Consider the following 55,349-nt stretch of genomic DNA (forward strand, 5'->3'; position numbering starts at 1 on the left):
CTCATGCCTGCGCTCCCCCGGAGCCGAGCGTCTTCTTCATCGTCGTGTTGGCGAGCCACTCGCCATTGATGGAGACGCTATTGCGCTGCTGCGCGACGTAGCCGCGCTTGCGAAAGAATTCGACCGCCGTGTCGCTAGCGTCGACCGACAGACCGGTCGTGCCGCGCGCGCCCGCCAACTTTTCCAGCGCGTCGCATAGCAGGGCCCCGACGCCCTGCCCGGCCGCATTCGGATGGACATAGAGCATGTCGATGTGATCGTTGCCCTTCAGCGCGGCGAAGCCGACCGGCGAGCCCTGCAGGGTCGCAATCAAGGTGAGCTCGGATGCCAGCCTCTTGCCAAAACCCGTCTCATCCTCAGCAGCGGACGCCCAGGCCTCCTGCTGCTCCTCGCTGTAATCGTCACCGGTCAGCTCCTGGATGCTGGCGACGAAGATCGCGGCCAGTACCGGCGCATCAGCGGGAAGAAACGGCCGGAGCGCGGGCCTCGGGAGAGCCTGTCCCATGCGTCACCACATGCCGTAGAGTTTCGTGACCAGCGCCACCGCGCCCGCGATCAGCACCAGCTTGAGCAGGATGTAGTACAGCCAGTGCCGCGGAAACGGGGTGTCGGGCTTGCTCATCGCGCAATCTCCCAGGTCGTCCGATCTTTGGCGTCTTTCAACACAATCCCAACGCCCAACAACTCGTTTCTGATCTGATCAGTTTTCGCGAAATCTCTCTTTGCACGTGCAGAAATCCGATCTGCAATCAACTGATTGAGGCGAGCGATACCGATAGTATTTTCGACATGCTTTCGATCTTCGACGGACAAGTATCCCTGGTGATATTTCGTCCACGCATCCACCACACCGTACATAATTGGTCGAGACGTGATCAATTCATAGGCACTGGCTACCGTCGGAGCCGAATTTGCAGAAGAAGAAAGCGTAACTGAGAACGTCTGTAGCGCGTCCTCAATTTGAGAATGGAAATCCAATATCCGGCGCGGATCTGATACATTGATGAGATTTAGTTTTTGGTTGACGAGAGTAGCGATCTTGGTCGCGTCCTCATATTGATTTGGTAGAAGTCCGAGAAAAACCAGGTTTGCATACAGATTCTCCCGCACCCACACCCCTTTGCGCGCGTGCTTTGCCAGTTCGTGCAATTCGAACAGCGCTCCGGGCAAATTGAGATCATCCGCCAGAGCATCTATGAGCCTCTTAGTTGGCTTAATAGAAGGGCCTCGCGGGCGCACATTAGCTACAGCCTCTCTCCAATCCGAAAGCATCTGTTCAGCTTCCAGGAGCCCTTTAACTGTCCAGTCGATTGGAGCGCGATAATGGCTTTTCAGCATGGCAAGGCGCAGAACTTCGCCTGACCACTTCCGTCCGCCAAATCTATCCGTCGTTAGCAATTCATTGATCGTCACGAAGTTGCCGAGGCTCTTCGACATCTTCTCACCTTCGACCTGCAGGAAGCCGTTGTGCATCCAGACATTGGCCATGCGCGGCGTATTGAACGCGCAGCAGCTCTGCGCGAGTTCATTCTCGTGATGAGGAAAAACAAGATCAACTCCCCCACCGTGAATATCAAACTGGTGGGGATGGTTTTGCGCTTCAGGCGACAAAGTCGCCTTGATGCTTTCCCACAGGAGTGTGTTCGACATGGCCGAGCACTCGATGTGCCAACCGGGGCGCCCCTCGACGGCAATGCCGGCTGGCGACGGCCAGGACGGCTCACCAGGCTTCGACGGCTTCCACAGCACAAAGTCGGTGGCGTCCCTCTTGTAGGGCGCGACGTCGACGCGAGCGCCGGCAATCATTTCGTCGAGCGAGCGGTTAGCGAGCGCGCCGTAACGCGGCAGTACTGAGTTGACCTCGTTCATCGCCGCATTCATCGCCGCAGGCGAGAACAGCACGTGGTCCTGCTCGACATAGGCGAAGTGGTCGACGACTAACTTGTCGATGATCGCGCGCATCTCACCGATATGCTCAGTCGCACGCGGCTCGACGTTCGGCCGCAAGCAGCCGAGCGCGTCGACGTCCTCGTGGAACTGCTGTTCGGTCACCTCGGTGACCTTACGGATCGCCTCGTTCAGCGGCAGCCCGGGAAAGTCGCGCGCGGCGCGGGCGTTGATCTTGTCGTCGACGTCCGTGATGTTGCGGACGTAGGTGACGTGCTTCTCGCCATAGAGATGCCGCAGCAGCCGGAACAGCACGTCGAAGACGATGACCGGGCGCGCGTTGCCGATATGGGCGAAGTCGTAGACCGTCGGTCCGCAGACATACATGCGGACATTGTTCGGATCGAGCGGCACGAAGGGGCGCTTCTCCCGCGACGCGGTGTCGTACAAACGCAAGTCCATGGTCCGTCCCCGAATGCCCTGTGCTCACCGCCCCGCCGGACCGACAGTCCATGACGAAGCGCAACGGAAGTCCTACGCCGCACGACCGCCCGCGAGCGGGCCGCCACGGCACGAATCACACTTCCGACCTGCCGGCCGGGCGTCCTGATCATCTCTGTTGAGAAAAGACGGCCTCAGCCAGCGAATCGCTAGCGCGTAATCTCGCGGCAAATGCAGCAGATGGCGAGGAAACCGTTCATGAAACTCACCATGCTGCAGCAGACTGTCTCCGTCAAGAGCCGCAAAACGGCCGTTTTCACTGCCCAAATGCTCGCGCCCCGCCTCATGGTTAATCATTTTTAAGCTTTTGGGCCTAACCATGAGTTGTCTCCTACACCCACCGGTGCACCATGCGAATCTCCCCGGCGCTGCTCGCCTGCTGTGTTCTCCTCGCCGCCGCGACCACCGCCACGGCGGAGAGTCGCATCTTCATCATCGCCAACGAAGCCGACGGCTACGGCGTCGACCAGTGCCTCGCCAAGGGCGACCGATGCGGCGCCTCGGCCGCGCGGTCGTACTGCCAATCACGGGATTTTGCACAGGCCTCCTCCTATCGCCGCGTCGACCCCGATGAAATCACCGGATCGGTGCCGAAAGCCGGCGCAAACTGCGCCCGTGGCGGCTGCAGCGACTTTGTCGCGATCACCTGCCAGCGCTGAGACGGCCGGGAACGGCGGTTCCCGCCACCCCGGCGCCCTGGAAACGACGTGACGATGCCCGACAAAGCGGCTATGGGATGCCCGCCGCTGCCGCGATTTTTCCGAATTCTGTGCTAGTCCCGCGGCTGCACCCATGGACCGGAATACCGCATCTTGATCGCATCCCTGTCTCCGCGCCTGCTGGCCGTGTCTGCGCTGCTCGGACTGACCCTGACCGGCTCGCTCGCCCTCGCGCAATCCAGCTCCGATTCCTATGCGCAGATGCCGCCGGGCCCGCCCGGACCGCAGGCCGGCGTCAATCCGATCTGTCCGCGCCTGGAGGCGCAGCTCGCCTCGATCGATCGCGGTGGCGGCGACCCCGCGCGTGAGGACCAGATCCGGCGCTATCAGGATGCTGCCGCCAAGCAGCAAGGCGAGCTCGACCGCGTCAGCATGCAGGCCAAGCGCATGGGCTGCGACAGCCCGGGTTTCTTCTCGATCTTCAACGGCCGCTCGGCCGAATGCGCCCCGGTGAACAACCAGATCCAGCAGATGCGGTCCAACCTGGACCAGATCATGAGCAGCCTGGAGCGGCTGCGCGGCGGCGGGTTCGGCGGCGAGCGCGACAACCAGCGCCGCTCGGTGCTGGCAGCCCTCGGCCAGAACAATTGCGGCCCGCAATATCAGCAATACGCTAACGCCAATCGCGGCGGCGGCGGCAACTTCCTGACCAGCCTGTTCGGCGGCGGTGCCGACAGCAATCCCGCCGCTTCGCTGCCGCCGCCGAGCGCCGATCTCGCGGCGCCGCAGGGCACCTACCGGACGGTGTGCGTGCGTAGCTGCGACGGCGCCTATTTCCCGATCTCGTTTGCCACCGTTCCCGGCCGCTTCGCCGACGACGAGCGCGCCTGCAAGGCGCAATGCCCCGCCGCCGACGCGACGCTGTTCACCTATCGCAATCCCGGCGAGGACATGAACCAGGCGGTCTCGGTCAACGGCCAGCCCTACACCGCGCTGCCGAACGCCTTCAAGTATCGCACCGAGTTCAACCCGAGCTGTTCCTGCAAGGCGCCCGGCCAGACCTGGGCCGACGCGCTGAAATCGATCGACGACCGGGCCACAGCCGCCGAGCAGGGCGACATCATCGTTACCGAGGAGAGCGCCAAGCGGATGCAGCAGCGCCAGACCGGCAAGCCGCCGGCGAACGCCGCCCGCAAAGGCGCCGCGCCGGCCGATGCGGCAGCGCCCGCGACCGCGGACGCCACGACGGGCGCCGGTGGCGACAAACAGATCCGCACGGTCGGACCGACCTTCATTCCGGCGCGTTGAGCGAGATCGCCGGGCCATCGGGTCATCCTTCGAACGCATCTGAGGACGCGCGGCCAGCGAGATCGGGCGACATGAATTCGCCCGACGGTCCCAGCGCGTTCGCAGGCTTCCAACGATTGCGCAGCGCTGCGAGACGAACGATCTCGGCCTGGGACACGCCGTCGACGAGAGTGGCACCGCCAGTCGCGTCACCGATCTCGCAGCCATGCCGGTCTGACGTCTTGCGAGGCACGACCGCGAGCGCACCGGAGAGGCTCGCCAAGGCCAGCAGCAGCGAGCCGCGCACGCGCGCCCGGAGAGCGTGACGGGCGTCGCCCGCCAGCGGCCCGGGGAGAACCGTTTCGAAGCCCGCCACTGCCGGTGCGATCGGCAACGTCTCGGCGGTGACGCCGAACCGCGCCGCGACTGCAATAGCCGGCGATTCCTGCGGCATGTCCGGCCCGGACAGCACCACACCGCGCACCCTCGCAGCTCCGAGCGCATCGACGGCCATCGCCAATGACAGCGCGGATTCGATGCCTCCGGTCAGAGCCAGCACGATCCCGGTGAAGCCATGCTTCTCGACGTGGTCGCGCAGGCCGAGCACGCGGGCCGCGTAGTCCGCCTCGTCGCCCTCGCTCGGCGTGGTGACCGGTCCCCGACACTGCCAGCCGTCTCCCCTGCTCCATGCCAAGGTCGTGACCTCAGCGGCGAAGCCCGGAAGCTGCGCGGCCACCGAGAGATCGGCGTTCAGCGCGAACGATGCGCCGTCGAACACCTTGCCGTCCTGACCGCCGACCTGGTTGAGCCAGACGAGCGGCAGATCGCTTTCGGTGACGCGGGCGACCGCGGCCGACAGGCGCCGGTCGCCGCCGCTGCGCAGGTAGCATGAGCGGCTCGGCACGACGATGAGTTCGGCCCCGGTTTCCGCCAGCGTCTCGATGACGTTTTCGTCGTTCGAGGATTCTTCGGGCGAGATGTCTTCGCCGATCGCGACGCCGATGCGGACGCCCCGCACGCTGAGCGGGCCGGCCGCCGGGCCGCGCATGAACACGCGCTTCTGATCACCATCGGCCAGGTTGGCCTTGAAGCGCGTCGCGGCGATGCGGCCGGTGTCGAGCAGCACGCAGGCATTGTAGAGCTTGCCGTCGTCGATCCAGGGCGTGCCGATCAGCACCGCCGGCCCGCCATCGGCGGTCTCGCGCGCGAGAGCCTCGATCGCGGCCCGGCACGCGGCCTGAAATGCCGGCTTCAGCACCAGGTCCTGGCATGGATGCCCCGCCAGGAACAGCTCCGGCAGCACCACGAGATCGGCGCCGTCGGCCGCCGCCCTCGCCCGCGCCTCGCGCGCCTTCGCGGCATTTCCCGCGATGTCGCCGACCGTCGGGTTGAGCTGGGCCAGCGTGATCCTGAAGATGTCGGCGGCCATCGCTCAACTCATTCAAAGCAGCCCGAGCCGCTCGGCGATCGCGAACAGCCAGAAGCAGCCCGACATCAGCAGCGCGACGCCGACGGCAGCCGAGCCGAGATCCTTGACCCGGCCGATCTGCAGATCGTGCTCGGTGGTGAGGCGGTCGGCGAGCTTCTCGATCGCGGTGTTGAGCAGCTCGACGACCAGCACCAGCACCACCGCGCAGACCAGCTCGACGCTGCGCATCGGCGTCGCGCCGACGACATAGGCCAGCGGCAGCGCCAGCAGGAACGCGACCACCTCCTCGCGCACCGCCTGCTCGGAGCGGAGCGCGAAGGCCAGGCCGTTGCGCGAGTTGACCGTCGCGCGCCACAAACGCAGCATCAGAAGCCCGCGACGGCCGGCATCGGTGCGGTCTTGCCGCCGCGCTGCTGCTTCAGCAGCTCGGCGATCAGGAACGCCATGTCGATCGACTGCTCGGCGTTCAGCCGGGGATCGCACACCGTGTGATAGCGGTCGTTGAGATCCTCGTCGGTGATCGCGCGCGCGCCGCCGATGCATTCGGTGACGTCCTTGCCGGTCATCTCGAGATGGATGCCGCCGGCATGGGTGCCCTCCGCGGCATGCACCGCGAAGAACGCCCGCACCTCGGATACGATGCGATCGAACGGCCGTGTCTTGTAGCCCGAGGTCGAGGTGATGGTGTTGCCGTGCATCGGATCGCACGACCACACCACCTTGCGCCCTTCCCGCTGCACCGCGCGGATCAGTCCCGGCAGATGATCGCCGACCTTGTCGGCGCCGAAGCGGTTGATCAGGGTCAGCCGGCCCGGCTCGTTGTCGGGATTGAGGATGTCGATCAGCTTCAGCAGCTCGTCCGGCTTCAGCGACGGGCCGCATTTCAGGCCGATCGGGTTCTTGATGCCGCGGAAATATTCGACATGGCCGTGGTCGAGCTGGCGGGTGCGGTCGCCGATCCAGATGAAATGGCCCGAGGTCGCGTACCAGTCGCCGGTGGTGGAATCGACCCGGGTGAAGGCCTGCTCATAGCCGAGCAGCAGCGCCTCGTGGCTGGTGTAGAAGTCGGTGGCGCGCAGCTCCGGATGGCTCTCGAGGTCGAGGCCGCAGGCGCGCATGAAGTTGAGCGCGTCCGAGATGCGGTCGGCCAGCTCCTTGTAGCGCCGCGACTGCGGGGAATCCTTGACGAAGCCGAGCATCCACTGATGCACGCTGCCGAGATTGGCGAAGCCGCCGGTGGCGAACGCGCGCAGCAGGTTCAAGGTCGCCGCCGACTGCCGGTAGGCGTCGAGCTGGCGCTGCGGATCGGGGATGCGCGCCTCGGGCGTGAAGGCGGTGTCGTTGACGATGTCGCCGCGATAGCTCGGCAGCTCGACGCCATTGATCTTCTCCGTCGGCGACGAGCGTGGCTTGGCGAACTGGCCGGCGATGCGGCCGACCTTCACCACCGGCACCGCGCCGGCATAGGTCATGACCACGGCCATCTGCAGCAGCACGCGGAAGAAGTCGCGGATGTTGTTGGCGCCGTGCTCGGCGAAGCTCTCGGCGCAGTCGCCGCCCTGCAACAGGAATGCCTCGCCCGCCGCCACCCGCGCCAGCGCCTTCTTCAGGTTGCGCGCCTCGCCGGCGAACACCAGCGGCGGGAAGGTCGCAAGCTGCGCCTCGACCTCGGCGAGCGCCTTCTGGTCGGGATAGTCAGGCACCTGCTGCACCGGCTTGGACCGCCAGCTCTCCGGGCTCCAGCGCTCGGTCATGGCTCTCTACTCCCTCTCGGCAACTGCACGCCAAATTCCCCGCGCGGCGGCGCGCGCCTTATACACAGCCTGCTCCCGTGCCGCCACTTGGAATTTAGGGCGCGGACACAAGGGCTTGCACCGCCACCCGAATTTGACTTTGCTGCGGAAGGGCAAGTGATGGGAGGACGAGGCGTGGCTGAGACGGGATCCGACGGCGTTTCGAGCGAGGATCTGACCCTTCCGGCCGTCGATGGCTTTGCGCTCGCGGGCACCCTGTTCATGCCGCGCGGCACGCCGGCGCATGCCGTGCTGATCAATTCCGGGGCGGCGATCCCGCGCCGGATCTATCGCGGCTTCGCTGCTCATCTTGCCCAGCAGGGTTGCGCGGTTCTGACCTACGACTATCGCGGGATCGGCGGCAGCCGTCCCCGCTCCCTGAAGGGCTTTGCGGCCTCGATGACCGACTGGGCCGCACTCGACATCACCGGCGCGGTCGGTTGGATGCGTGCGCGCTACGGTGCGCTGCCGCTGCGCTATGTCGGCCACTCCTTCGGCGGCCAGACGCTCGGCCTGCTCGCCAACAACACCGAGGTGTCGCGCGCCCTCTTCATCGCCTCGCAGGCCGGCTATTGGAAGCTGATGGCCCCGGGCGAACGCTGGCGCGTGGCGACGATGCTCAACGGCGTTGGCGTCCCGCTGACTCATGCGCTGGGTTACACGCCGGGCTGGAGTGGCGTCGGCGAGGACCTGCCGAAGGGTGTCTTCCTGCAATGGGTGCGCTGGATCATGAGCCCGCGCTATCTGTTCGATGACGCATCGCTGCCGCTTGCCAACTACGCCAACTTCAAGAGTCCCGTCCGGGCGCTGTGCCTCGCCGACGATCCCTGGGCCACGCGGCCCGCGGTTGAGCTGCTGTGCGCTGGTTATACGGGCACGACGCCGGAGCTGCTCGACATCGCGCCGCAGGACGTCGGGGCGTCCGCGATCGGCCATATGGGCTTCTTCCGCGCGGCGCATCGCGACACGCTGTGGCGCAGCGCGACGGAGTGGCTGCTCGAAAGCTGACGCGATCGGTTCGTCATAGCCCATGAGCGAGCGCTCCCGCGGCAGATGCTGCCCGAGCTGTGCTGATGTCGTTCACCCTCATCAAGTCGGAGGGCGCAGGGAAGGCCAGGCGTCGGCTGACGCCTGCGGCCCGCCTGCGAAAAAAATGCAGGCGGCAGGTACCACAGGTGCAGCCGAGAACGCCCGGCCTTCCCTGCGCGACGGTCTTAACGCTTATACGCAGTCTGCCTGGTGCGCCGGGCTTGTTGGCCACCATTCGCGACAATGCTTGCGCATTGCGCGGGACACCAGCATCGGGGTGTCAGCACGCTGCGACTTCACGTCCGCACCATGCCGTTCGTCGGCGCGTCCGAAGACACGCTGCGGCACAAGTGCGGCCATCGCTCCCCGCCTCGCGTGTCGTGACGATCGCGCGCAACGCCCCTCCGGCCGAGGCGGGATGCGCGCATCAAAGCACAATTTCTGAATTTCGTAAAGTAGATTCTGCCCGACGGGCCGTTTGCGCAAGGCACATCTGTGGGGAGTCCTGCCTCGATCCGCCGGGTGCAGAAGCCGGACCGATTGCGCTGGTCGAGCTCGGCCGGAACGCTCGGAGGTCGACCTACACCCCGACCATGCGCGCCAGGACGGCACAACGGAACGAACCGCGTGACCGGCCGTTGCCCCTGCGCTGCATCATTTCTCGGATCCTCCGGATGTCGTGCACGCCTTTCCATGAGGGCAGATGATGACCGCAGCCCGGACCACAGCGCGCGCGCTCGCGGCGTCGACGCCCAGCCGCCTGACCAACTCGACACCATCCCTCCAGCCGCTGGCGCATCGCAGCCGGTCGCTGGCGAAGACTCATCCATTTCTTCTGGCGGCAGCGGCGGCCACGACCGTTCTGGCCGTCACAGCACTGATCAATCGCCGCCTCGCCAAGTCTGCCGAGCGGGCCAATCCTCCCGCCGGCCAGTTCATGGACGTCGACGGCGTCCGGCTGCACTATGTCGAGCGCGGCACCGGCGTGCCGCTGGTGCTGCTGCACGGCAACGGCAGCATGATCCAGGACTTCGCCTCCAGCGGCCTGATCGATCTGGCGGCGCAGAACTACCGTGTCATTGCGTTCGACCGGCCGGGCTTCGGCCACAGCGACCGGCCGCGCAACGTCGTGTGGACGCCGACGGCGCAGGCCGGGCTAATCAAGAGCGCGCTCGATCGCCTGGGCGTCTCGGAGGCCTTCGTCCTGGGTCATTCCTGGGGCGCATCCGTCGCCGTCGCGCTCGCCCTCGAACATCCGACCATGGTCAAGGGCATGGTGCTCGCCTCCGGCTATTACTACCCGACCTTCCGGTCCGACGTGGTGGCCGGATCGGCTCCGGCCATTCCCTTGCTGGGCGATATCCTGCGCTACACCATCTCCCCTCTGATCAGCCGGATGATGTGGCCGCTGCTGATGGCCAAGCTGTTCGGCCCGCGATCGGTTCCGGCGAAGTTTGCCGGCTTCCCCAAGGAAATGGCGGTTCGCCCGTCGCAGATCCGCGCCTCCGCCGCGGAGGCCGCGCTGATGATTCCCGATGCTTTCCGCTTCAGGAGAGCGTACGGTGAGCTGAAGATGCCGGTCGTGATCGTTGCCGGTGATCAGGATCGCCTGATCGACATCGACGCGCAGTCCAGACGGCTTCATCACGACGTCAGCCAGAGCACCTTTCGCCGCGTGCGCGGCGCCGGCCACATGGTGCATCAGACGGCGACCGAGGCCGTCATGTCCTCGATCGACGAAGTCGCAGCGGCGGCGTAGTCGGAGGGCGAACATGGCTGCGGCTGCCGGATTGCGGGATCCGTAGCCTGCAGAGCGGCGAAGAAAGCGGGGATCGAACTCATGGCGGCCGAGGACGCGTGCATGCCGATCTGGCACGAAAAGCATCTGCGCGCTGCCACCAAAGCTGCCGGCGTGGCCCTGTGGTCGTGGAACGTCGACACCGACGCGATCACGATGGACGAGCGCGCCTATGAGCTGTGGGAGGTGCCCAAGACCAAGAGCAGGATCACGTTCGAGGTGCTCTCCCAGAACATTCACCCCGCCGATCTCGAACGGGTGAGATCGGCGTTTTCGGCGACACGGGCGATCGTCGGCGCTTATGAGATCGATTTTCGCATTCTCGCGGATGGCGAAATCCGCTGGATCTCCGCCCGCGGCCAAGGTGACGATGCCGACATCGCCGAGCGGCTGATGTTCGGCATCTTCCTCGACGTGACCCAGCGCAAGCAGGCCGAAGAAGCCAACGAGCTGCTGGCGGGCGAGATGAGCCATCGGGTCAAGAACCTGCTGACGATCGCCACCGCGCTGACGCAGATGACGTCGCGCACAGCGGCGACAAAGGAGGACATGGCCCACGAGCTCGCCAGCCGGTTGATCGCGCTGGGCCGTGCCCAGGATCTGATACGTCCGCGGCCGGGCGGGACGAACCAAGCAGCCCTGCTCGGCGATCTCGTCTCGGTGCTGCTTGCCCCCTATGACGAGAAAGGCGCCAGCGTCCGCATCCGTGTGTCGGTGCCCAAGATGAATGTCGGAGAACGCTCGAGCACGACATTGGCACTGGTCATCCACGAGCTCGCGACCAACTCGGCGAAATACGGCTCGCTGTCGGTTTCGAGCGGCACGCTGGACGTGTCGTGCAGCGCGCATGATGACGAAGTGGTGATCATGTGGACCGAGCGCGGCGGGCCGCCGAAGTCGGCCGACACCACCGAAGGCTTCGGCAGCAAACTGATCCATCGCAGCATGAACGCCCAGCTCGGCGGCACCATCGCCTTCGACTGGTCCGCCGAAGGCCTGGTCGTGACGCTGCGCATGAGCCGGGAGCGGATGGCGAATTGACACGGCGGAGGCGGAAGCTGGCACCGATCGCATGATGGTGGGCACGGCGATTGCGTGCCTTTACGATGGCCGCCGGACTAGCGTGCGCAGAGGCCGGACCAATTGCCTTCCGTGAGATCGGGCTGGGCTGCCCGGATGTCGACCGGCGCGTCCGACGACCATGGAAAGTGTCCGTCGCGATCGGGATAGACCAATTGCAGACATTCGAAACCGTTACCGCCGTAGAACCAGCGGCTCCAGCCGAGATGATTGCGATAGTGCTGTTGCGCGACGGGTAGCAACACGGCGGGGATGTTCTTGAACACATCGCCGGACTCACTGCCGATGGGGATACGCCGTCCCGCTTCGAGTTCATGATACAGATGCCAGAAGACATCCTGAGCGATTTGTCCCCGCAGCGAGAAGACAATCAACTCGGGATGGCCAAACTTCAACCAGAAGCCGGTTGTGTAGGCGAAGCCAGGCCCTTCAGCGTCGGCTCCGACACGAACCGCGAACCAGCCGTGCTCACGAATATTGGCGACGAACTTCCGCTCATGCTCGTCAAGCTTCTCCGGATCAGCATCGAGCGCAGTGTGCATCGGTTGTGCCTCTTACGTTCGTCCAGACGATTCCATCCTGCGAGCTGTCCGTGAGCGCCGGCATTGCGAGCGAAGCGAAGCAATCCAAGGCATCACGCGGACTCTGGATTGCTTCGTCGCTCCGCTCCTCGCAATGACGGAGAGGCCAAGCCTTACTCCGCCGCCATCTGCCTTGGCGCGGGCGGTGGATTGGCGAGGTCGGCGGCGAGCTGGGCGTAGCGCGCCTTGGCGTCCTGCACCGCCTTCTCCTTGACCGGGCCGTAGCCGCGGATCTTGTCCGGCAGCGACAGGAATTCGACGGCGATGTCGACGTTGGCAGGCGACAGCAGGTTCAGCACGGTGGCGACGTCTTTCTCATAGCCGGCGATCAGGTCGCGCTCCATCTTGCGTTCGGCCGCGTAGCCGAAGACGTCCAGTGGTGTGCCGCGCAGGCCCTTCAGTTTTGCCAGCAGGCGGAACATCTTCATCATGCCCGGCCCGAAGCTGCGCTTCTTCGGCCTCCCTTGCGGATCGAGGCCGGAATTGAGGATGGGCGGTGCGAGGTTGAAGCTGATCTTGTAGTCGCCCTCGAACGCGTCATGGAGCTGCTTCTCGAAGCTGCCGTCGGAGAACAACCGCGCCACCTCGTACTCATCCTTGTAGGCGAGCAGCTTGGCATAGTTGATCGCCACTGCGCGCGGCAGCGCCTCGCCGTAGCCGCCCTTGTCGGCGGCTTCGCGCACCTGATCGACCAGCTTGCGGTAGCGCTTGGCGAGCCGCGCATTCTGATAGCCGGTAAGGTACGCCATGCGGTGGGCGATGATCTCGTCGAGCGTCATCGCCTCAAGCGATTTCGGCGGCACCGCCTCGTCCTTGCCGGTCATCATGTCGGCGAGCCGCTCCGGGTTGACCACCGCGAGGCGGCCGAGCCGGAACGCCTCGGTGTTCATCTTGACCGCGACGCCGTTGATCGCGATCGCCTTCTCGATCGCCTCGGCCGACAGCGGCAGCAGGCCCTTCTGGTAGGCGTAGCCCATCATCATCATGTTGGTGGCGATGCTGTCGCCAAGCAGCGCCTCGGCCGGCTTGGTGAAATCGAGGAAGGTCGAGTCCTTGTGCAGCGCCGTTTCCAGCAGGCTCGTCACCTTGCGGTTCTGGAAATTGAAGTCGCGGTTGAGCACGAAATCGGCGGTCGGAATCAGATGGCTGTTGATGACGCCATGGGTGCGCTCGGCATCGCACAGCGTGATCGTCTCCTTGGCACCCGCCACCACCTCGTCGGCGGCGATGACGAGGTCGGCGGTCCCCGTGACGATGCGCGAGCAGGTCACGTCAGCCGTATTCTCGGAGAGGCGCACATGGCTGAGCACCGCGCCGCCTTTCTGCGCGAGGCCCGACATGTCGAGGATCATCGAGGCCTTGCCCTCGATGTGCGCGGCCATGCCGAGCAGCGCGCCGATCGTCAGCACGCCGGTGCCGCCGACGCCGCCGACGGCGACGTTGTAGGGCCGCTCCAGTGACGGCTTGGTCAGCGGTTCCGGCATCTCGCCGATGTCGCCGAGCTCAGCTGGCGCGCGGCTGCGCGGCTTGCCGCCATCGATGGTGACGAAGGACGGGCAGAAGCCCTTCACGCAGGAATAGTCCTTGTTGCAGGACGACTGGTTGATGACGCGCTTGCGGCCGAGCTCGGTCTCCAGCGGCTCGACCGAGATGCAGTTCGACTGCACCGAGCAGTCACCGCAGCCTTCGCAGACGGCCGGATTGATGAAGACGCGGCGCTGTGGATCCTCCATCGTGCCGCGCTTGCGGCGGCGGCGCTTCTCGGCGGCGCAGGTCTGCACGAACACGATGGCCGAGGCGCCCTTGGTCTCGCGCAGCGTCTTCATGACGTTTTCGAGCTCGTCGCGGTGCGCGAGCTTGACGCCGGGCGCGATCGTTTCGGCCGGATAGGCGTCTGGATTCTCCGAGACCAGGTAGATCTCGCGGATGCCCTCGGCATGGAGCTGGAAGGTGATCTGCTGCGGCGACAAATCGCCGTCATGGCGCTGGCCGCCGGTCATCGCGACCGCGTCGTTGTAGAGGATCTTGTAGGTGATGTTGGCCTTGGAGGCGATCGACTGGCGGATCGCGAGGCTGCCGGAATGGAAATAGGTGCCGTCGCCGAGATTGGCGAAGATGTGCTTCTCGTCGGTGAACGGCGCGATGCCGACCCACGGCACGCCCTCGCCGCCCATATGGGTGAAGGTCTCGGTGTTGCGGTTCATCCACAACGACATGAAGTGGCAGCCGATGCCGGCCAGTGCGCGGCTGCCCTCGGGCACCTTGGTCGAGGTGTTGTGCGGGCAGCCCGAGCAGAAATACGGCGTGCGCGCCACCGGCGAGACCAGTTGCATCTGCGAGGCGTCGCGGCCGTTGAACCAGTCGGCCTTGGCGCGCAGCATCGCCTTGATCTCGGGGTTGAGGTCGAGGCGGAGAAGACGCTCGGTGAGCGATGTCGCGAGCGAGGCGACGGAGAGCTCGGTGGCAAACGGCAGGAAGCGCTTGTCGTGGTCGTCCATCTTGCCGACGATGCGCGGGCGGACGTCGTCGCGCCAGTTGAACAGCTCCTGCTTGACCTGGTTCTCGACGATCTCGCGACGCTCCTCGATGATGAAGATCTCCTCGAGGCCGACCGCGAACTGCCGCACGCCTTCCGGTTCCAGTGGCCAGGGCATGCCGATCTTGTAGAGGCGAAGCCCGATCCTGGCGGCGACCTCCTCGGTGATCCCGAGTTCGCGTAGCGCCTGGCGGATGTCCTCATAGCTCTTGCCCGACGCCATGATGCCGTAGCGGGCGTTCGGTGAGTCCATCGTGATGCGGTTGACCTTGTTGGCGCGGGCAAAGGCGATCGCGGCAAAGCCCTTGTAGTCCTGCAGCCGCCGGTCCTGCTCGAAGCGGTCATCCGGCCAGCGCAGATTGAGGCCGCCCGGCGGCATCTCGAAATCGGCGGGGATGACGAACGGCGTCATCTCGTCGTTGAGGTTGATCTCGGCGGTCGTCTCCACCGTCTCGGTGATCACCTTCATTCCGACCCAGCAGCCGGAATAGCGCGACATCGCGATGCCGAGCAGGCCCATCTCGATCATCTCGTGGATCGAGGACGGATAGAGATAGGGCATCAGCGCCGAGATGAAGGCATGGTCGGACTGATGCGGCACGGTCGAGGATTTGGCGCCGTGGTCGTCGCCGGCGAGACAGAGCACGCCGCCGTTCTTGGCGGAGCCGGCCGCATTGCCGTGGCGAAACACGTCGCCGCAGCGGTCGACGCCGGGGCCCTTGCCGTACCAGATGCCGACGACGCCGTCATACCTGCCGCCGGGCGACAGTGCGAGTTGCTGCGAGCCCCAGATCGCGGTCGCTGCGAGGTCCTCGTTCACGCCGGGCTGGAACTTGATGTTGTACTGCTCGAGATGCTTGCGGGCGGAGAACAGCTGCTGGTCGTAGCCGCCGAGCGGCGAGCCGCGATAGCCGGAAATGAAGCCGGCGGTATTCAGCCCGGCGGCGCGGTCGCGCCGGATCTGGGCCATCGGCAGCCGCACCAGCGCCTGGATGCCGGTCAGGAAGATATGGCCGGAGCTTGCGGTGTATTTCTGGTCGAGATTGATCTCGCTCTCGTTGAGTCCCATTCCGCCCTCTTGCCGTGCTTTACCGGGGGGCGCGACTGCCGCCGGCCGGCGGAAGCGCGCGTTCTGCCAATCATTTATGTCTGCTTTTGAAGAATGCGCATCACAAATCTCGTGTGCGCAGGGCAGCCAGCCGAAATCGCAATTTCGTGGCGGGAGCCGGCTGCGGCTTTTGCGGTTTGTGTCGAAAACGGCCACTGCCGCGAAATGGGATGATGCGCACCATGGCTTTGGCGGCTCGGCGGATGGTGACTGAACCGTTGTGGCCGGCGCGATTCCGGCCCGAACGAATTGTGCGATGCGATAAGATCGCCTTCGTTCAGCCCCGATCGTCGCCCGCAAATACGAAGCGCGGCATGTTCCATTTGTAGCGGATCGCGAGCAGCCGGAACGACAGTCCGAGCGCGAAGGTCAGCGCCGTCCACCATCCGCTGGCGATGCCGAGCGACAAGCCGGTCGCATAGACCAGGCCCGTGACGAGGGACACGCTGGCGTAGAGCTCGGCGCGAAACAGCAATGGCACGTCATTGCACAGGATGTCGCGCAGCACGCCGCCGGCGCAGCCCGTGATCATCCCGGCGACGATGACGATGCCGATCGGCACGTTCATCTGCCAGGCGATGTCGCAGCCCGTCATCGTGAACACGACGAGGCCGACCGCATCGAGAACGAGGAACGCCATGGTCAGCCTGTGAACCAGGCGCGCCATGGCGATCGTCACGAACGGCGCCAGCACGGTCAGCAGCAGCAAGGACGGCTGCTCGACCCAGGCAAGCGGATAGTGGCCGAGCAGCACGTCGCGCAAGGTGCCGCCGCCGAGCGCGGTGATCGCCCCCAACAAGCAGACGCCCATCCAGTCCATGCTGCGGCGTCCCGCCGCCAGCGCGGCCGTCATCGCCTGCGCCGCCAGCGCCACCCAGGTCAACAGATGCAACACGCTGTCACCGGGCGGCAGGTTCCACATCGAAGGCTCCAACAAAAGGACGGAGAATCGCAGTGCACGCGAGGCACCTTAGCGCGCGGTGCAACGGATCGACTGGGGATTTCGTAAGGTTTCGCGGAACAGAGCCGGGGCCCGACTGGTTGTCGGGTGACAATCGCAAGGAGGACATCATGGCCAACGAACGGCTCCCGAACGAACGCTATCCCGACGGCATGAACCGGCCGGACATGACGACGCGGCCCGGCATGCCCGGTGCCGACATGACCGGCGCCGACTACGAGCGCGCGGCGCGGACGGACAGCCAGCTGCAGCCCGATCCCGAGTTGAGGGAAGGCTCCGCCTCGACCGGCCGGATCGCAGCGTACGCCCTGGGCATCGCGATCCTGCTCGGCGCCGTGTTCTACGGGCTGAACAACATGTCGATGCGCAACGATCAGGCGAGCACCACGCCGGCCGCGCAATCCGCCTCGACCACCAAAGATAACACCTCGCCCGGCGTGACGACCGGCGCCGCGGGAGATCGCACCACACCGCCGCCGGCGGCCCCGAGCGACAAGCCCAACGCCGTCAAATAATCTCGCGGACGGCAATCAGCGGTCCCACTCCTGGGCGGCGGGTGAGCAATCGCCCGCCGCCGTTTTTTGGCGAGTCCTCCAACAAATTACGCGACGCGTGCGAGGGCCGCCATGGAACCATAGCAGCGCGAACCGGTTGGCTCATTGACACTCTCACCCAGGAGATACGTAATGAAAGCTCTCTCCATAGCTATCGCAGCCGCGGCAAGCACGCTGGCCGTGACTGCCGCTTCGGCGGCACCGATCTCTCCCGTAGCCTCGGCGGTCCCGCAACGAGACATCCAGAACGTCCGGATGGTCTGTAACGAGGAAGGCCGCTGTTGGCGCGAGCGCAGTGAACGCCGCGTCATCATTCAAGGCGAAGATCGCGATTCCTACGCGTACGCTCCGCGTGAGCGCTACATCGAACGGCGCGGCTACGAAGACCGCGGCGGCATCGGCTTCCGCGCCCCGGGCGTCAGCGTCGGCATCGGAACGGATCGCTACTAAGCGATTTCAGCAAATCAGACTGAAAAGCCGCGGCAGAGTCCGCGGCTTTTCTACAGGCGGATGAGATCAGAATCTGCGGGAGGACGGGCGCGCAGCCTGATCTCAACCGAAGAGCTTGTTCAGCTCGCCCCCGGGATAGCCATTGGCCAGTTCGGTGAAGGTGCCCTGCTCGGCCATCTCCTTGGCCGCCCGGACGAAGCCGGCCCAGGCCACCCGCGCCAGCGAACCGCCGACGCTGATGCGGCGCACGCCGAGCTCGGCGGCCTGGCTCAATGACAGACCCGACGCGCCGATCAGCAGGTTCACAGGCTTGGGCGCCACCGCTTTGACGACAGCCGTGATCTCCTCGACCGTCTTGATCCCCGGAGCGTACAGACAATCCGCGCCGGCCTCGGCATAGGCCGCGAGGCGGTCGGTCACGAGCTTGAGGTCGGGCTTGCCCCAGAGAAACGCCTCGCAGCGGCCGGTCAGCAGCACGTCCCCACCGCTTGCATCGATCGCCTGACGTGCGGCGCGGATGCGCGTAACCGCCAGTTCGCGCGCGTAGAGCGGATCATCCTTGTCACCCGTGGAGTCCTCGATCGACAGACCGGCGACGCCGGTGGCGACCGCGCGCGTGACGTTGGCGGCCACGCCCTCGGGGGCATCGGCGAAGCCGCCCTCGAAATCGGCGTTGACGGGAATGTCGACCGCCGCGGACAGCGCCGCCAGATGCGCGAGCATCTCGTCGAGCGTCGTGCCGGTGTCGGCCTTGCCGATCGACCACGCGAAGCCGGCGCTGGTCGAGGCGACCGCGTTGAAGCCGAGATGTTGCAGCATTTTGGCCGTGCCGGCATCGAACGGGTTCGGCAGCACGAAGCAGCCGGCCTCGTGCAGCTTGCGAAAGGCCGCGCGCTTGTCCGCCGTGTTGATCAACGTCATGTCATCCTCCCATGCATCCTCGCGTTGCGGCAGCATAGAGCCGCGATCATTGCGCCGCCACGACGTTGCGCAAGAATGTTCGCTCTTCGCCCAGAATGAGCTTGTGCTCCTCGGCCAGCGCAAAGTTCGCCCGGCCCTCGGCATCGCCGCGCAAGGCTGTACGATAGCGCTCGTAAGCTGCGAGACTGTCGAATGAAATCAGGCCGTAGGCGATGTCGTTGGTGCCTTCATGAGGCATGAAATAGCCGATCAGGTCGCCGCCGCAACGGGGGATGATCGACAGCCAGCGCCTGGCATAGGCCTCGAACACGTCGCGCTTGAACGGATCGATGCGATAGCGGATGAAGACGGTGATGGTCATGACAACCTCCGGTGAGTTCTGTATCGTCGACACTATCCGCTTGCCGGGCGAGAATGCTTCGGCTAGCATCGAAGTATGAAATCAGGTCCGGACATTGCGATGGTGGCGGCGCTGGTCGGCGATCCCGCCCGCGCCAACATGCTGACTGCGCTGCTCTCGGGCCGTGCGCTGACCGCGACCGAGCTCGCCCAGGAAGCGGGCGTGACGCCGCAGACGGCGAGCTCGCATCTTGCCAAGCTCGAAGGCGGCGGCCTGGTCGAGCCGGAGAAGCAGGGCCGCCACCGCTACTACCGGCTCGCCGATCCCGATGTCGCCGACGTGCTGGAGAAGCTCGCCGGCCTTGCCGCGCGCGCCGGCCACATGCGGGTGCGCACCGGGCCGAAGGAGCCGGAGCTGCGGCGAGCACGCATCTGCTACGACCATCTCGCCGGCGATCTCGGCGTGCAGATGCTCGACAGCATGACGAGGCAGAAGCTGGTCCGCCGGCGCAAGCAGGAGATCGTGCTGACCGAGGACGGCAAACATTTCCTGTCGCAGCATTTGCGGATCTCGCCGGAAATGCTGGCGCATCCGCGCCGGCCCGTGTGCAAGGCCTGCCTCGACTGGAGCGCGCGGCGGCATCATCTCGCCGGCACGCTCGGCGCAGCGTTGATGAAGCGCTTCACCGAGCTGAAATGGGCGGCGCGCGATGCCACCCCAGGCAGTCGCGTGGTCAATTTCAGCCGCGCCGGCGAAAAGCATTTCGCGGCGCTGTTCGGTCCGGCCGAAGACTGACGATCACGCGCTCTTTATCGCAGCGCGGCCCTCGTGCCTTGCGGCCAAGGCGAACGCGGGGCACGGCGTGACGGTTGACGACCATCTCGTCACGTCCGTCGTGGAGTGTTCATGTCGCGTTTCGCTGTCGCCTTCTGTGCCGCCCTGCTCGCCCTCGCCCCGACTGTCGCCCCGGCGGCGGAGGCACCGCGCGAGCCCTATGGCATCAATCTCGAAGGTTTCCCCTATCCGTATCCGGTCAGCCTGCTGCCCCTGGTCAATGACGGCGAGCAGCTGCGCATGGCCTATATGGATGTGGCGCCGGCGCAGCCGAACGGCCGCGTTGCCCTGCTGCTGCACGGCCGCAACTTCCCCTCGAGCTATTGGGCGCCCGTGATCAAGACACTGACCGACGCCGGCTTCCGCGTCGTGGTGCCCGACCAGGTCGGCTTCGGCAAATCATCCAAGCCTGCAGGCGAGCTGCATTTCGACACGCTGGCGCGCAACACCATGACGCTGCTCGATCACCTCGGCATCGCCAAGGCGGATATCGTCGCGCATTCGATGGGCGGCATGCTGGCCGTGCGCATCGCCCGCGCCTATCCCGACCGCGTCGCGCATCTCGTGCTGACCGCGCCGATCGGGCTCGAGGACTATCGCGTCTACGTGCCGCCGATCCCGTCGGAAAAGATCATCGAGAGTGAGGACCGGCTGACGGCGGACGGCTATCGCAAGCAGTTGGAGACCAACTACGCGCTGAAGCTGCCGCCGGAGCAGGTCACGCCGTTCATCGATGCACGCTTCAACCTGAAGCAAAGCGCCGACTATTCGCGCTGGCTGAAGAGCTTCGTCAGCTCCTATCAGATGATCTACCGCGAGCCGGTGGTGCACGAGATCCCGCTGCTGACGCAGCCGACGCTGTTCATCATGGGCGCGGACGATCACAACGCGCCGGGACGGCCCAACGCGCCCGAGGCCTTGAAAGCGAAGATGGGACAGAACGCCGAGCTGGCAAAGGGCCTGGCCAGCCGGATGGGCGATGCGCGCGCCGAGGTGGTCGCCAATGCCGGCCACCTCGTCTTCCTCGATGCGCCGCAGACGTACGACCGGCTGCTGCTGGACTTCCTCGGCAGGTGAAAGCAAACAATGAGCGACAGGGATCGCGCCACGCCGACCCCTGCCGTGTTGCGGTCACACGCCAGAAACTGCGCTTTCTCGCAATGCGGCTGCGCCGATCACCAATGGTGGCGGCGATGCCAATGGCGGTGCCAGTGCCGATGATGGTGGCGCCAGCCCCAATGACGGCGCCGCCAACCCCAATGCCGCCGGCGCCAGCCCCAATGGTGGCCATGACCATGGTGTCCGTGATGCCCCCAGCGAACCTGCTCCGGCGCGAGTCGGTCGGCCTCATCCTGCGAACCGACCGCGGGCTCGACGTGCTGATCCCTGGCTGAAGGCGCCGCCTCGTTCAGCGGGAATGGCGCGAGCGGCGCAGCGACCGCATCGGTGGTGCGGAGCACGGCGCCGGCCGCCGCCGCGCAGCCGAACCCCAATGCAAGCTTGAGGAAGTTCCGTCGTTCCATCGCACGCCTCCATGATGCACGAGCCAGGGCATGAAGGGAGTATTCGACCCATCACCTGAACGTGAGCTGAACTTAGTCGATCACAGCCAAATGGCGCGCACATGATACCATCGACACGTCGTCCCCGTGATCCGAAAGGGCTTCTTCCGGCGGCACCGAGCATGCGTCGACCGTCTGCGCCAGCACGACCTCGCGCGCATACGCGTCACACCCGGCCGATCGCGATTGAAGTCCGCGATCAGCCGCGACATCTCGCGCCGCCGATCGCGCGCTCCACCGCGGCGCCATCGTCGAGCGGCGCGGCTGACGGCGGTGCAGCGGCCGACGGGGTTGCAACGAGTGCGACGCTTGCGGCGACCATACACCCCAATGCCATAGCCACGTGCAGCAAGCCCCGACGTTCAATGTTGCCGACTACGATTCAGGACGACGCTTGTGAGTGAACGCTTGAATAGGCGGAGAACTACGCGTTCGGATGACCAGCACGTAACGATCGGACATGGCGCAGCAATAGTGATCCGGCCTCGGGAGACGCGTACGCGGTCCAGGTCGAGTATGGCTTGATCAGCCGCTGGCGAGCGGATTAGACTGAGCACCCGAATTGAAAAACGTTCAGAGCAAGCAGTGTTTTATCGTGCCATTACCTTGGTGTTGTTGAGCTCCCTAGCCTCAACCGTCGGCGCTCAGGCGCAGGGCGATCCAACACAGATTTTCAACGGCGTGTGGGTGGCAGTTAACCCGCCGGGACCGCACGTCGTGTTTAATACGATCAGCCTGGGTCAAAGAGAGGCTAGTTTGCCGATACTAGGCCAAGCCACGATAGGTCCATCCAATGGAGAAGACGGATCAAATTTCCGAATCTCGGGCCCAGGGTTCACCTGCTTCTACCTAATACTCACCACCAACCAGCGGACAAGAATGGTCTGGGAGCTGAAGAGCGGTGGGGACGTCTGTTTCAAGTCAGCTGCTTTCGAGCAAGCCGATAGCCCGGTACCGGTACCGGTACCAGTACCAGTACCGGCACCGACACCGTTACCGCCACCTCCACCGCCTCGCCCCCCCGTCTCTCCGAGCTTCTCCTGCTCCGCGCGCTTGAATGAGGCGGAACGAACTGTCTGTTCAGACAGCGGCCTAGCTCAGCTCGATCAAAATCTTGACGCTTTGTATACATCGGCTCAGGCTTACGCTCGCAGCAACGGTGACGCGGCCAGCTCTTCACGACTGGCTGCAACCGAGAAGAGTTGGTTGTCCAACGATCGAAATGCCTGTGCTACGAATATAACTTGCTTGGCGAGCGCCTATTCGAGGCGGATTTCCCAGTTGAAAGCCTGCTTATCTCGGCTTCGCAGTGGTGACGGCTGCTAACAGTTCCCTCGAACAACCGTATGATTGATCGGATCGGTCTCCATCGGCAAGTGCATTAGAAGCGGTGCTTTGGACCGGGGCCTCCATGCGAGCATTATCTTGCCTTCGAGCTGTCCTTCTCGCGAGCAGCCTTAGCAGTATCGCTCTGATACCGACCGCAGCATCACAGTCAGCGTCTGTGCCGCACTGCACATCGATCGCGAAGGTTATGCTGGACGTCGGCCACACGCCTGAGCAACCCGGAGCGACTAGCGCGCGCGGCGTGCCGGAGTTTGAGTTCAACCTCAACCTCGCTCGCAGGGTTTCATTGGAACTTGCAAGGTCGGGGTACCTTGTGAGCGTGCTGGTCGTACACGGCATAGGTCAAGAACAGCTACTCAACCGCGTCGCCCAGGCAAAACGCTATTCTCCAACTCTATTTATCTCCATTCATCACGATTCAGTTCAGCCGCTATTCATCCATGAATGGAGCTTCGCCGGACGAGCAAACCATTACAGCGACGAATTTTCCGGCTTTTCGATCTTCCTGTCTGAGCTCACTCCCAAGTTTGCCGAAAGCTTAGCGGCTGCCCAGATTTTGGCAGATGAACTGATCAGGCAAGGACTGCGGCCTTCGTTGCACCATGCGATGAAGATTCCCGGTGAAGGGCGAAAACTCATTGATCGGCAGCGCGGGATCTATCTGAATGATCGGTTAGCCGTGCTGAAGGAAGCTTTCTATCCGGCTCTGCTCCTTGAGGCGGGCGTGATCGTCAACCGAGCGGACGAAATCAATCTTCAAACGGAGACAATGCAGGCTCAAATAGCGCAAGCAATCACTCAAACCGTCAGCAGACGTTTTTGCGGGACCAATGGATCAAAAGCCCCGCCGGGACTGCTCGATGGACACGATTCAGAACGGAAGTAGCCCCAGTCGCTTAGGGCTCCACCCGCCGGTAATCGCCTGCCGCGGCTCTACAGGCCACGTCCGGCCCACCTGTACGGAACGAGAGATTTAGTCCTTCACCGGCAAAAGCATACCGGTAGGCACACCTAAAGCGCGGCCCGACTAGGCAAATATTCGCGCCGCCATCGGCACACCTCTCGACCGATCCGACTCCGTTGAAAACGGTTGCCGCCCCGGAAAACGAAATGTTCAAATCACCATTTGACAGAAAGCGAATATTGTCTCCGGATCCACTCTTGAGCCAGTTGCCGAGCAACCGACCATCGAGAAGGCCTTGAGTTTGCGCTTGGGCTTGAGGCAGGAAAAAGGCTGCGCAGAGGCCGGCCATCAGAAGCTTCGAACAGAAATCACTCTTCCATACCCTAACTATCAACATACTATCCCCCTCTGCCCTTCTTCCGTGCTCGATCCAGGCCTCGTCAAAACACTGGAAATCCTAATGCAGTGGTTGTAGCCTTGGCAATGCCGCGCATACGGCTTTTTGACCTTAGTATATTAACCTGAAGGGGAAGCGCAATGCGCTGTTTTTTGATAGCTCTTGGGTACCTTCTTGTTTTTGCAACCGCTAACGCTCGGGCGGACGCGCTGGACATTTTCAACGGCGTTTGGGTTTCGGTTAATCCGCCCGGTCCGCACTTCATCTTCAACAAGGTGGGCCTCAACTCTCGTGAAGCCAGCCTTCCTGTCTTAGGACAGGCGGCCATCCGGGTGTCAAACGGCGAGAACGGGTCGAACTTCCTAGTCTCCGGCGAGGGCTTTTCGTGTCAATACTTCGTCGGCAAGATAAACAATAGCGAGATGACCTGGGAACTCAAAGGTGGCTCATCGGTGTGTTTCCCATCTGCGCATTTCAAGAAAGATCCTCCCTAGCGCGGAGCAGTGAGCGATGCGCGTTCCCGTCTTTCTCGTTGCCGGGGTGACGAGCGTATCATTGGCTTTCTCGACAAATGCGCTCGCCGACGATGCCTTACAAATGTTCGACGGCGTGTGGGTTTCGATCAGTCCGCCTGGACCGCACATCGTCTTCAACAAGATTGGTCAGACGCGCGAAGCTAGCTTACCCAATCTCGGTCAGGCCTCCATCACGAGCTCAAGGGGCGAGAGCGGATCGAACTATCAGATCGCTGGCGCTGGATTTACCTGTTACTACCTCATTCTTACTACGAATGCTCAAGCCAAGATGGTATGGGAGTTGAAGAGTGGCTCAAGCCCTTGCTTCGCAAATGCCGTCTTTGAAAGGGCCGACTCTGAAAATGAGAAGGCCAACTCGAGTGCCCGACCTGCAACGGCGATGGCACCCGCTGCTCTTCAGGCGCCCAACGCAGCTTTAGCACCCAGCCCTACGCAGCCGAACCCGCCCTCAGAAGGGGGCCGCAGGTGCGGCTACTACGCGATAGCATATTGTTCCGAAGATCTGAGTGTCGCCCGCGGAATCAGCGGTGCGCTTCAAGCACAACTCATCGACACAAATGCTCGTAATTACTATCCTAACTTCCGCGCCGGCTGGTACTGTGTCGGAGTCGGCCCGCTGAACAGGGACACAGCCCAGAGCGCCGCACAAGGATACAAGCAGCGCGGCTATCCAACAGCATACTTTAAGAATAGCTGCTGAAGCGCGCCTAACTTTGGTGCCGATCGTCCAGCTTGGGCCGCCCTGACCATTGTCCAGGCATTCCTAATAGCACCCGGATACGCTCTATTCGACTTCAGACCCGAAGGAATGGCCATGGGGAAGCAGCTCGTTTTGTTACTCGCCCTCGCTGCAACGCTTTCGAATTGCAGCGCGACCGGTACCGAGCGGTCCTTTGCTGACCGAAACCCCGATGTTCAGGGCGTGCAGCCGGAGATCGTGTCGCGCGAACAATGGGGAGCGAAACCGGCAAATGGTGGAATGACAGCCCAGACTGTCATTGGCATAATTATACATCATACGGGCGTTCGCAGTAACAACTCGACAAGCATCGAGGCGAAGATGCGCGGCTTGCAGGCATTCTCGCAATCGCCAGGTCGAGTCTCACCATCAAAGTCAAAACCATCCTGGCCCGATGTACCTTATCATTTCTACATCGACGCAAGGGGCTCCATCGCTGAGGGACGGGATGTAAGGTTCGCCGGTGACACTAATACGGGCTACGATCCTAGAGGTTACATTCAGATTGCTGTCGAGGGTGACTTCGAACATGAAGTGGTACGCCCAGGGCAAAGAGAAGCATTGCGAGGCCTATTAAAGTGGCTCTTAATTCGTTGGAATCTTCCAACGTCCAGCGTCACCATCCACAAACTTCATGCCCCTACCGACTGTCCCGGGCGGAACTTGATACCCGAAATTGAAGCAATCCTGAAGGAGATATAGACCGGTTGACGATTTTGCTGGCGGGCCTCGACCGCGTGAGATCATCATTTCCGAAAGCGCCGAGAGCATCCAGCACGCCGTACGAGCGAGACAATTGCTAGGTTGTTGAACACCTGCTCGGCCATTGCGCGGATGCTGAAGGAAATTCATCTCCGATTGCGAGCATTTGGTGGCCACTCGCGAATTGATGGCTACCGCAGCTCGATGAGAATGCACCCAAAGTCAAGAATCAACTGGAAATCCGTCCGCCAGTACGAAGCTTTCGCGCGTCCGCGTCACGTCGGGCCAGTCGCGATTGAAGTCGGCGATCAGGCGCTTCATCTCGTCGCCGCCGACGGCGCGCTCCATCGCATCGATGGCATCGAACTGATACATCGCCTGATGCACCGCCGGGTCAGCGAGGCTCCAGACCCGCCACGCCTTGCGCACGCCAAAACTCCTGATCGCGTCGGGCAGATGAACGTCGCGATACCAGCGATCGAACTCATCGCGCCGGGCGGGATCAGGCAGGGTCGCGCGAACGACGAAAATGGCTGACGGCATCGAGTTTCCTCCGGACCATGTTGGTGTTGTCGCTGAGTCTACCTGCAATCGGCCGCTCAGCGAAACCCTGCGGCCAGGCCAACCACCTGCCCGTCGAGCCCGTTGAAGCCGTGATGGCCGCGCGCCTGACAGGGATCCCCCGCCTCCGCGCCGCCCGACAGCCACTTCACCCGCGCGCGGCCGCTCGACCATCTGATGAATGGATCGACGCCCGCCGGCAGCGTGAACTTGCAGCCGTCACTGGTGTGATGAATGACCAGCGTCCGCGGCAAGGCGGAGGGCGAGCCAAGGATCGACATCACGTTCGAGGAGCTGCCGGACTCCGGGCTGAGGAAGCCCGAAGTCAGCACCAGCGCATCCGGCCGGGCACCGCGGGCAATGCCTTCCGCGGCGCGCAACGTGCCGCGGCTGGTCCCGATCACCGTCACCGGCCGCTTGATCGCGGCCATGTAGTCCACCGCGGCCTTCAAATCGGTGCTGGCGTCCGCGACCATGACGGCGAGCCCGCGGGCGGCATAGGCGTTGCGCGTGCGCACCAGCTGGTTGCCGAGCAGGCCGTGAATGTCGCCGCGATCGCCGACATTGATGGCGCCGTCGCCGCCGGGCAGCAGGATCACGCTGGCGCGCACCGAGGCCGGCCTGATCAGGGCGACGCGGGAGCCGCCGATCGTCACGGTCTCATCGGCGCCGGCGGCTTGAGCGGCGGCGGCCGATATCATCAGCGCCATGCAGATGCGCACGATCAAAAAACGCGACCTCGCCGTCGTCTCGATCATTGGAGCCTCCCCGCGCCGACTCGCGCGATGACGGGAGACTATCAGAATCAACGAGGCCCGGAGTGCCTAGGAGTCCGGGCCTCGTCACCTCGCGACCTCGCGCGAGCGAGGCCGGTCGGTATTTGATGAAATCTAGCGCCGGTTCACACGGGTCGCATTGAGCTGGCTCAAAACGTCAGTAGCAGCGGGTGATCGTGACGGAGTGATCGCCGCCGCGGCGTCCCGGCACCGTCACGGTCTGCATCGGGCAGCTCGACACATAGGGGCGATCCGACGGCACGACGTTCGGCGGAAAGCGGTGGACCCAGTCCCACGGGACGTCGTAGGTATAGGTGTAGCGCACATCGGCCGATGTGTGCTCGGGGATCTGCTGCGGCACGGGCTCGCCATAGCCGCCATAGGCGAACGCGCCGGCAGCCGGCAGATAGGAACGATAACCGCGGTGGTGGTGACGGACGAAGGGCCGCACGCCAGGCGCCGGCGGGACGACTTGGCTTGCCCCCGCCTGACCGGCGGCCACGGGCGCAGCCACGGCAACGCCAGACCGGGCCGACGCGGCCTCGGAGGAGAACACCAGCGCGGCGGCTGCCGCGCAGACGACCAGAACTCTGGAATTCCGATATGCCGATGTTCTAACAGCCATGATACGCGACCCTACTCTTCTGACCCATCAGCGATCGACAAAGGCTAGGCCAGCGGCCCAGTTCCCGCAAACCCTTCGTTAAAGGTTAGTTAAGCCGTAAGCTTAACGCCAGGGGCGAAAACGGCGCAGATTGCCGCGCCGATCCGGCGGCAGCGCGCGGCGGCCGCCAGACTTCGTCAAATACGACGGCGACCCGCCGGTGCGCCGCCCTCCCTGCTCTTCAACCGCCGCTCACAACGGCAGATTGTCGTGCTTCTTGGCCGGCATCTCCATCTTCTTGTCACGCAGCATGGCGAGCGCACGGGCGATGCGGCGGCGGGTGGAGTGCGGCATGATGACGTCGTCGATGTATCCGCGCTCGGCAGCGATGAACGGCGACAGGAAGCGGTCCTCGTATTCCTTGGTGCGCGCGGCGATCTTCTCCGGATCCGCCATGTCGGCGCGGAAGATGATCTCGACGGCGCCCTTGGCGCCCATCACCGCAATCTGCGCCGTCGGCCAGGCGTAGTTCATGTCGGCGCCGATCTCCTTCGAGGCCATGACGTCGAAGGCGCCGCCATAGGCCTTGCGGGTGATCACGGTGACGAGCGGCACCGTGCATTGCGAGTACGCGAACAACAGCTTGGCGCCATGCTTGATCAGGCCGCCATATTCCTGCGCGGTGCCCGGCAGGAAGCCCGGCACGTCGACGAAGGTGACGATCGGGATGTTGAAGGCGTCGCAGAAGCGGACGAAGCGCGCGGCCTTGCGCGAGGCGTCGCTGTCGAGCACGCCGGCCAGCACCATCGGCTGGTTGGCGACGAAGCCCACGGTGCGACCGGCAATGCGACCGAAGCCGGTGACGATGTTCTTGGCGAAGCCTTCCGCGATCTCGAAGAAGTCGCCCTCGTCGACGACCTTCAGGATCAGCTCCTTCATGTCGTAGGGCTTGTTCGGATTGTCCGGGATCAGCGTGTCGAGCGACATGTCGACGCGCTCGATGTCGTCGAAGCTCGGCCATTCCGGCACGCCGTCGGAGTTGTTCGACGGCAGGAAGTCGATGAGGCGCCGCATTTGCAGCAGGGTCTCGACGTCGTTGTCGAAGGCGCCGTCGGCGATCGAGGAGCGCGTCGCATGCACCGAGGCGCCGCCGAGCTCCTCCGCGGTCACGACCTCGTTGGTGACGGTCTTCACGACATCCGGGCCGGTCACGAACATGTAGCTGGTGTTCTTCACCATGAAGATGAAGTCGGTCATCGCCGGCGAATACACGTCGCCCCCGGCGCACGGGCCCATGATCACCGAGATCTGCGGGATCACGCCGGACGCCAGCACGTTGCGGCGGAACACGTAGGAATAGCCCGCGAGCGCCGCGACGCCCTCCTGGATGCGGGCGCCGCCGGCGTCATAGAGGCCGATGATCGGCGCCCTCGCCTTCATCGCCATGTCCTGCAGCTTGGTGATCTTCAGCGCGTGGGTCTCGGACAAAGAGCCGCCGAACACGGTGAAGTCCTTGGCGAACACAAAAGTCTTGCGGCCGTTGACGGTGCCCCAGCCGGTGACGACGCCATCGCCCGGGACCTTGGTCTTCTCCATGCCGAACTCGGTCGAACGGTGCTCGACGAACATGTCGAACTCCTCGAACGAGCCCTTGTCGAGCAGCAGCTCGATGCGCTCCCGCGCCGTCAGCTTGCCGCGTGCGTGCTGCGCCTCGATGCGCTTCTCGCCGCCGCCGAGCTTGGCGCCTTTGCGCCGCTCCTCGAGGGTGTCCAGGATGTCCTTCATGCGCTTCCCGCCCGTTCCCGATGTCGTGACTGTTGGCGGCCTTCTATCACGGCTATTTCGGAGCCGGAAAGCCGCTTTCGGCCGTGCCGCCCCTCCTCCCACAGTTCGGAATTGGAAGCAGAATCATGGATATGGCCGCTCAACCGGATCTGGTCACTGAGCCTGCCGGCACATCCCATGGCGCCGTCCATGGCGGCCCGCGCCTGCTGCTGCGGCTCGAAGGGCTGGCGCTGGCCGCCGGCGCAGCCGCCTTCTATGCCCACCAGGGCGGGTCGTGGTGGCTGTTCGCGGCGCTGTTTCTGGCCCCGGACACCAGCTTCGCGGCCTATCTCGGCGGACCGCGCGTCGGCGCGGTCGTCTACAATGCCGTCCACAGCACGCTGGCGCCCGCCGCCCTGCTCGCCCTCGGACTCCTGGCCGGACAACCGCTGGTCACGGCGATCGCGACCGTCTGGCTTGCCCATATCGGCGTCGACCGCCTCGCCGGCTACGGTTTGAAATATGCCGACGGCTTCGGCTTCACCCATCTCGGCCGGATCGGCCGGGCCGCGGCCTGATCGGACGGCGCGTCCCCTGCACGCCCCGGATCAGTGCGCGGCCGACGGCAGCTCCCGGTTCGGCGTCGCCGCGGCCGGCTTGTCGCGGGTGAAGAACCGGATCACCACGACGAAGAACACCGGTACCCAGAGCACCGCGAGGAAGGTCGCCGTGATCATGCCGCCGAGCACGCCCGTGCCCAGCGCCTGCTGGCTCGCGCCACTCGCCCCCGTGGCGATCACCAGCGGCACGACACCGAGGATGAAGGCCAGCGACGTCATGATGATCGGCCGGAAACGCAGCTCGCAGGCGGTGACGGTGGCCTCGATCAGGGGCATCCCGCGCGCCCGCAGGTCCTTGGCGAACTCGATGATCAGGATCGCGTTCTTCGCCGACAGGCCGATGATGGTGATGACGCCAACGGTGAAATAGACGTCGTTCGGCAGGCCGCGCAGCCAGGCCGCGGCGACCGAGCCGATCAGGCCGAGCGGCACGGCGAGCATGACCGCGAACGGGATCGCCCAGCTCTCGTACAGCGCGGCGAGGCAGAGGAAGACGAACAGGATCGACAGCCCGAGCAGGAACGCGGCCTGCGATCCCGCAAGCTTCTCCTGCAGCGACTGGCCGGTCCAGGCGTAGCCGAAGCCCTTCGGCAAGGTGCCCATCAGCCGCTCCATCTCGGCGATCGCGTCGCCGGAGGTGTAGCCCGGCTTGGGATTGCCGGTGATGCGGACCGACGGGTAGCCGTCGAAGCCGACGACCTGGGTCGGCCCGACCACCCATGACAGGCGGGCGAAGGAGGAGAACGGCACCATCTCGCCGGCCGTGTTGCGCACGCTGTAGGTCAGCAGGTCCTCCGGCTTGAGGCGCTTGTCCTCATTGGCTTGCACGATCACGCGCTGCATGCGGCCGAGATTGAGGAAGTCGTTGATGTAGCTCGAGCCGAGGCTCGTCGACAGCGCGCCGTTGATGGCCGCGAAGGTCACGCCGAGCGCGGCCGCCTTGGCACGGTCGATCTCGAGACGGACCGAGGGCGCCGGCGGCAGCCCCTCGACGCTCAGCTTGCCGAGCACGGGCGAGTTCGCCGCGGCCGCAAACAGCGTATCCTTGGCCGCCATCAGCGCATCATAGCCGCGCTGCGAGCGATCCTGCAGGCGGAAACTGAAGCCGGAGGTGTTGCCGAGATTGTCGATCGGCGGCGGCGCCAGCACCGACACCTCGGCATCACGGATTTTCGCGAACTGCGGATTGAGCTTGGCGATCAGGGCGTCCGCGCTCTGGGCCTTGTTGCGCTCCGACCAGTCCTTCAGCGTCACGAAGGCCTGCGCGGTGTTGGCGCCCTGGCCGTAGAAGCTGAAGCCGGCGACGAACGACACCGTGTCGATGCCGGGCGTCGCGACCAGCTTCTCGTTGACCTCCTGCAAGATGTCGAGGGTCCGGTTGGCGCTGGCATCGGCGGGCGCCAGCACGTCGACCATGACGAAGCCCTGGTCGTCCACCGGCAGGAAGCCGCCGGGCATGCGCCAGAACGAATAGCCGAGCCCCGCCAGGATCAGTGCATAAACGATCATGAAGCGTCCGGCGCGCGCCACGATCCAGCGCGTCGCCTGGCTGTAGCGGTTGGTCGCCGCGGCAAAGCGGCGGTTGAACCAGCCGAAGAAGCCGCGTGCGGCGTGGCCGTGCCCCTTCTCGATCGGCTTCAGCAGGGTCGCGCACAGCGCGGGCGTCAGCGACAGCGCGAGGAACGCCGAAAAGCCGATTGACACCACCATGGCGGCGGAGAACTGCTGATACATGATGCCGACCGAGCCCGGGAAGAAGGCCATCGGCACGAACACGGCCATCAGCACCAGCGTGATGCCGATCACCGCGCCGGTGATCTGATCCATCGCCTTGTCGGTCGCCTCGCGCGGCGGCAGCCCCTCTTCCGCCATGATGCGTTCGACGTTCTCGACCACGACGATGGCGTCGTCCACGAGGATGCCGATCGCGAGCACCATGCCGAACATCGTCAGCACGTTGATGGAGAACCCGAGCGCGAGCAGCACGCCGCAGGTGCCGAGCAGTGCGATCGGCACCACGATGGTCGGGATCAACGTGTAGCGGATGTTCTGCAGAAACAGGAACATCACCAGGAACACCAGCACGACGGCCTCGCCCAGCGTCATCAGCACCTTCTTGACGGAGGCCGCGATCACCGGGGTCACGTCGTAGGAGACTTCGTACTTCACGCCCGGGGGAAAGAACGCGGCAAGCTCCTCCATCCGCGCCTTGACTGCCTTGGAGGTGGCGAGCGCATTGCCGGCCGGCGCCAGTTGCACCGCGACCGAGGCGGCGGGCTTCCCGTTGAGCCAGGACGAGAACGCATAGGAGAGACCGCCGACCTCGATGCGCGCGACGTCCGCAAGCCGCACGGCCGAGCCATTCAGGTTGGCGCGCAGCACAATGTTGCCGAACTCCTCCGGCGACTCGAGCTGGCCCTTCACCAGCACGGTGTTCTGCACCCGCTGGCGGGTCGGCGACGGCTGCACGCCGAGCTGGCCGGAGGCGACCTGCGCGTTCTGCGCCGCGATCGCCTGATCGACGTCCTGCGGCGTGAGGCCGAGGCCGAGCAGCTTGTCGGGATCGAGCCAGATGCGCATCGCGCGCTCGGTGGCGAACAGCCGCGCACGGCCGACGCCGGGCAGCCGGCGCAGCTCGGGCAGCACGTAGCGCGTCGCGACGTCGCCGAGCCCGATCTCGTCGAGACTGCCGTCGGTCGAGGTCAAGGTGACGAATTGCAGGATGGCGCTGCTCGCCTCGAGAATGACGATGCCCTGCTGCCGCACCGCCTCGGGCAGGCGCGGCTCGATGCGCTTGATGCGGTTCTGGACGTCGACGGAGGCGAGGTCGATGTCGGTGCCCGGCTTGAACGAAGCGAGGATCTCGACCTCGCCGGTGGTGTCGCTGGTCGATTCGTAGTTCAGGATGCCGGCGGCGCCGTTCAGCTCCTCCTCGATCAGGCGCGTGACGCTGTAATACAGGTTCTCGGTCGACGCGCCGGGATAGGCGGTCGAAATCGAGATCGAGGGCGGCGCGATGATCGGATACTGCGCGACGGGCAGGAACGGAATCGACAGCACGCCGGCCAGGCAGATGAAGATCGCCACGACCCAGGCAAAGATCGGACGTGCGATGAAGAAGCGCGACATGACAACCTCCGGGCCGTGACTGCGTCAGTTCGAGGCGGACGGCTTGTCGGAGCCGGAAACCTTCCAGGGCACGGCTGTGACGGCACTGCCGGGCGCCACCTTCTGGACGCCGTCGACGACGACGCGCCAGCCGGGCTTGAGGCCATCCTCGATCAGGACGCCGGAGGCGAGCGTGCGCCCGGCACGTACCGGCTGAAGGGTGGCGCGGCCTTCGTCATTGACGACATAGACGGCGCTGCTGCCCGACGTCGTGCGCTGCACAGCCTGCGCCGGGACCACGATGCCGTTGGTATCGATCGCCTCCTCGATCTGCACCCGGACATACATACCGGGCAGCAGCTCGCCTTCGGGATTCGGAAACTCGCCGCGCAACGTCACCTTGGCGGTGCCCGGATCGACGCTGACGTCGGAGAACAGCAGGCGCCCTGCATGCTTGTAGATTGAGCCGTCGTCCAACACGAGGCGGACGCGCGCCGCGTCAGGCGCAACGCTCTTCAGCCGCCCTTCCGCGAGATCGCGCCGCAGTTCGTTCAGCTCGGCAACCGACTGGGTGAAGTCGGCATAGACCGGATCGAGCTGCTGGATGGTGGCGAGATGAGTCGTCTCGTTGGGATTGACCAGCGCGCCTTCGGTGACCAGCGCACGGCCGATGCGGCCGCTGATCGGCGCGCGCACCGTCGCCCAATCAAGATTGAGCTGCGCCTGCGCGACCGCGGCCTTCTGGGCCGCAACGTCGGCCTCGGCCTGGCGCTCGGAGGCAACCGCGAGCTCGTACTGCGCCTGGGACGTGGCCTGGCCGGTCAACAAGGTCTTGAGGCGGTCTTCCTGGCGATCGGCCTGATAGAGCACGGCCTCCGCCTTGGCGAGCGCAGCGCGAGCCTTGTCGAGCTCGACTTGGAACGGCGCCGGATCGATCCGGTACAGCACGGCGCCTGCCTCGACGAGCGCACCCTGCTCGAAGCTGCGCTCGACCACGATGCCGCTGACGCGCGGCCGCACCTCGGCGATCCGCATCGACGTGATCCGCCCCGGCAGGTTCTTGGTCAACGTCACCGGCGCCGCTTCGACCGTGATCACGCCGACCTCGGGCGGGCTCGACGCTTGGGAGGCACCGGAGCCGTCACGGTCGCTGCACGCTGCAAGCGTGAGAAACGAGACCGCACAGATCGTCGCGCCGGCCGAACGGATCAATTGCTCTCTCAGCATGAAGTCCATCTTGTTACGTCGCCGGCGCGCATGGATGCTGGACGATTATCGAGGACATCGGATCGCCGAGGATCCGCCGCCCGTCTTCCAGATCGTCGCTCACCAACTCGACGCGTCGTATGCCACCGTCGCGAGCCGGCGAACGTTCGTGCGCTCCTCATAGGCGAACTGATAGCTGCAATCCAGAATTTTTCCGCAACATGCGGCGACTGCGACAACTGCGCACCATGTATCATCGCAGAAGTCTGCAAGGATGCTGGGCGATATGTCGCGCTTTGCTTCCCGGGCGTTGATGCGGAGTCCGAAAGGCACGAAGAATCCGCAACGACACCGAAAGGATAATGGATCACCCACAAGTCGGATCACGCGACGCTGACGGTCGATGATCGCCTCGTCCTGATCACGTTACCGGGCGCAGAGGCCGCGATCGCCAAACGGTCGCACGAGCGCCGCGTGATCAGCATACCGCTCTCCGCCGGGCTGCCCGCCCGAGCAACGCACATGCCCCCTCGATCCGTTGTCCACCATGCATCTCACGGGATGGTTTGACAGCGCCATGATCGCTCGTTCTACTTGGTTGCAAAGCCGCGCCACAAGCGGCGAGCCAGGAGGACGGTCATGGAGCGACACCATGGTAGCGCGCCGTTGGCGCTTGCCGCGCGCGCCTGTTTCGGTCTCAGACGCGTATCGCGCACCACCGCTGGACCAGCGCGGCGTTCGGCAGCAACGGCGGTGGTCATGATGCTGCTCGCTGCACTCGGTCCCGGGCTCTGCGGCAGCGCGAGCGCGCAGGGCATCACCAAGGACGTGCCCGCCCGGGTCGAGATGTACCCGATCCCCTCGCTCACGCTATCTGACCGGCAGTTCCTCTCCGGCGACGACGGCGGCAAGCCGGTCACCGTCGTCGGCGAAATGCGCGTGGCGCAGGGCAGCGGCAGGCTGCCGGTAGTGGTGCTGATGCACGGCTCGGGCGGCGTCGGCGCCAACATCGCAGCCTGGAGCCGCACCTTCAATGCAATGGGGATCTCGACCTTCGCGATCGACGGCTTCACCGGGCGCGGCATCACCGCGACCAGCACCAACCAGGCCCAGCTCGGCCGGCTGAACCTGATCATGGACATCTATCGTGCGCTGGACGTGCTGGCGAAGCATCCGCGCGTCGATCCCGAGCGCATCGTGCTGATGGGCTTTTCACGCGGCGGACAGGCGGCGCTGTATGCGAGCCTCCAGCGCTTCCACAAGCGCTGGAACAATTCCGGGCTGCAATTTGCCGCCTACATCCCGTTCTATCCGGACTGCTCGACGACCTACCTCGGTGAGACCGACGTCGTGGCGCGGCCGATCCGGATCTTTCACGGCGGACCGGACGACTACAATCCGGTGCGGACCTGCAAGGCCTATGTCGAGCGGCTGAAGGCAGCGGGCCGCGACGTCGCGCTGACCGAATATCCGGACTCGCCGCACGGCTTCGATCTCGGCCTGCTCGGCGCCAACATGCTCGCCGTCGCGCCGAAGGCGCAGACCGTGCGCAACTGCCACATCAAGGAGAGCGACGGCGGGATGCTGATCAATGCCGACACGCAGCAGCCCTTCACCTATCAGGACGCCTGCGTCGAGTTCGATCCGCATGTCGGTGGCAACCCCGCCACCGCGGAGGCCGCCCGCCAGGCGGTGACGGATTTCCTGCGCGCACTGTTCAAACTGTCGTGAGCAAAAATAGAACGATTTGGATCAATTCTTGAGGTGACAGGTCGAACGCATCGGGTCTTGCTGCGTTGTCGCTCACTTTTCGACGATGAAACGGAGCCCGATGATGCGCGCCTCTCGCCTTGCGATCCCAACTTTGCTGACCGCCCTCGCCTTGGGCGGCGCGGCCCATGCGGCGCCTGCCGCGCCGTTCCGGGGGCTGGAGGGCTCCTGGACCGGCGGCGGCGTGATCAGCATGTCCGACGGCAACCAGGAGCGGCTGCGCTGCCGCGCGGCCTATGACGTCGGCGGCGCCGGCGAGCAGCTCCGGCTCAACATCCGCTGCGCGAGCGACAGCTACAACATCGACCTCTCCAGCGACGTCGCCTATCGCGGCGGCGAGATCTCGGGGCAATGGAGCGAATCGAGCCACAACGCATCCGGCACGATCGAGGGCCGCGCGGTCGGCAACCGCATCGAAGCCCAGGCGCGTGGGCAGACGTTTTCCGCCGGGCTGTCGCTGACGACGCAGGGACGCCGACAGACCGTGTCGATCCGCCCGGCAGGCACGGAGATCAGGGGCGTCGACCTGGAGCTGGCGCGGAGATAGGCCACCAACAACTCCGCGTCATTGCGCGCGAAGCGGCGAAGCAAAGCGATCCAGAATCCCTCGATGACTCTGGATTGCTTCGTCGCTTCGCTCCTCGCAATGACGACAGTGTCCTGGTCCTTGAGGAACTCACGTTCGCTGATCCCGGATATCGCTGCGCTCATCCGGGCTACGCCACGACATCACGGCAGTTCGATTCACATCGCGCCGATGTCTTTCAGGCACGCCTGCGTCAGCGTCATCCGAGCCTCGACGTGGCGCGGCTCCGGGCAGTCCATGTTGAGCGCGAACACGGTCGGCTGATCGCCCTTGTCGACCCAGCCGACCATCCAGCCGAGCGACCCCTGCTCCTTGCCGAGCAGTCCGGACTTGAAGTGAATGACGGCATCGCCGACCTTGGTCACGGGGATGATGTCGCGGGTCAGATCCTGGCTGCGCTTGGAGACCTGAAGCGCGCCGCGCCTGAGGCGATCGATGAAATCGACCTGCTCGACGGGATCGATGCGAAGCGCGCCTGTCAGCCAGAACTGGTCGATGCCGCCGCCGATGTCGTGATTGCCGTAGTCGAGCTCCTCGAGATATTTCTGCATCCGCTCAGCGCCGATGCGGCGCGCGATCTCCTGATAGACCGGCACGGCGGAGACCGCGATCGCGCTGCGCAAGGTGTGATCCTTGTTCCAGGCCTCGATCGATCTCGTGACGCCGTCCCATTTGAACACGTCCTTGTCGGGATCCTCGACGACGCCCGTCTCCAGCGCGATCAGCGAGTTCGCGATCTTGAAGGTCGAGGCCGGCAGCCTTGCCTCGCCGGAGCGATCGGTGTCGCTGGCGATGACGAGATATTCCTCGACCTTGTAGGCCAGGAAAGTCCCCTTGGTGCCTTCGTCGGTGAAGCGCTTGGCGAGATCGCTGCGGATCTCGTTGCGCGGCGGCGCGACATGCGCGAAAGAACGTCCGGGCAGCAGGCTGGCGCCGGTCATCAGGGCGAGCACGTGGCGGCGGCTCATCATGGGCATCGCAAATTTCTCCGTCGTCGTCGGCTCCTCCCTATCACAGGGCGGTGACGACCGACGCATGACGGAGATCACAAATGCGGCGCGCTCAGCGCATCGGCCGCGACAGATTGAGCACGAACACCAGCACCTCGGCGACGGCCTTGTAGAGCTCCTCCGGGATCTCGTCGCCGAGTTCGACATTGGAGAGCGCGCCGGCCAGCACCTCGTTCTCCTCGATCGGGATGTCGTGCGCCTTCGCGACCTCGATGATCTTGGCGCCGATCGTGCCCTTGCCCTTGGCGACGACGCGCGGCGCGCCCTGGCCCTTGTCATAGTGCAAGGCGACGGCGAGCTGGGTCTTGTTGGCGGCCTTCACCTCGATGCTCATAGCGCGCGATCCAGGAAATGGCCGGCCCTGGGCGGCATCGCCGCCGGCGGCGCGCCGTCCTGCACCACGAGATCGCCCGGCGAGAGCTCGGCACGGCTGAGGGCCTGGCTCAGTTCGGAGAGACCGGCGCGCAAGCGCGCGGCGGTGACCGGACGCTCGGCCCACATCCGCACGGAGGTGCGCTCGGCGCTGAAGCTGATCATCGCATGCACCGGGCCGGCCGGCTCGACGTCGAGCGAGAAGCGCGCCCGCCAGACGCGCTTGGCGGCGTCCGGCGATTGCGTGCCGCCGTCGCGCGAGATCTCGAACTGCGCCATGGCCGTGCCCTGCGGGGTAGCGAAGGGAATCTCGAAGTTCCAGCGCGGCGGCGCGGGATCGGTGCGCGCGGTCGAGGCGTCCGGACGATCCGGCAGCGAGGCGACCTGCAGCAGGGTCTGGCGCGACAGCGCCTGGTCGGTCTCGTCGAGCAGGCGGTGCGCGATCGCCGGTAGCGGCATGTCCGGGCCGAGCGTCGGCGTCGCCACGGCCTGCGGCATCGGTGCAGCCCCGCGGAACGGCGGCGGCGGCGTGTTGGTGCGCACGACCATATCGGCGCGACCATTGGCGTTGCGTCCGGGAATGAGGCCGGCGGCGCGCGGAATCTGCTGCTGCGCTTCCTGCAGCACGGCCAGCACCGTGCCGGGCGTGAGCGACTGCGCCTTGGCACCCGTCAGGGCCTCGATCAGCGCCGAGCCGGTGAAGCCGGCAGACGCGGCGTCGGGCCGCCCCATTCCCGTGGCCCAGGGCTGGGGCGGCAGCTCGATCTCGATGTCGGGCACCAGCGAAGGTGCGCCGCTCTGTTGCTGCGCGGCGGCGGCGCGGCCGGCCTCGGACAGCACCGAGGCGTAGGAGCCACCGGGCGATGGCTGCGTCGACGCCGCCATGCCGGGCTCGGCGGTCTGCAGCACCGTCGCCAGCGTCTGGCGCAGCACGATCAGCGCCGCCTTCAGGTCGGGCGTGCCGGCGCCGGCGGCGCCATTGGCGAGCGAGGATTCCAGGAACAGGCCGGAATGCTGTACGGCGTTCTGCACATCCTCCGCGGTCAGCGCCGGCGATAGCTGGGTCTGTTGCGCCAGCACCTGGGCCACGGCGGCGCGCAAGGCCGGTGGAAGGTTCGGCGAGTCGGCGACGGCCTGGAGATCGGCGAACAATTGGCCCTGGCTGCCCTGGCGGGTCGCCGCCTCCTCGCTGGCAATCGACAATGCGAGCCGCTCCAGCCCGGTCAGCGGATCCGGCGGCGGAGGCAACGCCGGCGCCAGCCGGCCGGTGACGTCGACGACGGTGGCGGCCGGCGTCGGGGTGCCGGTGGTGCCAGTGGCAGCGCTGCCGCCCTGCCCGACGATGGCGAGTTGCAGCCCTTGCGCGGTCTGCGACACGGCGACCTGCACCGTCTGGCCGGCCTGCAGCGGCAGCTCGCTCGCGAGCTCCATCGACAGGTTTCCGATCGCGACTTGGACCAGGTTCTCGGCGAGCACCTGCTGCACCCTGGCGCTGACCAGTGCGCCGGCCTGCAGCGTGGTTGCTGCCGCCACCGTGGATCCGGCCGGCGAGCTGCCGACGCCGCGGACGGCGCTCACGGAAGGCGACGGGGTGACACTCTGGACCATGCGCGTACTCGGGTTACGCGCACAGCCTAGCGGTTGCCCCTAAACCCGGCGTTAACCGGCCTCAGAGCGCGGCGTCGACCGCCTGGAGGATGCGGACGGCGGCTTCGTAGTCGATCTGCTTGGCGGCGCGGCGGCTCATCGCCTCCTCGTCGGCCCCCCATTGCGCGACGTTCCAGTCCTCGTCGACATGGGCGGCCGACCAGACCTGGCCGGGGTCGCGCACCCCATGAACCAGCGCCAGCGCCAGCAGCGCCGAGCCGGTCAGTGTGGTGACGACATGCGCCGCCGCCACCGTCCACGGGCCGGTCGGCAGCGCACCGCGCGCCGCCTGAACCGCAGCCTCCGGCTGGGTCACATGCATGATGCCTTCGGACAGGATGAAATGCGCGCCGAGACTATCGCGGGCCCAGTCCAGCACCGGGTCCCAATGCTCGGCCTCGCGCGCGACCAGCCCCTCAGGATGGCCGGCCCGGTAGAACAACAGGTCCGATTGGAGATATTTGGCAATGTCCTCGCGCACGTCATCGGTGCGGTCGACCACCGACTGCACGACGCTGTTGGCGAACCGCGTCAGCGGCATCGTGGCGGGATCGATGTTCTCACCCTGGGCCTGCCACTCGGCGGCCACGGCCGCCGCCAGCTCCCCGGCGGGAACGATGACGACGCGCCCCGACGGCGTGCGGATCGGCCGGCCGTCGAGGGTCACGTTGAAGCCGCCCTCGGCGGCGGCGGTCCCGGCCTCCTTGTAGAAGCGCTTGCGCAGCGGCATCCGCATCGCCTGGCGCGCCGATTCCTGCGGATCGAGCGCCGACCGGCCGACGACGTCGTCAAACAGTTCACGCATCAGAATTCCAGCCCTCTCGCGGGATGATCACACGGGATCCGTTGTTTTCGCGGTAGATAAGCCCTGTCCGCCCGAAATGCGAGCTGCCGATGCGTCCCCTGCTCTCCGCCCTCGTCCTGCTCGGCAGCACCGTCCCGGCCGCAGCCGGCTTCCGCACGCCGGAATCGCTGGTGCGCAACGTCTATGCGCATTACGGCCGGGGCGCGCCGGAGCTCTCCGCCGGGCTGCCGCGGACGGCCGAGGTCGCACGGCAGTTCTTCGATCCGAGCCTCGCCAGGGCCTGGACGGCGCCGCGGCGTGAGCCCTACGATTTCCTGGTGCAGAGCCCGCGCTGGAAGCTCGGCCCGGTCGCGATCTCGATTGTGCGCAGGCAGTTCGACAAGACCTATGTCGCCGCCAGCTTCGACAACCAGGGTCACCGCGTGACGATGAACTTCATCGTGGTCAAGGGGCCGGACGGCTGGGTCATCCTCGATGTCGAAACCCCGCACGATTCGCTCACACTGTTCCTGCAGCAGTTCCGGAACTGAAGGCCGCAGCGGAAACCGATTCTCCTCCCCTTAAGCAGAGGCTGCAAAGAGGAGGACGACCATGAACATGCCGGAGATCGTTCGCCGGCTGATCGCGATGAGCGAGCAGGATGGCAAGATCACCTTCGACGAGTTGAACGCGCTGTGCGGATGGGACATGCCGCCCGAGGATATCGAAAACATCTTCTGCGCGCTGCGGGACGCGGGCATTCAACTCGTCGAACAGAGAGGCTGAGCGCTCCGGAGCCGCTCACTCCTCCGGCGCGTTCTCGATCGGGTCGAAGCGGTCATGCTCGAGGCCGAGCAGGTTCCACGACTGCAGCATGTGCGGCGGCAGCGGCGCGGTGGCGTCGATGAACCCGCCGCGCGGATGCGGGATGACGATGCGGCGCGCCAAGAGATGCAGCCGGTTCTGCAGGCCGCCGGGCAGCGCCCAGTTCTCGATGTTGAAATATTTGGGATCGCCGACGATGGGGTGGCCGATATGGGCCATGTGCGCGCGCAACTGATGGGTGCGCCCCGTCACCGGCTTCAAGGAAACCCAGGCGAGCTTGTTGGCCGAGGCCTCGACCACGGCGTAGTAGGTCACGGCGTGGCTGGCGCCCTCGTCGCCATGCGCGGCGACGCGCATGATGGTGTCGTCCTCGCTCTCCTCCTTGGCAAGATACGTGGAGATGCGGCCCTGCTTGGGCTTGGGCACGCCCGCCACCAGCGCCCAGTAGATCTTGCGCGCGGAACGGCTGCGGAAGGCGCCGGTCAGATGCGTGGCGGCGAAGCGGGTCTTGGCGATCAGGAGGCAGCCGGAGGTCTCGCGGTCGATGCGGTGCACGAGCCGCGGCTTCTGGCCCTTGGCGTCGCGCATCACCTCCAGCATCTGGTCGATGTGGCGGGTCATGCCGGAGCCGCCCTGCACCGCGAGCCCGGCGGGCTTGTTGAGGACGAGCACGTCGTCGTCCTCGTACAGCGTCATCGCCTTGAGGCTCTCCAGCGTCTTTCGCTCGCCCTCGGAGAGGCCGGCCCGCTCCTTCGGCGCATCGAGCTTGAGCGGCGGAATGCGCACGCTCTGGCCTTCCTCCAGGCGGTCCTTGGAGTCCGCGCGCTTGCCATCGACGCGCAACTCGCCTTTGCGGACGATGCGCTGGATGTGGGAGAACGACAGACCGGGGAAGCGCGCCTCGAGGAAGCGGTCGACGCGCATGTTGTTCTCGTCGGCCGTGACCACCACGGTCTGCACCTTCGTCGGCAGCAGCGGCGTCTCCGGCTCGACCTTCTTCGGCGGCGGCGCCGCAGGCCTGCGCTCGGCATGCTCCGAGCTGAACCGCGCCGGCTTGCCGGCGCCGGCGCGCTTGGCCGGCGGCTGTTTGCGCGGCGCGAAGCTGTCGCGGCGATCCTCTCCCTCGGCGCGCGGCGCACGGCTGCGCTCGGCTTTGCCGCGCCCGAAATCGCCGCGCGGTGCCGCCTCGCGGTCACCGGCAAAACGGTCGCGCCGCGGCCGCTCGGCATCGGGACGCTTCGCAGACTCACGCTTGGCCGCGGCGCCTTGGCTGCGGGCTGCCTCGGCCTTCGGCCGCTCGCTGCGGCGATCGGTCGGGCGATCGGATCGGGTCTGGGTTCGCTTGATACGGCGGCTCATGGCAGGTTGCGTATCTCAAAAGCCACTGCCAGTCACGGCGAAATCGCGATAAATCCGCTTGTGAGTCGGCCCCTTGGGCCATCGATACTGATCGGAGCGAATCGAATGACGCTCACGCGACTGGGCCTGGCGATCCTGGCAGCCACGCTGGCGACGACCGCCACGCAGGCGCAGCAGAGCCCGATGCCCGACGACATCGCCTGGAAGCTGATCGAGATCGGCCGGGTCATCGCCCCGCCGAAGACCGCCGCGATCTACGCGCCGCTGCAGGCCAAGGAACCCTACACCGGCGTCAAGGTGCAGCGCGATGTGAGATACGGCACGGCCGAACGCAATCTGCTCGACGTCTTCACACCGGATGCCGCGGCCCCGCCCCGGCCCGTGCTGATCTTCGTGCATGGCGGCGCCTTCATCGGCGGCAACAAGCGCACCACGCCGGACGGCCCGTTCTACGACAACATCATGCTATGGGCGGTGAAGAGCGGCTTCGTCGGCGTCGACATCACCTACCGCCTCGCGCCGAAATTCCCCTGGCCTGCCGGCGTCGAGGACGTCGCCAGCGCGGTGCAATGGGTGGTCGCCCACGCCGCCGAGAACGGCGGCGATCCCGCGCGCATCTATCTGATGGGCCATTCGGCCGGCGCGGTGCACGTCGCGACCTATGTGGCACATCCCGAATTCCACAAGGTCGCCGGCGGCGGCCTTGCGGGCGCGATCATGGCCTCTGGCGTCTACGACCTCACCGCGACGCCGCTCGGCGACCAGGAGATGGCCTATTTCGGCACCGATCCCTCGCGCTTCAAGGAGCGCTCGTCGCTATCAGGCCTGCAAGCCTCGAGTCTGCCGCTGATGATCGTCTCCGCCGAGCTCGACCCGCCGCGCTTCGTCGAGCAGTTCGACCTGTTGAAGCAGGCCGCCTGCAAACGGCCATCCGGCTGCGCCCGCGCGGTGATGCTGCCGCAGCACAGCCACATGTCCGAGGTGTATGCGATCAATACCGAGGACGACCGACTGACGCGGGAGATCGCGGAGTTCGTACAGACGGGCAAGTAGTTGATGGTCACTTGGCATAGCGGTCTCCGAGTCAGGCGTCCGCAGGAGAGCTCGGTGTTTCCCGGCAAGCGGGCCGAGGTGAACCGAGCAAGCCGCAAGGTCAGCGATGCTACCCGCCCCGCTCCTTCCGCAGCTTCGCCCAATAATCCAGCCGTTTCCTGATCTCGCGCTCGAAGCCGCGCTCCGGGGGATCGTAGAACTGCTGGCGGCCGAGGGCGTCGGGAAAGTAGTCCTGTCCCGAAAACGCGTCGGGCGTGTCGTGGTCGTACTGATAGCCGGCGCCGTAGCCTTCGCTCTGCATCAGCTTGGTCGGGGCATTCAAGATGTGCTTGGGCGGCAGCAGCGAGCCGCCCTCCTTCGCCACGCGCTTGGCGGCGCCGAACGCCTTGTAGGCGGCGTTAGATTTCGGCGCGGTCGCCACATAGATCACGGCCTGCGCGATCGCGAGCTCGCCTTCGGGTGAGCCCAGGAAATCATAGGCGTCCTTGGCGGCGTTGGCGATCACCAGCGCCTGCGGATCGGCGAGGCCGATGTCCTCCACGGCCATGCGCACGATGCGACGGGCGAGGAACAGCGGATCCTCGCCGGCGTCGAGCATGCGGGCGAAGTAGTACAGCGCGGCATCGGGATCCGAGCCGCGCACCGATTTGTGCATGGCCGAGATCAGGTTGTAGTGGCCGTCGGCGGACTTGTCGTAGATCGGCGCGCGGCGCTGCAGGATGTCCTGCAGCTGCACCGCGTTGAAGATCTCGTCCTTGCGCGCCGAGCGCCAGACCTCCTCGGCGAGCGTCAGCGCGGCGCGGCCGTCGCCGTCGGCCATGCGGATCAGCACGGCGCGCGCCTCGTCATCGAGCGGCAGCTTGCGGCCCTCGACCGCCTCTGCGTTGCTGTAGAGCTTCTCGATCGCGGCGGCATCGAGCGAGTGGAACACCAGCACGCGCGAACGCGACAGCAGCGCGGCGTTGAGCTCGAAGGACGGGTTCTCCGTGGTCGCGCCGACCAGCACGACGGTGCCGTCCTCCATCACCGGCAGGAAGGAATCCTGCTGGGCGCGATTGAAGCGATGCACCTCGTCGACGAAGAGAAGCGTGCCCTGCCCGGTCTCGCGTCGCGCGCGCGCCGCGTCGAACACCTTCTTCAAATCGGCGACGCCGGAGAACACCGCCGAGATCTGCTCGAAATGCAACTCCGTGGCGTCTGCCAACAGCCGCGCCACGGTGGTCTTGCCGGTGCCGGGCGGGCCCCAGAAGATCAGCGAGCCCAGCGTGCGCGTCTCCAGCATGCGCGTCAGCGCGCCGTCGGGCCCGAGGATGTGATCCTGCCCGACGACGTCGGACAGCTTGTGCGGGCGCAGCCGCTCCGGCAGCGGCCGTGGCGCATCCTGCTCCATCCCCGCCGCAGCGAAGAGGCTCGGGCCTCCCTGCTGGGGACGCTTCGGGCTCATCCGCCGAGCGTGACGTTGATCTGCTGGCCGCCGCGCAGCACGGTGATGCGCCAGATGCGGGCGGCCTCGCGCGAGGCCTTGTCGAGATCGGCGGTCTTGGCGATCTTCTGGTTGTTCACGGCCATGATGACGTCGCCCTTCTGGAAGCCGACATTGGCGGCGGTGGTGCCGTCGCCCGGCTCGAGCACCACCACGCCCTCGGTGTCGGCATCGAGGTGCAGCTCGTCGGCGACCGCCGGCGAGATGTTGGCGACCTTCGCGCCCTGGAATGGCGAGCGGCCGTTGATGACCATCTCGTTGCGCCCGGTGTCCGGTGCGGTCTCCAGCGCGACCGCGACCTTCACCGGCTTGCCGCCGCGTTGCACCTCGATCTGCGCAGTGCCGCCGAGCGGACGGGTCGCAAAACGGTAGTCGAACGCGTTGGGATCATCGACGGGCTGGCCGTCGATCGACACGATCAGGTCCGACGACTTGATGCCCGCCTTCGCCGCCGGGCTGTTCGCGACCACCGAGGCGACCAGCGCGCCGGTCGGCGAGCGCAGGCCGAGGCTCTCGGCGATCTCGGGCGTCACCGCCTGCAGCCGCGCGCCGAGCCATGGGCGCTTCACCGCCTTGCCGCCGCTCTTGGCCGAGGCCACGACGACGCGCACCATGTTCGCGGGAATGGCAAAGCCGATGCCCTGCGAGCCGCCGGACTTGGAATAGATCGCGGTGTTGATGCCGACCAGACGGCCGTTGATATCGACCAACGCACCGCCCGAATTACCGGGATTGATCGCGGCATCGGTCTGGATGAAGAACTGATAGTCGGTGATGCCGACCTGCGTGCGCGCCAGCGCCGAGACGATGCCGTGCGTCACGGTCTGGCCGACGCCGAACGGATTGCCGATCGCCAGCACGATGTCGCCGACCAGCAGATCGTCGGAATTGGCGAGGTCGAGCGTCGGAAACTGCTCCTTGGTGCCCTTCAGCTTGAGCACGGCGAGATCGGTACGGCTGTCCTTCAGCACGATCTCGGCCTCGAACTCGCGCTTGTCGGCGAGCGACACCTTCACCTCGTCGGCGCCCTCGATCACATGCACGTTGGTGACGACGAGACCGGACGCATCGATCATCACGCCCGAGCCGAGCGAGCGCTGCATCTGCTCCTGCGGCCCGCCCTGCAGACCGAAGAAGCGGCGGAAGATCGGATCGTCGAGAAAGGGATTGCGGTTCTGCACCACCTTGGCGGCGTAGACGTTGACGACCGCCGGCTGCACGCGCTGCACGATCGGCGCATACGACAGCCGCAGCTCGGCCTGGGACTGCGGCACGCGCCGGTCCTGCGCCGCGAGCGGAGACGCGGCCAGCAGGGACAGCAGCAGGACCAGTGTGGAGCGAATCAACGACATGCGAACAATCCTGGAAAATGACGGTTTCGATATAAGCGGAACGGCCGGTGCGGCCAAGCTCAGGCGGCCTGATGCGGCGATTTGATGGTCTCTGCAACGGGCGCGCAGGACAGCCGTTCCTGGTGCCGCTCGCCCCAGCTTCTGAGAACCTCGATCACCGGCCGCAGGCTCTCGCCGACCTCGGACAGGCTGTATTCGACGCGCGGCGGCACCTCGGCATAGACCTTGCGGACGACTAGCCCGTCCTCCTCCAGCGCACGCAGCTGCTTGGTCAACATGCGCTGGGTGATGCCGGGCATCAGCCGGCGCAGCTCGCCGAAGCGCTGGCTGCCACCCTGCAGGTGGTAGAGGATCACGCCCTTCCACTTGCCGTCGATCAGATCGAGCGTGGCTTCGACCGCGCAGCCGGGACGGCGGGTGAAATTCTTCCGTTTCATCGCGTGTTGGCCCAATAGTATCCAAACGGGGACTAGTTCCCCATTTTTACAGTACTTGCTGAACTGGCGCCAGCAGGACAAACAGATCCTATCGCCAAGCCAACCAGGAGGCTGTTCATGAAGGCCGTCGGATACCAGCAGTCGCTGCCCATCACCGAGGACCGCGCGCTCTTCGATCTCGAGACCGCCAAACCCGAGCCGAAGGGACGCGACATCCGCGTCGCCGTGAAAGCGGTGTCGGTCAATCCGGTCGACACCAAGGTGCGCAAGCGCGCCGCACCGCCCGCCGGCGAAACCAAGATCCTGGGCTATGACGCCGCTGGCGTGGTCGAGGCTATCGGCCCGGACGTGAGCCTGTTCAAGCCCGGTGACGAGGTGTTCTACGCCGGCTCGATCCTGCGCCAGGGCACCAATGCCGAATTCCATCTGGTCGACGAGCGCATCGTCGGCCGCAAGCCGAAGAGCCTGTCGTTCGCCGAAGCCGCCGCCCTGCCCCTCACCTCGATCACCGCATGGGAGCTGCTGTTCGACCGGCTCGGCGCCGTCCCCGGCAAGAGCCTCGATGACCGCACCTTGCTGATCACGGGTGCGGCCGGTGGCGTCGGCTCGATCCTGATCCAGCTTGCGCGCCGCCTCACCGGCCTGACGGTGCTCGCCACCGCGAACCGCCCGGAATCCCGCGACTGGTGCCTGTCGCTCGGCGCCCATGCCGTCATCGACCACGGCAAGCCGATGAAGGAGCAGATCGACGCGCTGAAGCTGCCGCCGGTCGCGCTCATCGCGAGCCTCACCCACAGCGACCAGCACTACAAGGCAATCGCCGACTTCATGACGCCGCAGGGCAAGTTCGGCCTGATCGACGATCCCGCCGAGTTCTCGCTCGCCGCCTTCAAGGGCAAGGCGATCTCCATCCACTGGGAATCGATGTTCACGCGCTCATCTTTCACGACAGCCGACATGATCGCGCAGCACCATCTGCTCAACGACGTGTCCGACCTGATCGACAAGGGCGTGATCCGCACCACCCTTGGCGACAATTACGGCACCATCAACGCGGCCAACCTCAAGCGCGCGCACGCGTTGATCGAGAGCAACACCTCCCGCGGCAAGATCGTGCTGGAGGGATGGAGCTAACTAACAGGCAACAATGGGCAAAGGCGCCCCCGCGGTCTCCCCGCGCGCGAGATCGCGGTGGCGCCGTGCCCCACCATCCCGCCGATCGAAGGCATAAGATGGCCGGCAGCCGACGCGCGGTCCGATCAGCGGCCATGAGCGATCGAGACTGGCCGACGGTCCCGTTTCCCCTTAACGAAAGCCGATAGGAACCTCCTCGCGCCTGGAACGAACGTCCGTGAGCAGCCTGAAGTCCGCGACCAACCCGCCCGCCGATCACGGCGGGCGCTCCGGATCTCCGCTCGAGGTTCTGCGGATCTTCTTCACGCTCGGCCTGACCTGCTTCGGCGGTCCGATCGCCCATATCGGCTACTTCCGCGACGAGTTCGTCGTCAGGCGGAAGTGGATCGACGAGCATGCCTATGCCGATCTGGTCGGGCTGTGCCAGTTCCTGCCCGGCCCCGCCAGCAGCCAGGTCGGCTTCTCCATCGGGCTGATGCGGGCCGGCTATCTCGGCGCGCTCGCCGCCTGGACCGGCTTCACCCTGCCGTCGGCCGCCATGCTCGTCCTGTTCGCCTATGGTGCGGGCCGATTGAGCGGACCGATCGGCAGCGGCCTGCTGCACGGGCTGAAGCTGACCGCGGTCGCCATCGTCGCGCATGCGGTCTGGGGCATGGCGCGCTCGCTGTGTCCCGACCGTGCGCGCGCCTCGATCGCGGTCGCCGCGACGCTCATCATCCTATCGAGTACGGCCTCGGTCGCGCAGATCGGAGCGATCGTCCTCGGCGGGCTCGCCGGCCTCTGGCTCTGCCGCGGCGAGGCGGCGCCGTCGGGACACGTCGCGATCCCCGTCTCGCGAAGCGTGGGGCTGATCGCGCTCGCGCTGTTCGTCATCCTGTTGGCGGGACTTCCGCTGCTGCGCGGCGTCACGGGATTGACCGGCGTCGCCTTGTTCGATGCCTTCTATCGCTCCGGCGCGCTGGTGTTCGGCGGTGGACATGTCGTGCTGCCGCTGCTGCGCGAGGCCTTCGTCGGACCTGGCTGGCTGAGCGACGACGCCTTTCTCGCCGGCTACGGTGCGGCGCAGGCCGTCCCGGGCCCGCTCTTCACCTTCGCCGCCTATCTCGGCGCCGTCGTCGGTCCGGAGCCGCATGGGATCGTCGGGGCCGCGCTCGGTCTCCTCGGCATCTTCCTGCCGGGCATGCTGGTCCTGCTCGCCGCGCTGCCGTTCTGGGACTCGTTCCGCAAACGCGCCGGCGCCCAGGCGATGATGCGGGGCGTCAACGCTGCGGTCGTCGGTGTGCTGGGAGCGGCCCTGTACGACCCGGTCTGGACGACCACCGTCCACAACGCCGCGGATTTTGGCATCGCGCTGGTCGGTTTTGTCCTCTTGGTCGCCTGGCGCGCGCCGCCGCTCGTCGTGGTCACGTTCAGCGCCCTAGCCGGCGTCGCAGCCGCGCTGGTGTGAGCGGCGGCGCCGCCGCATCACATGGTGGCAAAGCGCCGCCGAAGCGGCGCTTTGCCACCAGCGAGCTGCCGTGCGCGGCTAATTGTGCTTCTTCCAGAAGATGCGCGCGCCCTGCACGGATTGCGCGACGTTGATGCGGGCACGCTCGAACGGCGTCACCACGCCGTCCGCCTTGGCCTTGTTTTCCAGCTTCTGGACGTGGATCTGACCGCGGACGAGCTGCTGCGCCTCCGGATAGGTCAGCCGTCCGCTCGCGATGCCATTGTAGATGCGATGTGACTGGTTGTGCTGCCGCGCATCGATCAGCGGCGTGCCCGCAAGGCTTGCGCCCGACGTCAACGCGAGCAGCAACGCAGCGGCCATGATGGACTTCATTTCACTCTCCTGTGGTTGCTGTCCACTGGCGTGAAGACCTCATTGTCCGCACTTCTCCAGCGAACGGCCGCCAGGATGCACGCGATCCGTGGTGTCAACCGTGCCTGCGCTCACACTGCAGCCCGTGTCGGCCGGTGAAGACGAATGCTGCCGCGAGCCGCATTCCACTGCCGCGAGGGGCGTCCGAAAAAAATTGCGGACTGAGTGAGCTGCCGGTCTTGCAAATCTCACCTTTGGGTGCATGTTCGTCGCGCACTACTTTTGAATGAATCATTTTTAACAATCATTTGCGACGCATGGCGGCGAGATTCATCGGCCCATCCCAGCGCGCACATCAATGGAGACCGGCCATGAAGACGATTCAGTGGCTCATGCTCACTTTCGCGACGACCGTCACCGCGAGCGGCCTTGCCGGCGCTCTCAACCCCGCCAGCGCTGCTCCGCCGCCGCCGGCGAAGAACTGCCCGGCCTTCGGCTGGTCGGAGGGACTGGGCAATTATCTCAAGCCGGACGCCGCCTTCCCCACCTCCGACACCAAGACCATCCCGACGCCGGACTGCAATTTCCATCAATGGTCGTGGGAGGCGTTCGTCTGGGCAACAGCGCTGGTGAAGGACTCGGGCTCTGGCGCCGCCGTGCCGCGGTTCATGACCTTGGCGACGCCCGACGAGCTGCTCGGCAACGCCGAGAATGCCGGCGCACCACGGCAGCGCCCGCTGACGCTGGCGGCCCGCGCCCAGGTCTTCCACGGCACGGCCGGCTTCACCGAAGGTGCCGGCGCCATCGTCGAAGCCGACGGCAACATGCTGGTCGCGCAGAACGGCTATCCCGTCTACGCCTCGGTCCACATGAACCAGGGCTATTTCAACACGGCGCGCAAGAACCTGATCGCGACCGGCGGCTACCGGAGCCAGCCGGCAGATTCCTCCTTCGCCGTGGGCGATGCGGTGTTCAAGGCGACGTGGCTGCGGCTCGACCCCGGGCAGGCACCGCCTGCGGGCGCCTATACGACCCAGGCACAGGTGCCGGTGCTGGAGAACAACGTCACCCCCGGCCTGATCACGATCCGCCCGACGCCCGGCAAGTTCGTCACGGTGACCGTGGCGCTGATCGGCTTGCACGTGGTCGGCTACACCGAGAACCACCCCGAATTCCTGTGGGGCACGTTCGAGCTGAAGAACAACTCGCCGCAGACGCCGGACAACACCTTTGCGCCATCGGCAAGCCGCTCCGATCCGAAGAGCTACACGCTCTACAAGGGCCGCACGCCGTTCTCGCAGGTCAACATCGCGGCGCTGCCCGGCGCCAACCGGCCGCAACTGCGGCTCGATCCGGCGACCCAGAAGCTGACGCCGGTGACCAACGTCGTGCTCGAGAACCAGACCGGCGGCGAGAACCAGCCCAACGGCGTCGGCAACATCTTCGCGATCACGGTGCAAGCCCAGGGCTTTCTCTCCGGCCTGAAGGGCCCGCAATCGACGTTCGCGAGCTACAGCCTCGACGGCACCGTCTGGATGCTCCCCAACTCGTACAACCTGAACAGCAACCAGACCAGCGCGGTCGGCTCGGTCAATCTCGCCAACGCCACCGCCGAGACCTTCGTGCAGAACGCCGACAACACGCCGATCAAGAACGTGCTGAACTGCTTCCTGTGCCACAACCCGACGTCCTATTCGTTCCAGACACCGCCGCCGGCCAAGCTGCCGAACCGGCTGATCGCGCTGAGCCACGTGCTGTCGATCGGCTCGCCCTACGAGGTGCCGAACTCGATCTCCGGCCGGCTCCTGATGCGGCCGGATCCGTTCAGGAAGTAGGCCGACGAACCTTGCGCGGCGGCGCCGGCAACGGGGCCGCCGGCAGCCCTTTCGAGCCGATGGCAGATCTCAGGATCTGCCATCAAGCGATTGAACCGACAGCCGTTATCGGCGCGCTCCGAACATGGTGGATGAGCGCTGGGTCAGGACGGCGCCGTGGCCTGCTTCGACTCCTGCGCGGCCTCAGCCTTGGTCTCAGCTCGGGCGACGAAGCCCTTGGCGAGAGCGTGATAGAGCCCCTCCTCGCAGATCAGACGCGAGGTGCCGTAGGCGATCAGCGAGGCCATCATCAGCGGCACCACCATGGCGTGGTTGTCGGTCATCTCGGTGACGATGACGAAGGCGGTGATCGGCGCCTGCACGACGCCGGCGAAATAGGCGACCATGCCGAGCAGCATGATCGGCGCCAGGAGCGACTGCTGGAACAGGCTGGCGACGTTGGCGCCGATACCCGCCCCGACTGCGAGCGACGGCGCGAAGATGCCGCCAGGAATGCCGCTGATCGCGGCAAAGGTGGTGGCGAGGAATTTCAGCACGCCGAAATCGCCCGGCAGCGGCGTGCCGGTCTCCAGCGCCCCTTTCACCTGGGCATACCCGGTGCCGTAGATGGTATCGCCTGACGCCAGCCCGCACAGCGCGACGGCAAAGCCGCAGGCGAGCGCGAACGGCAGCGGGTGGCGCTTGATGAGCCGGCCGGATGCCCCGGGCAGCCCGCGCGCCATCGTGATCAGGATGCGGCTGAACAGGCCGCCGGCGGCGCCGCCCAAGACCCCGCAGACGGGCACCGCCAGCCAGTCGATGCCCTTGCCGAGCGCGATCGGCGTCGTGCCGAAATAGGCGTAATTGCCCATCAGGGCCAGCGAGGTCAGGCCAGCGGCGATCACGGTGGCGATGACGAGGCTCGAGGTCCGCGTCTCGAAGGCACGGCTCATCTCCTCGATGCCGAACACGATGCCGGCCAGCGGCGTGTTGAAGGCGGCCGCGACCCCGGCGGCGGCGCCGGCCAGGATCAAGCCCGGCTGCCGCCGCGGCGACAGCCGGCCGAGCGCGAACATGATGGAGGCGCCGACCTGCACGGTCGGCCCCTCGCGGCCGACCGAGCCGCCGCACAGCAGCCCGAGCAGGGTCAGCAGCACCTTGCCGATGGCGATGCGGATCGACACCAGCGGGCTGCGCGCGCTCGTGTCCGTCAGGTGGCGCGCGGCGATGGCCTGCGGGATGCCGCTGCCTTGCGCGTTCGGGAAGAAGCGCTGGGTCAGATAGACCGACAGCGCGAAGCCGGCGGGCGTCACGATCAGTGAGGCGTAGCGTGATTTCGACAACAGCCAGTTGAAGGCGAGCTGGGCCAGGTCGGCGAGCTCCGCCAGCGCCACCGCCGCCGCGCCCACCACCAGGCCGCCGGCCACGAACAGCACCCGCCGCTGCCACCGCGCCGAGGTCAGCTTGAGCCAACGCCTGCGGCGGGGGGTGATGGTCAGCATGGGCGCAACAGAGTCCGTTCTCTACGCAGGTGCAGCACCCTCGACGAAAATCAGCCGGCGGTCCAGCGCCTTCCAGCGCTCGCCCAGGGCGTCGGCGTATTCGGCCGACGCATACCATTCGCGCAGCCGGGCCATCGACGGGAACTCGACGATAATGAGGGTCTTGGCCGGCGGGCCGCCTTCGACCGTCTCGGAGGTCCCGCCGCGGACCAGATAGCGCCCGCCATATTGCGCGATCGAGTGCGCCGCGCGGGTGCGATAGCGTTCCATCGCCTCGATGTCGCGCACCTCGACCTCGGAGATGACGTAAGCCGCCATGGCCGGCCTCAGGCGATGGTGTCGAGGATGCCGCCCTCGGCGCGCAGCGCGGCGCCGTTCGTGGCGGAGGCCTGCTTGGAGGCGGCGTAGACGACCATGTTGGCGATCTCGTCGACACCGGCGAAGCGCTGCAGCAGCGAGGCCGGCCGGTGCTGCTTGACGAAAGACGAGGCCGCCTCCTCCTCCGACTGGCCGTTCTGACGGGCGAGATCCTTGACGAAGGTCTCGACGCCTTCCGACATCGTCGGTCCCGGCAGCACTGCATTGACGGTCACGCCGGTGCCGCGGGTCAGTTTGGCGAGGCCGCGGGAGACCGCGAGCTGCGCGGTCTTGGTCATGCCGTAATGGATCATCTCGGTCGGGATGTTCACCGCCGACTCCGAGGAGATGAAGATGATGCGCCCCCAGTTGCGCTTCAGCATGCCCTGCATGTAGGCGCGCGCCATGCGCACGCCGGACATGACGTTGATCTCGAAGAAGCGGCTCCAGTCCTCGTCGGGAATGTCGAAGAACTCCTTCGGCTCGAAGATGCCGGCATTGTTGACGAGAATGTCGACCTCGGGCAGCGCGGTGACGATGGCGTTGCAGCCGCCGATCTGAGCGACATCGCCGGCGACGCCGCGCAGCTTCGCCGCCGGAACCGCCTGCTTCAGCTTCGCGACGGCCGCATCGACACGGTCGGTGGTCCGGCCGTTCAGGACGACCTCGGCGCCCGAGGCGGCCAATCCCTTGGCAACGGCGAAGCCGATGCCGGCGGTGGACCCGGTGACGAGCGCAGTTCTTCCTGAAAGGTCGATGTGCATGAGCAGCTCTCCGTTGTGCTGAAGGAACGGATGTGGGGCGTCGCGCGCCGACACTCAACGCGCCGCGCGCAGAGCTGATCCTCGAAATAAGACGGCGCCCGAAGGCGCCGTGGTTGTCAGCTCGTGGTCCCTATCAGGATAGCCGCTTCGCGCTTGCCGTTCAGGACCTGTGCCAGCTCGGTCGCGAAACGTTCGACGAGTGCATATTCGGTCAGGAAGCGGATCGAGGCGCTGTTCTGCACGTCGGCATCCGCTGTGCTCTGAACGAGCGTAGCCAGATCCGCATGCACCAGCAAATGTCCACGGAAGTCGTATGGCCTGATGACGATCCGGACGAGGCATCGCGCGAGGCCGCCTTGTCCATCGAAGTAACCGCCTTCGATCATCGGCGGCTTGTCCCACGATAGCGGATAGGAGCGCAGACCCTTCACGAAGGCATTCAGGTCGCAGCCGAACCACGCCTCGCCGCGCGCGGCAAACACTCCGGCCCTGGCCGTCGCTATGATCTTGCCGGTGCGGTCCTCATCCGCCTCGTAGACGATGTGCAGTTCTGCGGCGCTCATGCGCGGCGCTCCGGTCTATGCTGTTAAAGTCACACGAGCTGTGCAGGCGACCCCACATGTCGCTTCGCTCATCCGGGCTACAGAACCTCAAAATGAAAACGGCGCCCGAAGGCGCCGTTTTGAACGTCGGGTCGGAGCTGCGCTTACGCCGCTTCCGAGGTC

53 protein-coding genes and 1 pseudogene (2 of these 54 cut by a window edge) are annotated in these 55,349 nt (G+C 65.7%); 22 read left to right on the forward strand and 32 right to left on the reverse strand.

Annotated features, from left to right (window positions below; genetic code table 11):
* From cimA to cysS, 3 genes and pseudogenes are all read right to left on the reverse strand, one after another.
* Nucleotides 1-5 carry the 5' portion of a citramalate synthase gene (cimA, locus tag QW861_RS03475; RefSeq protein WP_315749684.1) on the reverse strand. It extends 1,609 nt beyond the left edge of the window, so only the first 5 of its 1,614 coding nucleotides appear in the window; the start codon lies at nt 3-5; the stop codon falls past the left edge of the window.
* Nucleotides 2-505: a GNAT family N-acetyltransferase gene (locus tag QW861_RS03480; RefSeq protein WP_315781082.1), complete on the reverse strand. Its 504-nt coding sequence runs from the start codon at nt 503-505 to the stop codon at nt 2-4. The genes cimA and QW861_RS03480 overlap by 4 nt, the downstream gene beginning before the upstream one ends.
* A 632-nt stretch (nt 506-1,137) precedes the next feature.
* Nucleotides 1,138-2,349 (reverse strand): annotated as a pseudogene (cysS, locus tag QW861_RS03485) (cysteine--tRNA ligase); the annotation flags it as partial.
* 389 nt (nt 2,350-2,738) lie between these two features.
* On the opposite strand from cysS, the gene QW861_RS03490 reads away from it, so the two are divergent.
* Nucleotides 2,739-3,047 (forward strand): hypothetical protein, encoded by a 309-nt coding sequence (locus QW861_RS03490; protein WP_315714511.1) that lies wholly within the window; start codon nt 2,739-2,741, stop codon nt 3,045-3,047.
* Between the two features lie 153 nt (nt 3,048-3,200).
* Nucleotides 3,201-4,355: a DUF2865 domain-containing protein gene (locus tag QW861_RS03495; RefSeq protein WP_315749681.1), complete on the forward strand. Its 1,155-nt coding sequence runs from the start codon at nt 3,201-3,203 to the stop codon at nt 4,353-4,355.
* Nucleotides 4,356-4,377: 22 nt separating this feature from the next.
* Here QW861_RS03495 and QW861_RS03500 read toward each other — a convergent pair whose 3' ends face one another.
* From QW861_RS03500 to QW861_RS03510, 3 genes are read right to left on the reverse strand one after another with little or no spacing between them, the layout of a single operon-like run.
* Nucleotides 4,378-5,763 (reverse strand): nitrilase-related carbon-nitrogen hydrolase, encoded by a 1,386-nt coding sequence (locus QW861_RS03500; protein WP_315749680.1) that lies wholly within the window; start codon nt 5,761-5,763, stop codon nt 4,378-4,380.
* A 12-nt stretch (nt 5,764-5,775) separates the two neighbouring features.
* The gene (locus tag QW861_RS03505) at nt 5,776-6,129 is read right to left on the reverse strand and encodes a diacylglycerol kinase (protein WP_315749679.1); all 354 of its coding nucleotides are present in this window, start codon (nt 6,127-6,129) and stop codon (nt 5,776-5,778) included.
* Complete coding sequence (locus QW861_RS03510; protein WP_315749678.1) at nt 6,129-7,517, reverse strand: class II 3-deoxy-7-phosphoheptulonate synthase; 1,389 nt, start codon at nt 7,515-7,517, stop codon at nt 6,129-6,131. Before QW861_RS03510 ends, QW861_RS03505 begins: the two co-directional genes overlap by 1 nt.
* Before the next feature lie 174 nt (nt 7,518-7,691).
* On the opposite strand from QW861_RS03510, the gene QW861_RS03515 reads away from it, so the two are divergent.
* The 3 genes from QW861_RS03515 (at nt 7,692) to QW861_RS03525 (ending at nt 11,424) form a co-directional block, all read left to right on the forward strand.
* Nucleotides 7,692-8,564: an alpha/beta fold hydrolase gene (locus QW861_RS03515; protein ID WP_315714516.1), complete on the forward strand. Its 873-nt coding sequence runs from the start codon at nt 7,692-7,694 to the stop codon at nt 8,562-8,564.
* Nucleotides 8,565-9,291: 727 nt separating this feature from the next.
* Entirely contained in the window at nt 9,292-10,344 is a 1,053-nt protein-coding gene (locus QW861_RS03520) for an alpha/beta hydrolase (protein ID WP_315714966.1), read from the forward strand.
* Between the two features lie 102 nt (nt 10,345-10,446).
* The gene (locus QW861_RS03525) at nt 10,447-11,424 is read left to right on the forward strand and encodes a sensor histidine kinase (RefSeq protein WP_315749676.1); all 978 of its coding nucleotides are present in this window, start codon (nt 10,447-10,449) and stop codon (nt 11,422-11,424) included.
* 77 nt (nt 11,425-11,501) lie between these two features.
* Here QW861_RS03525 and QW861_RS03530 read toward each other — a convergent pair whose 3' ends face one another.
* The 3 genes from QW861_RS03530 to QW861_RS03540 all read right to left on the reverse strand — a co-directional run bounded on the left by QW861_RS03530 (nt 11,502) and on the right by QW861_RS03540 (nt 16,610).
* On the reverse strand, nt 11,502-12,005 hold the full coding sequence (locus tag QW861_RS03530; protein ID WP_315749674.1) for a DUF4262 domain-containing protein: 504 nt from the start codon (nt 12,003-12,005) through the stop codon (nt 11,502-11,504).
* Nucleotides 12,006-12,157: 152 nt separating this feature from the next.
* Complete coding sequence (locus QW861_RS03535) at nt 12,158-15,649, reverse strand: indolepyruvate ferredoxin oxidoreductase family protein (protein WP_315749672.1); 3,492 nt, start codon at nt 15,647-15,649, stop codon at nt 12,158-12,160.
* A 316-nt stretch (nt 15,650-15,965) separates the two neighbouring features.
* On the reverse strand, nt 15,966-16,610 hold the full coding sequence (locus QW861_RS03540) for a trimeric intracellular cation channel family protein (RefSeq protein ID WP_315749670.1): 645 nt from the start codon (nt 16,608-16,610) through the stop codon (nt 15,966-15,968).
* A 149-nt stretch (nt 16,611-16,759) separates the two neighbouring features.
* Between QW861_RS03540 and QW861_RS03545 the strand changes: the two genes are divergently transcribed.
* Both QW861_RS03545 and QW861_RS03550 read left to right on the forward strand, forming a co-directional pair.
* Nucleotides 16,760-17,164 (forward strand): hypothetical protein, encoded by a 405-nt coding sequence (locus QW861_RS03545; protein ID WP_315749668.1) that lies wholly within the window; start codon nt 16,760-16,762, stop codon nt 17,162-17,164.
* Nucleotides 17,165-17,335: 171 nt separating this feature from the next.
* Nucleotides 17,336-17,653 (forward strand): hypothetical protein, encoded by a 318-nt coding sequence (locus QW861_RS03550; RefSeq protein ID WP_315749667.1) that lies wholly within the window; start codon nt 17,336-17,338, stop codon nt 17,651-17,653.
* Nucleotides 17,654-17,755: 102 nt separating this feature from the next.
* Here QW861_RS03550 and QW861_RS03555 read toward each other — a convergent pair whose 3' ends face one another.
* Together QW861_RS03555 and QW861_RS03560 are read right to left on the reverse strand one after the other, a co-directional pair.
* The gene (locus QW861_RS03555) at nt 17,756-18,574 is read right to left on the reverse strand and encodes an isocitrate lyase/phosphoenolpyruvate mutase family protein (RefSeq protein ID WP_315749666.1); all 819 of its coding nucleotides are present in this window, start codon (nt 18,572-18,574) and stop codon (nt 17,756-17,758) included.
* Nucleotides 18,575-18,620: 46 nt separating this feature from the next.
* Nucleotides 18,621-18,935, reverse strand: a complete 315-nt coding sequence (locus QW861_RS03560) for an NIPSNAP family protein (protein WP_315749665.1) — start codon at nt 18,933-18,935, stop codon at nt 18,621-18,623.
* A gap of 75 nt (nt 18,936-19,010) precedes the next feature.
* Here QW861_RS03560 and QW861_RS03565 point away from each other — a divergent pair, with 75 nt between their 5' ends.
* Entirely contained in the window at nt 19,011-19,709 is a 699-nt protein-coding gene (locus QW861_RS03565) for a winged helix-turn-helix domain-containing protein (protein ID WP_315749664.1), read from the forward strand.
* A gap of 111 nt (nt 19,710-19,820) precedes the next feature.
* Nucleotides 19,821-20,825, forward strand: a complete 1,005-nt coding sequence (locus QW861_RS03570; protein ID WP_315749662.1) for an alpha/beta hydrolase — start codon at nt 19,821-19,823, stop codon at nt 20,823-20,825.
* A gap of 98 nt (nt 20,826-20,923) precedes the next feature.
* Here the strand turns inward: QW861_RS03570 and QW861_RS03575 are convergent, their stop codons facing one another.
* Nucleotides 20,924-21,271: a hypothetical protein gene (locus tag QW861_RS03575; RefSeq protein WP_315749660.1), complete on the reverse strand. Its 348-nt coding sequence runs from the start codon at nt 21,269-21,271 to the stop codon at nt 20,924-20,926.
* Between the two features lie 1,573 nt (nt 21,272-22,844).
* On the opposite strand from QW861_RS03575, the gene QW861_RS03580 reads away from it, so the two are divergent.
* From QW861_RS03580 to QW861_RS03595, 4 genes are all read left to right on the forward strand, one after another.
* A complete protein-coding gene (locus QW861_RS03580) occupies nt 22,845-23,543 on the forward strand; it encodes an N-acetylmuramoyl-L-alanine amidase (protein ID WP_315749658.1) in 699 nt (232 codons plus the stop codon).
* Between the two features lie 555 nt (nt 23,544-24,098).
* The gene (locus tag QW861_RS03585; protein ID WP_315749656.1) at nt 24,099-24,452 is read left to right on the forward strand and encodes a hypothetical protein; all 354 of its coding nucleotides are present in this window, start codon (nt 24,099-24,101) and stop codon (nt 24,450-24,452) included.
* Nucleotides 24,453-24,468: 16 nt separating this feature from the next.
* Nucleotides 24,469-25,194 (forward strand): hypothetical protein, encoded by a 726-nt coding sequence (locus QW861_RS03590; protein ID WP_315749654.1) that lies wholly within the window; start codon nt 24,469-24,471, stop codon nt 25,192-25,194.
* A 114-nt stretch (nt 25,195-25,308) separates the two neighbouring features.
* Nucleotides 25,309-25,935, forward strand: coding sequence for a peptidoglycan recognition family protein (locus tag QW861_RS03595; RefSeq protein WP_315749652.1), 627 nt, complete (start codon nt 25,309-25,311; stop codon nt 25,933-25,935).
* Between the two features lie 222 nt (nt 25,936-26,157).
* Here the strand turns inward: QW861_RS03595 and QW861_RS03600 are convergent, their stop codons facing one another.
* The 4 genes from QW861_RS03600 to QW861_RS03615 form a co-directional block, all read right to left on the reverse strand.
* Nucleotides 26,158-26,478 (reverse strand): hypothetical protein, encoded by a 321-nt coding sequence (locus tag QW861_RS03600; protein WP_315749650.1) that lies wholly within the window; start codon nt 26,476-26,478, stop codon nt 26,158-26,160.
* 56 nt (nt 26,479-26,534) lie between these two features.
* Nucleotides 26,535-27,254, reverse strand: coding sequence for an alpha/beta hydrolase (locus QW861_RS03605; RefSeq protein WP_315749648.1), 720 nt, complete (start codon nt 27,252-27,254; stop codon nt 26,535-26,537).
* A 175-nt stretch (nt 27,255-27,429) separates the two neighbouring features.
* On the reverse strand, nt 27,430-27,897 hold the full coding sequence (locus QW861_RS03610; protein WP_315714530.1) for a hypothetical protein: 468 nt from the start codon (nt 27,895-27,897) through the stop codon (nt 27,430-27,432).
* A gap of 231 nt (nt 27,898-28,128) precedes the next feature.
* Nucleotides 28,129-29,661 carry an acyl-CoA carboxylase subunit beta gene (locus QW861_RS03615; protein WP_009027335.1) on the reverse strand — a complete coding sequence of 511 codons (1,533 nt, stop codon included), beginning with the start codon at nt 29,659-29,661 and terminating at the stop codon, nt 28,129-28,131.
* Nucleotides 29,662-29,786: 125 nt separating this feature from the next.
* On the opposite strand from QW861_RS03615, the gene QW861_RS03620 reads away from it, so the two are divergent.
* Nucleotides 29,787-30,218: a DUF4260 domain-containing protein gene (locus QW861_RS03620; protein WP_315749647.1), complete on the forward strand. Its 432-nt coding sequence runs from the start codon at nt 29,787-29,789 to the stop codon at nt 30,216-30,218.
* Between the two features lie 30 nt (nt 30,219-30,248).
* On the opposite strand, the gene QW861_RS03625 is transcribed toward QW861_RS03620, so the two are convergent.
* Both QW861_RS03625 and QW861_RS03630 read right to left on the reverse strand, forming a co-directional pair.
* Nucleotides 30,249-33,389, reverse strand: a complete 3,141-nt coding sequence (locus QW861_RS03625) for an efflux RND transporter permease subunit (RefSeq protein WP_315749646.1) — start codon at nt 33,387-33,389, stop codon at nt 30,249-30,251.
* Nucleotides 33,390-33,413: 24 nt separating this feature from the next.
* Nucleotides 33,414-34,595, reverse strand: coding sequence for an efflux RND transporter periplasmic adaptor subunit (locus QW861_RS03630; RefSeq protein ID WP_316192723.1), 1,182 nt, complete (start codon nt 34,593-34,595; stop codon nt 33,414-33,416).
* 738 nt (nt 34,596-35,333) lie between these two features.
* On the opposite strand from QW861_RS03630, the gene QW861_RS03635 reads away from it, so the two are divergent.
* Together QW861_RS03635 and QW861_RS03640 are read left to right on the forward strand one after the other, a co-directional pair.
* On the forward strand, nt 35,334-36,305 hold the full coding sequence (locus QW861_RS03635) for a dienelactone hydrolase family protein (RefSeq protein ID WP_316171286.1): 972 nt from the start codon (nt 35,334-35,336) through the stop codon (nt 36,303-36,305).
* 100 nt (nt 36,306-36,405) lie between these two features.
* Nucleotides 36,406-36,891: a hypothetical protein gene (locus tag QW861_RS03640; protein ID WP_315714534.1), complete on the forward strand. Its 486-nt coding sequence runs from the start codon at nt 36,406-36,408 to the stop codon at nt 36,889-36,891.
* A gap of 197 nt (nt 36,892-37,088) precedes the next feature.
* On the opposite strand, the gene blaOXA is transcribed toward QW861_RS03640, so the two are convergent.
* From blaOXA to QW861_RS03660, 4 genes are all read right to left on the reverse strand, one after another.
* Nucleotides 37,089-37,907 (reverse strand): OXA-1091 family oxacillin-hydrolyzing class D beta-lactamase, encoded by an 819-nt coding sequence (gene blaOXA / locus QW861_RS03645; RefSeq protein ID WP_315827348.1) that lies wholly within the window; start codon nt 37,905-37,907, stop codon nt 37,089-37,091.
* 85 nt (nt 37,908-37,992) lie between these two features.
* A complete protein-coding gene (locus QW861_RS03650) occupies nt 37,993-38,274 on the reverse strand; it encodes an EscU/YscU/HrcU family type III secretion system export apparatus switch protein (protein ID WP_315714536.1) in 282 nt (93 codons plus the stop codon).
* Nucleotides 38,271-39,920, reverse strand: coding sequence for a flagellar hook-length control protein FliK (locus QW861_RS03655; RefSeq protein ID WP_316192724.1), 1,650 nt, complete (start codon nt 39,918-39,920; stop codon nt 38,271-38,273). Before QW861_RS03655 ends, QW861_RS03650 begins: the two co-directional genes overlap by 4 nt.
* A gap of 61 nt (nt 39,921-39,981) precedes the next feature.
* Nucleotides 39,982-40,764, reverse strand: a complete 783-nt coding sequence (locus tag QW861_RS03660; RefSeq protein WP_316192725.1) for an ATP12 family chaperone protein — start codon at nt 40,762-40,764, stop codon at nt 39,982-39,984.
* 89 nt (nt 40,765-40,853) lie between these two features.
* Here QW861_RS03660 and QW861_RS03665 point away from each other — a divergent pair, with 89 nt between their 5' ends.
* Entirely contained in the window at nt 40,854-41,294 is a 441-nt protein-coding gene (locus QW861_RS03665; RefSeq protein ID WP_315827345.1) for a hypothetical protein, read from the forward strand.
* A 61-nt stretch (nt 41,295-41,355) separates the two neighbouring features.
* Nucleotides 41,356-41,529, forward strand: a complete 174-nt coding sequence (locus tag QW861_RS03670; protein ID WP_315749636.1) for an RNA polymerase sigma factor region1.1 domain-containing protein — start codon at nt 41,356-41,358, stop codon at nt 41,527-41,529.
* A gap of 15 nt (nt 41,530-41,544) precedes the next feature.
* On the opposite strand, the gene QW861_RS03675 is transcribed toward QW861_RS03670, so the two are convergent.
* A complete protein-coding gene (locus QW861_RS03675; protein ID WP_316192726.1) occupies nt 41,545-42,927 on the reverse strand; it encodes an RluA family pseudouridine synthase in 1,383 nt (460 codons plus the stop codon).
* 105 nt (nt 42,928-43,032) lie between these two features.
* Between QW861_RS03675 and QW861_RS03680 the strand changes: the two genes are divergently transcribed.
* Nucleotides 43,033-43,980: an alpha/beta hydrolase gene (locus tag QW861_RS03680; protein ID WP_315714542.1), complete on the forward strand. Its 948-nt coding sequence runs from the start codon at nt 43,033-43,035 to the stop codon at nt 43,978-43,980.
* A 109-nt stretch (nt 43,981-44,089) separates the two neighbouring features.
* Here QW861_RS03680 and QW861_RS03685 read toward each other — a convergent pair whose 3' ends face one another.
* The 3 genes from QW861_RS03685 to QW861_RS03695 are packed head-to-tail and all read right to left on the reverse strand — an operon-like array spanning nt 44,090 to nt 47,252.
* Nucleotides 44,090-45,424 (reverse strand): replication-associated recombination protein A, encoded by a 1,335-nt coding sequence (locus QW861_RS03685; protein WP_315749633.1) that lies wholly within the window; start codon nt 45,422-45,424, stop codon nt 44,090-44,092.
* Nucleotides 45,421-46,815 carry a DegQ family serine endoprotease gene (locus QW861_RS03690; RefSeq protein WP_315827340.1) on the reverse strand — a complete coding sequence of 465 codons (1,395 nt, stop codon included), beginning with the start codon at nt 46,813-46,815 and terminating at the stop codon, nt 45,421-45,423. Before QW861_RS03690 ends, QW861_RS03685 begins: the two co-directional genes overlap by 4 nt.
* 59 nt (nt 46,816-46,874) lie before the next feature.
* Entirely contained in the window at nt 46,875-47,252 is a 378-nt protein-coding gene (locus QW861_RS03695; RefSeq protein WP_315714545.1) for a helix-turn-helix domain-containing protein, read from the reverse strand.
* Nucleotides 47,253-47,369: 117 nt separating this feature from the next.
* Here QW861_RS03695 and QW861_RS03700 point away from each other — a divergent pair, with 117 nt between their 5' ends.
* Nucleotides 47,370-48,386: a zinc-binding alcohol dehydrogenase family protein gene (locus tag QW861_RS03700; RefSeq protein WP_315827339.1), complete on the forward strand. Its 1,017-nt coding sequence runs from the start codon at nt 47,370-47,372 to the stop codon at nt 48,384-48,386.
* Between the two features lie 217 nt (nt 48,387-48,603).
* Nucleotides 48,604-49,833 (forward strand): chromate efflux transporter, encoded by a 1,230-nt coding sequence (gene chrA / locus QW861_RS03705; RefSeq protein ID WP_315749626.1) that lies wholly within the window; start codon nt 48,604-48,606, stop codon nt 49,831-49,833.
* A 78-nt stretch (nt 49,834-49,911) separates the two neighbouring features.
* On the opposite strand, the gene QW861_RS03710 is transcribed toward chrA, so the two are convergent.
* The gene (locus QW861_RS03710) at nt 49,912-50,208 is read right to left on the reverse strand and encodes a hypothetical protein (RefSeq protein ID WP_315749624.1); all 297 of its coding nucleotides are present in this window, start codon (nt 50,206-50,208) and stop codon (nt 49,912-49,914) included.
* 350 nt (nt 50,209-50,558) lie between these two features.
* Here QW861_RS03710 and QW861_RS03715 point away from each other — a divergent pair, with 350 nt between their 5' ends.
* Nucleotides 50,559-52,022: a hypothetical protein gene (locus QW861_RS03715; RefSeq protein ID WP_315749622.1), complete on the forward strand. Its 1,464-nt coding sequence runs from the start codon at nt 50,559-50,561 to the stop codon at nt 52,020-52,022.
* Nucleotides 52,023-52,165: 143 nt separating this feature from the next.
* Here the strand turns inward: QW861_RS03715 and QW861_RS03720 are convergent, their stop codons facing one another.
* The 5 genes from QW861_RS03720 to rplQ all read right to left on the reverse strand — a co-directional run.
* Nucleotides 52,166-53,503 carry a chloride channel protein gene (locus QW861_RS03720; RefSeq protein ID WP_315714550.1) on the reverse strand — a complete coding sequence of 446 codons (1,338 nt, stop codon included), beginning with the start codon at nt 53,501-53,503 and terminating at the stop codon, nt 52,166-52,168.
* A gap of 21 nt (nt 53,504-53,524) precedes the next feature.
* Nucleotides 53,525-53,821 carry a DUF1330 domain-containing protein gene (locus tag QW861_RS03725; protein ID WP_315714551.1) on the reverse strand — a complete coding sequence of 99 codons (297 nt, stop codon included), beginning with the start codon at nt 53,819-53,821 and terminating at the stop codon, nt 53,525-53,527.
* 8 nt (nt 53,822-53,829) lie between these two features.
* Nucleotides 53,830-54,624 carry an SDR family oxidoreductase gene (locus tag QW861_RS03730; RefSeq protein ID WP_315749621.1) on the reverse strand — a complete coding sequence of 265 codons (795 nt, stop codon included), beginning with the start codon at nt 54,622-54,624 and terminating at the stop codon, nt 53,830-53,832.
* Between the two features lie 116 nt (nt 54,625-54,740).
* Nucleotides 54,741-55,187, reverse strand: coding sequence for a hypothetical protein (locus QW861_RS03735; protein ID WP_315749619.1), 447 nt, complete (start codon nt 55,185-55,187; stop codon nt 54,741-54,743).
* Nucleotides 55,188-55,330: 143 nt separating this feature from the next.
* Nucleotides 55,331-55,349 carry the 3' portion of a 50S ribosomal protein L17 gene (gene rplQ / locus QW861_RS03740; RefSeq protein ID WP_006611863.1) on the reverse strand. It continues 395 nt past the right edge of the window, so the window shows 19 of its 414 coding nt (coding positions 396-414); its start codon lies beyond the right edge, outside the window; its stop codon occupies nt 55,331-55,333.

It is taken from the genome of Bradyrhizobium sp. SZCCHNRI1029 (genome assembly GCF_032487555.1).
In the GTDB taxonomy this organism is placed as follows: Bacteria; Pseudomonadota; Alphaproteobacteria; order Rhizobiales; family Xanthobacteraceae; genus Bradyrhizobium.

What these genes read in the sequence shown, in the direction of transcription:
- QW861_RS03545 (WP_315749668.1), top strand. Translation starts at nt 16,760, where the DNA reads ATGGCCAACGAACGGCTCCCGAACGAACGCTATCCCGACGGCATGAAC.
- QW861_RS03685 (WP_315749633.1), bottom strand. Translation starts at nt 45,424, where the DNA reads ATGAGCCCGAAGCGTCCCCAGCAGGGAGGCCCGAGCCTCTTCGCTGCG.
- QW861_RS03555 (WP_315749666.1), bottom strand. Translation starts at nt 18,574, where the DNA reads ATGACGTTGATCAACACGGCGGACAAGCGCGCGGCCTTTCGCAAGCTG.
- QW861_RS03505 (WP_315749679.1), bottom strand. Translation starts at nt 6,129, where the DNA reads ATGCTGCGTTTGTGGCGCGCGACGGTCAACTCGCGCAACGGCCTGGCC.
- QW861_RS03630 (WP_316192723.1), bottom strand. Translation starts at nt 34,595, where the DNA reads ATGCTGAGAGAGCAATTGATCCGTTCGGCCGGCGCGACGATCTGTGCG.
- QW861_RS03660 (WP_316192725.1), bottom strand. Translation starts at nt 40,764, where the DNA reads ATGCGTGAACTGTTTGACGACGTCGTCGGCCGGTCGGCGCTCGATCCG.
- QW861_RS03650 (WP_315714536.1), bottom strand. Translation starts at nt 38,274, where the DNA reads ATGAGCATCGAGGTGAAGGCCGCCAACAAGACCCAGCTCGCCGTCGCC.
- QW861_RS03695 (WP_315714545.1), bottom strand. Translation starts at nt 47,252, where the DNA reads ATGAAACGGAAGAATTTCACCCGCCGTCCCGGCTGCGCGGTCGAAGCC.
- QW861_RS03480 (WP_315781082.1), bottom strand. Translation starts at nt 505, where the DNA reads ATGGGACAGGCTCTCCCGAGGCCCGCGCTCCGGCCGTTTCTTCCCGCT.
- QW861_RS03570 (WP_315749662.1), top strand. Translation starts at nt 19,821, where the DNA reads ATGTCGCGTTTCGCTGTCGCCTTCTGTGCCGCCCTGCTCGCCCTCGCC.
- QW861_RS03560 (WP_315749665.1), bottom strand. Translation starts at nt 18,935, where the DNA reads ATGACCATCACCGTCTTCATCCGCTATCGCATCGATCCGTTCAAGCGC.
- QW861_RS03590 (WP_315749654.1), top strand. Translation starts at nt 24,469, where the DNA reads ATGCGCGTTCCCGTCTTTCTCGTTGCCGGGGTGACGAGCGTATCATTG.
- QW861_RS03530 (WP_315749674.1), bottom strand. Translation starts at nt 12,005, where the DNA reads ATGCACACTGCGCTCGATGCTGATCCGGAGAAGCTTGACGAGCATGAG.
- QW861_RS03710 (WP_315749624.1), bottom strand. Translation starts at nt 50,208, where the DNA reads ATGAAGTCCATCATGGCCGCTGCGTTGCTGCTCGCGTTGACGTCGGGC.
- QW861_RS03725 (WP_315714551.1), bottom strand. Translation starts at nt 53,821, where the DNA reads ATGGCGGCTTACGTCATCTCCGAGGTCGAGGTGCGCGACATCGAGGCG.
- QW861_RS03720 (WP_315714550.1), bottom strand. Translation starts at nt 53,503, where the DNA reads ATGCTGACCATCACCCCCCGCCGCAGGCGTTGGCTCAAGCTGACCTCG.
- QW861_RS03490 (WP_315714511.1), top strand. Translation starts at nt 2,739, where the DNA reads ATGCGAATCTCCCCGGCGCTGCTCGCCTGCTGTGTTCTCCTCGCCGCC.
- QW861_RS03640 (WP_315714534.1), top strand. Translation starts at nt 36,406, where the DNA reads ATGATGCGCGCCTCTCGCCTTGCGATCCCAACTTTGCTGACCGCCCTC.
- QW861_RS03550 (WP_315749667.1), top strand. Translation starts at nt 17,336, where the DNA reads ATGAAAGCTCTCTCCATAGCTATCGCAGCCGCGGCAAGCACGCTGGCC.
- QW861_RS03575 (WP_315749660.1), bottom strand. Translation starts at nt 21,271, where the DNA reads ATGGAACGACGGAACTTCCTCAAGCTTGCATTGGGGTTCGGCTGCGCG.
- QW861_RS03510 (WP_315749678.1), bottom strand. Translation starts at nt 7,517, where the DNA reads ATGACCGAGCGCTGGAGCCCGGAGAGCTGGCGGTCCAAGCCGGTGCAG.
- QW861_RS03670 (WP_315749636.1), top strand. Translation starts at nt 41,356, where the DNA reads ATGAACATGCCGGAGATCGTTCGCCGGCTGATCGCGATGAGCGAGCAG.
- QW861_RS03690 (WP_315827340.1), bottom strand. Translation starts at nt 46,815, where the DNA reads ATGTCGTTGATTCGCTCCACACTGGTCCTGCTGCTGTCCCTGCTGGCC.
- blaOXA (WP_315827348.1), bottom strand. Translation starts at nt 37,907, where the DNA reads ATGCCCATGATGAGCCGCCGCCACGTGCTCGCCCTGATGACCGGCGCC.
- QW861_RS03680 (WP_315714542.1), top strand. Translation starts at nt 43,033, where the DNA reads ATGACGCTCACGCGACTGGGCCTGGCGATCCTGGCAGCCACGCTGGCG.
- QW861_RS03535 (WP_315749672.1), bottom strand. Translation starts at nt 15,649, where the DNA reads ATGGGACTCAACGAGAGCGAGATCAATCTCGACCAGAAATACACCGCA.
- QW861_RS03565 (WP_315749664.1), top strand. Translation starts at nt 19,011, where the DNA reads ATGAAATCAGGTCCGGACATTGCGATGGTGGCGGCGCTGGTCGGCGAT.
- QW861_RS03610 (WP_315714530.1), bottom strand. Translation starts at nt 27,897, where the DNA reads ATGGCTGTTAGAACATCGGCATATCGGAATTCCAGAGTTCTGGTCGTC.
- QW861_RS03620 (WP_315749647.1), top strand. Translation starts at nt 29,787, where the DNA reads ATGGATATGGCCGCTCAACCGGATCTGGTCACTGAGCCTGCCGGCACA.
- QW861_RS03600 (WP_315749650.1), bottom strand. Translation starts at nt 26,478, where the DNA reads ATGCCGTCAGCCATTTTCGTCGTTCGCGCGACCCTGCCTGATCCCGCC.
- QW861_RS03635 (WP_316171286.1), top strand. Translation starts at nt 35,334, where the DNA reads ATGATGCTGCTCGCTGCACTCGGTCCCGGGCTCTGCGGCAGCGCGAGC.
- QW861_RS03580 (WP_315749658.1), top strand. Translation starts at nt 22,845, where the DNA reads ATGCTGGACGTCGGCCACACGCCTGAGCAACCCGGAGCGACTAGCGCG.
- QW861_RS03715 (WP_315749622.1), top strand. Translation starts at nt 50,559, where the DNA reads ATGAAGACGATTCAGTGGCTCATGCTCACTTTCGCGACGACCGTCACC.
- QW861_RS03525 (WP_315749676.1), top strand. Translation starts at nt 10,447, where the DNA reads ATGCCGATCTGGCACGAAAAGCATCTGCGCGCTGCCACCAAAGCTGCC.
- QW861_RS03625 (WP_315749646.1), bottom strand. Translation starts at nt 33,389, where the DNA reads ATGTCGCGCTTCTTCATCGCACGTCCGATCTTTGCCTGGGTCGTGGCG.
- QW861_RS03735 (WP_315749619.1), bottom strand. Translation starts at nt 55,187, where the DNA reads ATGAGCGCCGCAGAACTGCACATCGTCTACGAGGCGGATGAGGACCGC.
- QW861_RS03665 (WP_315827345.1), top strand. Translation starts at nt 40,854, where the DNA reads ATGCGTCCCCTGCTCTCCGCCCTCGTCCTGCTCGGCAGCACCGTCCCG.
- QW861_RS03520 (WP_315714966.1), top strand. Translation starts at nt 9,292, where the DNA reads ATGACCGCAGCCCGGACCACAGCGCGCGCGCTCGCGGCGTCGACGCCC.
- QW861_RS03540 (WP_315749670.1), bottom strand. Translation starts at nt 16,610, where the DNA reads ATGTGGAACCTGCCGCCCGGTGACAGCGTGTTGCATCTGTTGACCTGG.
- QW861_RS03700 (WP_315827339.1), top strand. Translation starts at nt 47,370, where the DNA reads ATGAAGGCCGTCGGATACCAGCAGTCGCTGCCCATCACCGAGGACCGC.
- QW861_RS03605 (WP_315749648.1), bottom strand. Translation starts at nt 27,254, where the DNA reads ATGATCGAGACGACGGCGAGGTCGCGTTTTTTGATCGTGCGCATCTGC.
- QW861_RS03655 (WP_316192724.1), bottom strand. Translation starts at nt 39,920, where the DNA reads ATGGTCCAGAGTGTCACCCCGTCGCCTTCCGTGAGCGCCGTCCGCGGC.
- QW861_RS03500 (WP_315749680.1), bottom strand. Translation starts at nt 5,763, where the DNA reads ATGGCCGCCGACATCTTCAGGATCACGCTGGCCCAGCTCAACCCGACG.
- QW861_RS03615 (WP_009027335.1), bottom strand. Translation starts at nt 29,661, where the DNA reads ATGAAGGACATCCTGGACACCCTCGAGGAGCGGCGCAAAGGCGCCAAG.
- QW861_RS03595 (WP_315749652.1), top strand. Translation starts at nt 25,309, where the DNA reads ATGGGGAAGCAGCTCGTTTTGTTACTCGCCCTCGCTGCAACGCTTTCG.
- QW861_RS03675 (WP_316192726.1), bottom strand. Translation starts at nt 42,927, where the DNA reads ATGAGCCGCCGTATCAAGCGAACCCAGACCCGATCCGATCGCCCGACC.
- QW861_RS03730 (WP_315749621.1), bottom strand. Translation starts at nt 54,624, where the DNA reads ATGCACATCGACCTTTCAGGAAGAACTGCGCTCGTCACCGGGTCCACC.
- QW861_RS03585 (WP_315749656.1), top strand. Translation starts at nt 24,099, where the DNA reads ATGCGCTGTTTTTTGATAGCTCTTGGGTACCTTCTTGTTTTTGCAACC.